Source organism: Streptomyces sp. NPDC002671 (genome assembly GCF_053592475.1).
In genome coordinates this window covers 55,726-110,366 of the sequence record NZ_JBSFVU010000027.1, presented here as the reverse complement: position 1 = coordinate 110,366, position 54,641 = coordinate 55,726, and the positions used below count along the sequence as shown (strand labels likewise).

50 protein-coding genes (1 of these 50 running past the window's edge) are annotated in these 54,641 nt (G+C 71.1%); 26 read left to right on the top strand and 24 right to left on the bottom strand.

The window, feature by feature from the left end:
- The 3 genes from ACWD35_RS33685 to glgB form a co-directional block, all read left to right on the top strand.
- Positions 1-336, top strand: a 336-nt coding sequence (locus tag ACWD35_RS33685; protein WP_451355135.1) for an alpha-glucosidase C-terminal domain-containing protein, incomplete at its 5' end; no start/stop codon positions are given.
- An 87-nt stretch (positions 337-423) separates the two neighbouring features.
- Positions 424-1,875: a maltokinase N-terminal cap-like domain-containing protein gene (locus ACWD35_RS33680; protein ID WP_451355134.1), complete on the top strand. Its 1,452-nt coding sequence runs from the start codon at positions 424-426 to the stop codon at positions 1,873-1,875.
- Between the two features lie 41 nt (positions 1,876-1,916).
- A complete protein-coding gene (gene glgB / locus ACWD35_RS33675) occupies positions 1,917-4,145 on the top strand; it encodes a 1,4-alpha-glucan branching enzyme (RefSeq protein ID WP_451355143.1) in 2,229 nt (742 codons plus the stop codon).
- On the opposite strand, the gene ACWD35_RS33670 is transcribed toward glgB, so the two are convergent.
- The 4 genes from ACWD35_RS33670 to ACWD35_RS33655 all read right to left on the bottom strand — a co-directional run bounded on the left by ACWD35_RS33670 (position 4,120) and on the right by ACWD35_RS33655 (position 7,881).
- Positions 4,120-6,408, bottom strand: coding sequence for a HelD family protein (locus ACWD35_RS33670; protein ID WP_451355133.1), 2,289 nt, complete (start codon positions 6,406-6,408; stop codon positions 4,120-4,122). The two genes, glgB and ACWD35_RS33670, sit on opposite strands and share 26 nt — an antisense overlap.
- A gap of 140 nt (positions 6,409-6,548) precedes the next feature.
- Positions 6,549-6,863 carry a thioredoxin gene (gene trxA, locus ACWD35_RS33665; protein ID WP_451355142.1) on the bottom strand — a complete coding sequence of 105 codons (315 nt, stop codon included), beginning with the start codon at positions 6,861-6,863 and terminating at the stop codon, positions 6,549-6,551.
- A gap of 14 nt (positions 6,864-6,877) precedes the next feature.
- A complete protein-coding gene (locus ACWD35_RS33660; RefSeq protein WP_451355132.1) occupies positions 6,878-7,306 on the bottom strand; it encodes a MerR family transcriptional regulator in 429 nt (142 codons plus the stop codon).
- 44 nt (positions 7,307-7,350) lie between these two features.
- A complete protein-coding gene (locus ACWD35_RS33655; RefSeq protein WP_451355131.1) occupies positions 7,351-7,881 on the bottom strand; it encodes an Lrp/AsnC family transcriptional regulator in 531 nt (176 codons plus the stop codon).
- Between the two features lie 39 nt (positions 7,882-7,920).
- Between ACWD35_RS33655 and ACWD35_RS33650 the strand changes: the two genes are divergently transcribed.
- Both ACWD35_RS33650 and ACWD35_RS33645 read left to right on the top strand, forming a co-directional pair.
- On the top strand, positions 7,921-8,850 hold the full coding sequence (locus tag ACWD35_RS33650; RefSeq protein WP_451355130.1) for an NAD-dependent epimerase/dehydratase family protein: 930 nt from the start codon (positions 7,921-7,923) through the stop codon (positions 8,848-8,850).
- Between the two features lies 1 nt (position 8,851).
- Positions 8,852-9,727 (top strand): aldo/keto reductase, encoded by an 876-nt coding sequence (locus tag ACWD35_RS33645; RefSeq protein WP_451355129.1) that lies wholly within the window; start codon positions 8,852-8,854, stop codon positions 9,725-9,727.
- On the opposite strand, the gene ACWD35_RS33640 is transcribed toward ACWD35_RS33645, so the two are convergent.
- Positions 9,724-10,488 carry a DUF2127 domain-containing protein gene (locus ACWD35_RS33640; protein ID WP_451355128.1) on the bottom strand — a complete coding sequence of 255 codons (765 nt, stop codon included), beginning with the start codon at positions 10,486-10,488 and terminating at the stop codon, positions 9,724-9,726. The genes ACWD35_RS33645 and ACWD35_RS33640 overlap by 4 nt on opposite strands.
- 132 nt (positions 10,489-10,620) lie before the next feature.
- Entirely contained in the window at positions 10,621-12,306 is a 1,686-nt protein-coding gene (locus tag ACWD35_RS33635) for an MFS transporter (RefSeq protein WP_451355127.1), read from the bottom strand.
- Between the two features lie 164 nt (positions 12,307-12,470).
- Between ACWD35_RS33635 and ACWD35_RS33630 the strand changes: the two genes are divergently transcribed.
- Entirely contained in the window at positions 12,471-13,094 is a 624-nt protein-coding gene (locus ACWD35_RS33630; protein WP_451355126.1) for a TetR/AcrR family transcriptional regulator, read from the top strand.
- A gap of 107 nt (positions 13,095-13,201) precedes the next feature.
- Here ACWD35_RS33630 and ACWD35_RS33625 read toward each other — a convergent pair whose 3' ends face one another.
- Positions 13,202-14,584 carry a cation:dicarboxylate symporter family transporter gene (locus tag ACWD35_RS33625; RefSeq protein WP_451355125.1) on the bottom strand — a complete coding sequence of 461 codons (1,383 nt, stop codon included), beginning with the start codon at positions 14,582-14,584 and terminating at the stop codon, positions 13,202-13,204.
- Between the two features lie 150 nt (positions 14,585-14,734).
- Between ACWD35_RS33625 and ACWD35_RS33620 the strand changes: the two genes are divergently transcribed.
- Together ACWD35_RS33620 and ACWD35_RS33615 are read left to right on the top strand one after the other, a co-directional pair.
- Complete coding sequence (locus ACWD35_RS33620; protein WP_451355124.1) at positions 14,735-16,354, top strand: sensor histidine kinase; 1,620 nt, start codon at positions 14,735-14,737, stop codon at positions 16,352-16,354.
- A complete protein-coding gene (locus tag ACWD35_RS33615) occupies positions 16,351-17,043 on the top strand; it encodes a response regulator (RefSeq protein ID WP_451355123.1) in 693 nt (230 codons plus the stop codon). The genes ACWD35_RS33620 and ACWD35_RS33615 overlap by 4 nt, the downstream gene beginning before the upstream one ends.
- Here ACWD35_RS33615 and ACWD35_RS33610 read toward each other — a convergent pair.
- Entirely contained in the window at positions 16,925-19,111 is a 2,187-nt protein-coding gene (locus ACWD35_RS33610) for a tetratricopeptide repeat protein (RefSeq protein ID WP_451355122.1), read from the bottom strand. The genes ACWD35_RS33615 and ACWD35_RS33610 overlap by 119 nt on opposite strands.
- Entirely contained in the window at positions 19,108-19,665 is a 558-nt protein-coding gene (locus ACWD35_RS33605; protein ID WP_451355121.1) for a hypothetical protein, read from the bottom strand. The genes ACWD35_RS33610 and ACWD35_RS33605 overlap by 4 nt, the downstream gene beginning before the upstream one ends.
- A 33-nt stretch (positions 19,666-19,698) precedes the next feature.
- Between ACWD35_RS33605 and ACWD35_RS33600 the strand changes: the two genes are divergently transcribed.
- Positions 19,699-20,568, top strand: coding sequence for a 5'-methylthioadenosine/S-adenosylhomocysteine nucleosidase (locus ACWD35_RS33600; protein WP_451355120.1), 870 nt, complete (start codon positions 19,699-19,701; stop codon positions 20,566-20,568).
- A 130-nt stretch (positions 20,569-20,698) separates the two neighbouring features.
- Entirely contained in the window at positions 20,699-21,388 is a 690-nt protein-coding gene (locus ACWD35_RS33595) for a helix-turn-helix domain-containing protein (RefSeq protein ID WP_451355119.1), read from the top strand.
- On the opposite strand, the gene ACWD35_RS33590 is transcribed toward ACWD35_RS33595, so the two are convergent.
- Positions 21,385-22,410: an ATP-dependent 6-phosphofructokinase gene (locus ACWD35_RS33590; RefSeq protein ID WP_451355118.1), complete on the bottom strand. Its 1,026-nt coding sequence runs from the start codon at positions 22,408-22,410 to the stop codon at positions 21,385-21,387. The genes ACWD35_RS33595 and ACWD35_RS33590 overlap by 4 nt on opposite strands.
- Positions 22,411-22,608: 198 nt before the next feature.
- Here ACWD35_RS33590 and pta point away from each other — a divergent pair, with 198 nt between their 5' ends.
- The 3 genes from pta (at position 22,609) to pyk (ending at position 27,470) form a co-directional block, all read left to right on the top strand.
- The gene (pta, locus tag ACWD35_RS33585; protein ID WP_451355117.1) at positions 22,609-24,684 is read left to right on the top strand and encodes a phosphate acetyltransferase; all 2,076 of its coding nucleotides are present in this window, start codon (positions 22,609-22,611) and stop codon (positions 24,682-24,684) included.
- Between the two features lie 23 nt (positions 24,685-24,707).
- Positions 24,708-25,910: an acetate kinase gene (locus ACWD35_RS33580; RefSeq protein ID WP_451355116.1), complete on the top strand. Its 1,203-nt coding sequence runs from the start codon at positions 24,708-24,710 to the stop codon at positions 25,908-25,910.
- A 129-nt stretch (positions 25,911-26,039) separates the two neighbouring features.
- A complete protein-coding gene (pyk, locus tag ACWD35_RS33575) occupies positions 26,040-27,470 on the top strand; it encodes a pyruvate kinase (RefSeq protein ID WP_451355115.1) in 1,431 nt (476 codons plus the stop codon).
- A 118-nt stretch (positions 27,471-27,588) separates the two neighbouring features.
- On the opposite strand, the gene ACWD35_RS33570 is transcribed toward pyk, so the two are convergent.
- The 4 genes from ACWD35_RS33570 to ACWD35_RS33555 all read right to left on the bottom strand — a co-directional run bounded on the left by ACWD35_RS33570 (position 27,589) and on the right by ACWD35_RS33555 (position 32,000).
- Positions 27,589-29,055 (bottom strand): hypothetical protein, encoded by a 1,467-nt coding sequence (locus ACWD35_RS33570; protein ID WP_451355114.1) that lies wholly within the window; start codon positions 29,053-29,055, stop codon positions 27,589-27,591.
- The gene (locus tag ACWD35_RS33565) at positions 29,045-29,629 is read right to left on the bottom strand and encodes a DUF6114 domain-containing protein (RefSeq protein ID WP_451355113.1); all 585 of its coding nucleotides are present in this window, start codon (positions 29,627-29,629) and stop codon (positions 29,045-29,047) included. The genes ACWD35_RS33570 and ACWD35_RS33565 overlap by 11 nt, the downstream gene beginning before the upstream one ends.
- A gap of 116 nt (positions 29,630-29,745) precedes the next feature.
- Complete coding sequence (locus tag ACWD35_RS33560; protein WP_451355112.1) at positions 29,746-30,384, bottom strand: DUF6230 family protein; 639 nt, start codon at positions 30,382-30,384, stop codon at positions 29,746-29,748.
- A gap of 644 nt (positions 30,385-31,028) precedes the next feature.
- Positions 31,029-32,000, bottom strand: a complete 972-nt coding sequence (locus tag ACWD35_RS33555; protein WP_451355111.1) for a tetratricopeptide repeat protein — start codon at positions 31,998-32,000, stop codon at positions 31,029-31,031.
- A 208-nt stretch (positions 32,001-32,208) separates the two neighbouring features.
- Between ACWD35_RS33555 and ACWD35_RS33550 the strand changes: the two genes are divergently transcribed.
- Positions 32,209-32,886 carry a TetR/AcrR family transcriptional regulator gene (locus tag ACWD35_RS33550; protein WP_451355110.1) on the top strand — a complete coding sequence of 226 codons (678 nt, stop codon included), beginning with the start codon at positions 32,209-32,211 and terminating at the stop codon, positions 32,884-32,886.
- Between the two features lie 55 nt (positions 32,887-32,941).
- Here the strand turns inward: ACWD35_RS33550 and ACWD35_RS33545 are convergent, their stop codons facing one another.
- The 4 genes from ACWD35_RS33545 to ACWD35_RS33530 all read right to left on the bottom strand — a co-directional run bounded on the left by ACWD35_RS33545 (position 32,942) and on the right by ACWD35_RS33530 (position 36,928).
- A complete protein-coding gene (locus ACWD35_RS33545; RefSeq protein ID WP_451355109.1) occupies positions 32,942-34,642 on the bottom strand; it encodes an acyl-CoA mutase large subunit family protein in 1,701 nt (566 codons plus the stop codon).
- A 141-nt stretch (positions 34,643-34,783) separates the two neighbouring features.
- Positions 34,784-35,122, bottom strand: coding sequence for a DUF3817 domain-containing protein (locus tag ACWD35_RS33540; RefSeq protein WP_451355108.1), 339 nt, complete (start codon positions 35,120-35,122; stop codon positions 34,784-34,786).
- A 43-nt stretch (positions 35,123-35,165) separates the two neighbouring features.
- A complete protein-coding gene (locus ACWD35_RS33535) occupies positions 35,166-35,675 on the bottom strand; it encodes a MarR family winged helix-turn-helix transcriptional regulator (protein ID WP_451355107.1) in 510 nt (169 codons plus the stop codon).
- An 11-nt stretch (positions 35,676-35,686) separates the two neighbouring features.
- Entirely contained in the window at positions 35,687-36,928 is a 1,242-nt protein-coding gene (locus tag ACWD35_RS33530; protein WP_451355106.1) for an MFS transporter, read from the bottom strand.
- Between the two features lie 93 nt (positions 36,929-37,021).
- On the opposite strand from ACWD35_RS33530, the gene ACWD35_RS33525 reads away from it, so the two are divergent.
- On the top strand, positions 37,022-38,002 hold the full coding sequence (locus ACWD35_RS33525) for a DUF5937 family protein (protein ID WP_451355105.1): 981 nt from the start codon (positions 37,022-37,024) through the stop codon (positions 38,000-38,002).
- An 8-nt stretch (positions 38,003-38,010) separates the two neighbouring features.
- Here ACWD35_RS33525 and ACWD35_RS33520 read toward each other — a convergent pair whose 3' ends face one another.
- From ACWD35_RS33520 to ACWD35_RS33505, 4 genes are all read right to left on the bottom strand, one after another.
- Entirely contained in the window at positions 38,011-38,664 is a 654-nt protein-coding gene (locus ACWD35_RS33520; RefSeq protein ID WP_451355104.1) for a TetR/AcrR family transcriptional regulator, read from the bottom strand.
- Positions 38,661-39,413 carry a hypothetical protein gene (locus ACWD35_RS33515; RefSeq protein WP_451355103.1) on the bottom strand — a complete coding sequence of 251 codons (753 nt, stop codon included), beginning with the start codon at positions 39,411-39,413 and terminating at the stop codon, positions 38,661-38,663. Before ACWD35_RS33515 ends, ACWD35_RS33520 begins: the two co-directional genes overlap by 4 nt.
- A gap of 162 nt (positions 39,414-39,575) precedes the next feature.
- Positions 39,576-39,878 carry an MTH1187 family thiamine-binding protein gene (locus ACWD35_RS33510; RefSeq protein ID WP_451355102.1) on the bottom strand — a complete coding sequence of 101 codons (303 nt, stop codon included), beginning with the start codon at positions 39,876-39,878 and terminating at the stop codon, positions 39,576-39,578.
- Positions 39,875-40,219 carry a DUF3817 domain-containing protein gene (locus ACWD35_RS33505; protein WP_451355101.1) on the bottom strand — a complete coding sequence of 115 codons (345 nt, stop codon included), beginning with the start codon at positions 40,217-40,219 and terminating at the stop codon, positions 39,875-39,877. The genes ACWD35_RS33510 and ACWD35_RS33505 overlap by 4 nt, the downstream gene beginning before the upstream one ends.
- Before the next feature lie 168 nt (positions 40,220-40,387).
- Between ACWD35_RS33505 and ACWD35_RS33500 the strand changes: the two genes are divergently transcribed.
- The 4 genes from ACWD35_RS33500 to ACWD35_RS33485 all read left to right on the top strand — a co-directional run bounded on the left by ACWD35_RS33500 (position 40,388) and on the right by ACWD35_RS33485 (position 43,044).
- Positions 40,388-41,020, top strand: coding sequence for an AIM24 family protein (locus ACWD35_RS33500; RefSeq protein WP_451355141.1), 633 nt, complete (start codon positions 40,388-40,390; stop codon positions 41,018-41,020).
- A gap of 1 nt (position 41,021) precedes the next feature.
- On the top strand, positions 41,022-41,672 hold the full coding sequence (locus ACWD35_RS33495; RefSeq protein ID WP_451355100.1) for an AIM24 family protein: 651 nt from the start codon (positions 41,022-41,024) through the stop codon (positions 41,670-41,672).
- Positions 41,669-42,475 carry an AIM24 family protein gene (locus ACWD35_RS33490; RefSeq protein ID WP_451355099.1) on the top strand — a complete coding sequence of 269 codons (807 nt, stop codon included), beginning with the start codon at positions 41,669-41,671 and terminating at the stop codon, positions 42,473-42,475. Before ACWD35_RS33495 ends, ACWD35_RS33490 begins: the two co-directional genes overlap by 4 nt.
- 92 nt (positions 42,476-42,567) lie before the next feature.
- The gene (locus tag ACWD35_RS33485; protein ID WP_451355098.1) at positions 42,568-43,044 is read left to right on the top strand and encodes a MarR family winged helix-turn-helix transcriptional regulator; all 477 of its coding nucleotides are present in this window, start codon (positions 42,568-42,570) and stop codon (positions 43,042-43,044) included.
- A 159-nt stretch (positions 43,045-43,203) separates the two neighbouring features.
- Here ACWD35_RS33485 and meaB read toward each other — a convergent pair whose 3' ends face one another.
- Together meaB and ACWD35_RS33475 are read right to left on the bottom strand one after the other, a co-directional pair.
- Entirely contained in the window at positions 43,204-44,160 is a 957-nt protein-coding gene (gene meaB / locus ACWD35_RS33480) for a methylmalonyl Co-A mutase-associated GTPase MeaB (protein WP_451355097.1), read from the bottom strand.
- Between the two features lie 51 nt (positions 44,161-44,211).
- A complete protein-coding gene (locus ACWD35_RS33475) occupies positions 44,212-45,411 on the bottom strand; it encodes an acetyl-CoA C-acetyltransferase (RefSeq protein ID WP_451355096.1) in 1,200 nt (399 codons plus the stop codon).
- A gap of 150 nt (positions 45,412-45,561) precedes the next feature.
- Here ACWD35_RS33475 and mce point away from each other — a divergent pair, with 150 nt between their 5' ends.
- From mce to ACWD35_RS33440, 7 genes are all read left to right on the top strand, one after another.
- Positions 45,562-46,002 carry a methylmalonyl-CoA epimerase gene (gene mce, locus ACWD35_RS33470; RefSeq protein WP_451355095.1) on the top strand — a complete coding sequence of 147 codons (441 nt, stop codon included), beginning with the start codon at positions 45,562-45,564 and terminating at the stop codon, positions 46,000-46,002.
- A 206-nt stretch (positions 46,003-46,208) separates the two neighbouring features.
- Positions 46,209-50,057 carry a polarized growth protein Scy gene (gene scy, locus ACWD35_RS33465; protein ID WP_451355094.1) on the top strand — a complete coding sequence of 1,283 codons (3,849 nt, stop codon included), beginning with the start codon at positions 46,209-46,211 and terminating at the stop codon, positions 50,055-50,057.
- A 182-nt stretch (positions 50,058-50,239) separates the two neighbouring features.
- Positions 50,240-51,175, top strand: coding sequence for a cellulose-binding protein (locus ACWD35_RS33460; protein WP_451355093.1), 936 nt, complete (start codon positions 50,240-50,242; stop codon positions 51,173-51,175).
- A gap of 84 nt (positions 51,176-51,259) precedes the next feature.
- Complete coding sequence (locus ACWD35_RS33455) at positions 51,260-52,219, top strand: ATP-binding cassette domain-containing protein (RefSeq protein WP_451355092.1); 960 nt, start codon at positions 51,260-51,262, stop codon at positions 52,217-52,219.
- Positions 52,220-52,221: 2 nt separating this feature from the next.
- A complete protein-coding gene (locus tag ACWD35_RS33450; RefSeq protein ID WP_451355091.1) occupies positions 52,222-52,995 on the top strand; it encodes an ABC transporter permease in 774 nt (257 codons plus the stop codon).
- Between the two features lie 153 nt (positions 52,996-53,148).
- Positions 53,149-54,444 (top strand): ABC transporter ATP-binding protein, encoded by a 1,296-nt coding sequence (locus ACWD35_RS33445; RefSeq protein ID WP_451355090.1) that lies wholly within the window; start codon positions 53,149-53,151, stop codon positions 54,442-54,444.
- Positions 54,441-54,641, top strand: partial view of an ABC transporter permease gene (locus ACWD35_RS33440; protein WP_451355089.1) — the 5' portion only. Its footprint extends 681 nt past the window's final position; 201 of the gene's 882 nt are visible here — the first part of the coding sequence; the start codon lies at positions 54,441-54,443; its stop codon lies beyond the right edge, outside the window. Before ACWD35_RS33445 ends, ACWD35_RS33440 begins: the two co-directional genes overlap by 4 nt.

Sequence of the window (54,641 nt, the reverse complement as noted above, 5' to 3'; positions counted from 1 at the left end):
CTCCACTGGACCCGCCGCATGATCGAGATCCGCAAGCAGAATCCGGCCTTCGGACTGGGGTCCTATACCGAGTTGCAGTCCTCCAACCCGGCGGTGATCGCCTTCCTGCGGGAGGCCCCCTCGTCAGAGGAAGGAGGGGACGATGTGGTGCTCTGCGTGCACAACTTCTCCCGGTTCGCCCAGCCCACGGAGCTGGACCTGCGCCGGTTCTCCGGGCGGCACCCGGTCGAGCTGTTCGGTGGGGTGCGGTTCCCGGCGGTCGGCGAGCTGCCGTACCTGCTGACCCTGGCGGGGCACGGCTTCTACTGGTTCCGGCTGCGCCGGGACGCCGTGTAGCCCAGGCCCGGTGGGGCGGTTTCCGCCGTCCCACCCGGGGCACGCATCAGTAACACCCCGACGATCCGGGGAAAGGACGTGACGCCCATGGCGGAAACGGTCGGCCCTTACGGCACCACCACTTCCAGCGGTCACCTCCTCGCTTCGCTCGATCCCCTGTTGCGCGAGTGGCTGCCGAGACAGCGCTGGTTCGCCGGCAAGGGACGCCCGGTCACCGGATTCACGCCGGTGTCCGTCACCCGACTGCTGCCGCCCAACAGCCGGTTGGGCCTGTACCACCTGCTGCTGCGCGTCCACCAGCCGTCCGCGATCGGCGCCCCGCCGCACCCCGGCGACTGCTACCAGCTGCTGATCGGCGTGCGCGAGGCGCTGCCGCCCCGGCTGGCCCCCGCGCTGATCGGACACGTCGCCACCGGCCCGCTCGCCGGACGCACGGTCTACGAGGCCCTGTACGACCCCCGGCCCGCCGAGCTGCTCCTGGAGGCCCTGCGCAGCCAAGCCCGTTTCGGCGCGCTGCGGTTCGAGCGGGACCGGCGCCAGGAGATCCGCGGCGGCCTGGTGGCCCGGCTGAACACCAGCGAGCAGTCCAACTCGTCGGTCGTCTACGGAGATACGTTCATCCTCAAGCTGTTGCGCCGGGTCGTGCCCGGGGTCAATCCCGACCTGGAGCTCCCGCTGGCCCTGGCCCGCGAGGGCTGCGCCCGGGTGCCCGCGCCGACGGCCTGGCTGCACGCCGAGGCGGACGCCAAGGCGGGGGCCGACGGGGGCGCGGAGTCGTACGTCCTGGCCGTGCTCCAGCCGTATCTGCGCGGCGCGGCCGACGGCTGGGAGCTGGCGCTGCGCGAGCGGGCCAAAGGCGAGGGCGGGGCCGAGGGCTTCACCGCCGAGGCACGGGCGCTGGGCCGGGCCACCGCCGAGGTGCACTCCGCGCTCGCCCGCGCCCTGCCGACGGTCACCCTGGGCCACGCCCAGCTGGGGCAGCTGGTGGACGGCATGACCGAGCGGCTGAGCGCGGCCACGCAGGCGGTGCCGGCGCTGCGGCCGTACGCGACCGGGCTGCGCTCGGCCTACACGGCGCTGGCGGACCTCGCCGCCCGGGGCGCCACCTGGACCGCGCAGCGCGTCCACGGCGACCTGCATCTCGGTCAGTGCCTGCGCTCGCCCTCCGGGGACTGGTCGCTGATCGACTTCGAGGGCGAGCCGGCCCGGCCGCTGGCCGAGCGACGCATACCGCAGCTGCCGCTGCGGGACATCGCCGGGATGCTGCGCTCCTTCGACTACGCGGCCCACTCGGGCGCCCCGCCCGCGCCGGACTGGGCGCGCGCCTGCCGGGCCGCCTACTGCGCCGGGTACGCGGAGATCACCGGCCGCGACCCGCGCGCCGATCCCGTACCGCTGCGGGCCTACGAGACCGACAAGGCGGTCTACGAGGTCGTCTACGAGGCCCGGCACCGCCCCGACTGGCTCCCCGTACCGCTCGCGGCGGTCCGCCGTCTCGCCACGTCCGACCCGAACCTCGCCCGGGAGACTCGCTCGTGACGTCCAAGTCCAGGAAGTCGGCCACCCCGAAGAAGACGGCTGTGCGGAAGGCCGGGCAGAGGGCCGCGCCTCGCGTGTCCGCCGCCATGGACCGCGACGGCCGGGAACGGCTGCTGTACGGCACCCATCACGACCCGCATGCGGTCCTGGGCGCCCACCCGGTCCCCGGCGGCGTCGCCGTCCGCGCCTTCCGTCCGCACGCCCGGTCGGTCACCGTGGTCAGCGGCGAGGCGCGGGCCGCGTTGCACGACGACGGCGACGGGTTCTTCTCCGGTCTGCTCCCGCTCACCGAGGTCCCCGCGTACCGCCTCCTGGTCGGATACGACGGCCAAGGCGACACGGTCCACGAGACCGAGGACCCGTACCGCTTCCTGCCCACGCTCGGTGAGCTGGACCTGCACCTGATCGGCGAGGGCCGGCACGAGCAGCTGTGGCGGGTGCTCGGGGCGCACGTCATGACGCACCAGGGCGTGACCGGCACCCGGTTCGCGGTGTGGGCGCCGAACGCGCGGGGCGTGCGGGTGGCGGGCAGCTTCAACTTCTGGGACGCCGGCGGCTTCCCGATGCGCTCGCTCGGCTCGTCCGGGGTGTGGGAGCTGTTCGTGCCGGGCGTCGGCGAGGGTGAGCTGTACAAGTTCGAGCTCACCCGCCCGGACGGCTCGCGCACCCTGCGCGCCGACCCGCTGGCCCGCCGCACCGAGGCCCCGCCCGCCACCGCCTCGATCGTGCACGCCTCGCACCACGAGTGGGGCGACGCCGAGTGGCTGGCCCACCGGGGCGACACGCCTGTGCACGAGGCGCCGTTCTCGGTGTACGAGGTGCATCTGCCGTCCTGGCGGCCAGGGCTGACGTACCGCCAACTGGCCGACCAGCTCACGGAGTACGTCACCGACCTGGGTTTCACGCACGTGGAGCTGATGCCGGTCGCGGAACATCCCTTCGGCGGCTCGTGGGGCTACCAGGTCACCGGCTTCTACGCGCCCACGGCCCGGCTCGGCACCCCCGACGACTTCAAGTACCTGGTGGACCGGCTGCACCAGGCCGGGATCGGGGTGCTGATGGACTGGGTTCCGGCCCACTTCCCGCGCGACGACTGGGCGCTGGCCGAGTTCGACGGGCGTCCGCTGTACGAGCACCACGACCCGCTGCGGGCTGCGCACCCCGACTGGGGCACGCTGGAGTTCGACTTCGGCCGCCGGGAGGTGCGCAACTTCCTGGTGGCGAACGCCGTGTACTGGTGCGAGGAGTTCCACATCGACGGCCTGCGGGTGGATGCGGTCGCCTCGATGCTCTACCTCGACTACTCGCGCGAGCCGGGCCAGTGGACCCCGAACCGGTTCGGCGGCCGGGAGAACCTGGACGCGGTGGCCTTCCTCCAGGAGATGAACGCCACGGTCTACCGGCGCTGCCCGGGGGTGGTGACCGTCGCCGAGGAGTCGACGGCCTGGGACGGGGTCACCCGGCCCACGCACCACCGGGGCCCGAGCGGCTTCGGCGGGCTCGGATTCGGGCTGAAGTGGAACATGGGCTGGATGCACGACTCGCTGGAGTACATGAGCCATGACCCGGTGCACCGTGCGTACCACCACAACGAGCTGACCTTCTCGATGGTGTACGCGTACAGCGAGAACTACGTCCTGCCCATATCCCACGACGAGGTCGTGCACGGCAAGCGGGCGCTGGTGTCCAAGATGCCGGGCGACTGGTGGCGGCAGCGCGCCGACCACCGGGCCTACCTGGGCTTCATGTGGGCGCACCCGGGCAAGCAACTCCTCTTCATGGGGCAGGAGTTCGCACAGGGCGCCGAGTGGTCGGAGGCGCACGGCCCCGACTGGTGGCTGCTCGACCCGGCGTACGGCGCGGCGGCCGACCACCGGGGCGTGCGCGACCTGGTCCGCGACCTGAACACCGTCTACGGCGCCACCCCGGCCCTGTGGCAGCGCGACAGCGACCCGGCGGGCTTCCAGTGGATCGCGGGGGACGCGGCGGACGACAACGTCCTGGCGTTCCTGCGCCTGGACGCCGCCGGCACCCCGCTGCTCGCCGTCACCCACCTCTCCCCCGTGGTCCGCGCCGACTACCGCCTCGGCGTCCCCGACGACATCCCGGCCTGGCGGGAGGTCCTGAACACCGACGCGGCCCGCTACGGCGGCAGCGACGTCGCCCATCCCGATCCGGTCAAACCGGAGCCGCAGGGCGCGCACGGCCGCCCGGCGAGCATCCGGCTGACCCTGCCGCCGCTGGCTACGGTGTGGCTGCGGCCTGCCTGAGCCCGTCGGGGAGCGAGCCCGTGTGCAGCACGCCCAGCCGCTGCGTGGCCCGGGTCAGGGCCACGTACAGGTCGCTCGTGCCGTAGGCGCCCGGCTCGACCACCAGGACCGAGTCGAACTCCAGACCCTTGGCCTGCCGGGGGTCGAGGAGGACGACCGTGTGGGTCAGGTCGGGTTCCGCGCCGGCCCTCACCCCGTCCAGCCGTGCGGCCAGCGCCCCGTGCAGCCCGCGCGGGGCGATCACCGCCAGCCGGCCCTCGGCGGGGGTGAGTTCGGCGACCGCCTTGGCGACCGCGCCGGGCAGGTCGCCGGAGGCATCGCGCACCCAGGGCCGTTCCCCGGTCGAGCGGACCGAACTCGGCGGCTGGAACTCCGGGTTCTCGGCGCGGACCACGGCGGCGGCCAGCTCCATGATCTCGGACGGGGTGCGGTAGTTGACGCCGAGCCGGGTGTGCTCCCAGCGGTCCTCGACGTACGGCTCCAGGATCTCGGCCCAGGAGCCGACGCCCGCCGCCTCCGCCGTCTGGGCCGGGTCGCCGACCAGGGTCATCGAGCGGGTCGGGGTGCGCCGCATCAGCAGCCGCCAGGCCATTGGCGACAGCTCCTGCGCCTCGTCCACGATGATGTGGCCGAACGCCCAGGTCCGGTCGGCCGCGGCCCGCTCGGCGGCGCTGCGGTGGTCCGCCTCCTCGTGCCGCTCGGCGAACCGCTCGGCGTCGATGATGTGGTGCGCGGACAGGACCTCGGAAGCGTCCGGGTCATCGTCCTCCTTGTCCTCGAACTCGTACGTCCGGGACGCGTACGACACGTCGAGCACGCCCTGCGCGTAGGCGACCTGCGTCTCGCGCTCCCGCTCGGCGCGCGCCCGGGTCACCCGGTCGTCCTCGCCGAGTAGTTCGGCCGCCTCGTCCAGCAGCGGGACGTCCGCGACGGTCCAGGCCCGGGTCACCGGGCGGCGGATCGCGTCGGCGTCCTCCTCCGGGAGGTAGCCGTCCGGCTCGGCGAGGAAGTCGGCGACCAGCCGCTGCGGGGTGATCCGGGGCCACAGCTGGTCGACGGCGGACCAGACTTCGGGGTTGTCGGCGAGTTCGTCGCGGATCTGGGTGATGTCGGAAGCGTCCAGCAGGCTGCTGCCGTCGTACGGGTCGGTGCCCACGCGCTCGGCGTACAGCTCGGTGAGCGTGTTGAGGATGTGGCCCTCGAAGTACTCGCGGGAGGCGTTGTGCGGCAGCTTGGCGGCACGGGTGCGTTCGCGGGCGACGTTCACGAGACCGTCGTCCAGCATCAGCACCTCGCGGTCGTGCTCGATGGCGATGACGGGGTCGGGCAGCGCCTGCCGGTCGCGTACGACGGTGGCGAGCACGTCGGCCATCGCGGCACGGCCCTTCACGGCGGCGGCCCGCTCGGTGTCGGTGGCGGTGGCCTTCACGCCGGGGAAGAGTTCGCCGACCGTGGCGAGCAGGACGCCGGTCTCGCCGAGGGAGGGCAGCACCTCGCCGATGTAGCCGAGGAAGGCCGGGTTCGGGCCGACGATGAGCACGGCCCGGCGGGCCAGCAGCTCCCGGTGTTCGTAGAGGAGATAGGCCGCCCGGTGCAGGGCGACGGCGGTCTTTCCGGTGCCGGGTCCGCCCTCGACCACCAGCACCCCGCGGTGCGGCGCCCGGATGATCTCGTCCTGTTCGGCCTGGATGGTCTGCACGATGTCGCTCATCCGGCCGGTGCGCGCCGAGTTGAGCGCGGCCAGCAGCACGGCGTCCCCGGTGGGGTCCTCGTGGCCGGTGCGGGTGGTGTCGCCGAGGTCGAGGATCTCGTCGTGCAGGGAGGCGACGGTCCGGTCGTGGGTGGTGATGTGCCGGCGGCGGCGCAGGCCCATCGGGGTGTGGCCGGTGGCCAGGTAGAACGGGCGGGCGACGTCGGCCCGCCAGTCGATGAGGACCGGGGTGTGCTCGGTGTCGTCCTCGCGCAGCCCGATCCGGCCGATGTGGTGGACGGCACCGCCGGCCAGATCGATCCGGCCGAAACACAGCGAGCCGTCGACCGCGTTCAGCGCGGCGAGCAGCCCCGAGCGCTCGGCGACCAGGATGTCCCGCTCCAGCCGGGCCTGCATGGGCTTGTCGCCCTGGGCGAGCGCGTCCGCGACGGAGCCCTCGGCCTCGCCGCGCAGCACGTCGACGCGCGCATACAGTCCGTCGATGAATTCCTGCTCGTGCCGCAATTCATCGCCTGGAAATTCGGTGTTTGACAATGCCACTCCCGCCCGCATATACTGTGCTCGGAACTTCTCCGCGACTGTTTCGAATTGAAGTCGCGAACCACCGAATATACGCAGGGAAATCCCCCGAGCGCAATTGCTCAGGGGATTTTTTCGTGGCCGGGTTCCTTTGCGGCACCCCTGCTGTGCGTCTACAGCACGTCGGCCAGTTCCTCCATCAGCCGCCGCTTGGGCCGTGCGCCCACCATCGACCGCACCGGCTCACCGTCCCGGAAGACCATCAGGGTCGGCGTCGACAGCACGCCGTAGGCGACCGTCGTCTGCGGGTTGCGGTCCACGTCCAGCTGGACGATCTTCAGCCGGTCGCCCTCCTCGAAGGCGATGTCCTTCAGCACCGGCGCGAGCTGCCGGCACGGCCCGCACCAGTCGGCCGTGAACTGCACCAGTACCGGCATATCCGCGCCGATCACCTCCGCCTCGAAGTCCGCGTCCGTCACCTCGGCCAGTCCGCTCACCAAGCTCACCGTGTCAGCCCTCCCAGCTCGCACACGGGTTCCGGACCCCCCGGAACCAGCGCCTCGGCGGCCAGCCCGTCCCGGGCCTCCTCGGCCCGCCGCAACTGCCCCGCGACCTGCTCCCGCACCGCCGTCAACTGCCCGATGAGCGCGTCCAGTTCGCCCAGCTTGCACCGGTAGACCACGAGGGACGCCGGGCAGGAGTCGCCCTCCGGGTGCCCGGCCCGCAGGCACTCCACGAACGGCCGCGTCTCCTCCAGGTCGAACCCGAAGTCCTGCAGCGTCCGGATCTGGTGGAGCATCCGGAGGTCGCTCTCGTCGTACGTGCGGTGTCCCTTGTCGTCGCGCCGGGCGGGCAGCAGCCCCCGCGCCTCGTAGTAGCGCAGCGTGCGGGTGGTGGTCCCGGCCCGTGCGGCCAGCTCGCCGATTCGCATGTCTACGACGGTAGGTGTTGACGTCGGCGTCAAGGCAAGCCGGTTCAGGACGGGCCGGGGCCTTCGGGAGGCAGCAGCGGCTTCCTGGGCACCGGCGAGGACAGCACGATCGAGGTCGTCGTCCGCCCCAGCGCCGAGGCCTGCTCCAGGATCTGCTCCAGGTGCACGGTGTCGGTGACGGCGACCTTGAGGATCCAGCAGTCCTCGCCGACCACATGGTGCACCTCGATGATCTCCGGGCGGTCGATCAGCTCCCGGGTCCTGGGGTGCTTGAGGTTGTAACCGCCGTGCGGGTTCACGCGGATGAAGGCCAGGATGCCGTACCCGAGGCGATGAGCCGCGACCTGCGCGCCGTACCCCTCGACCACCCCGGCCGCCTCCAGCCGGCGCACCCGCTCGGCGACGGCCGCCGGGCTCAGGCTGACCCGCCGGCCCAGCTCGCTCAGCTTGATCCGCCCGTCGGTCTGGAGCAGCCGGAGGATGTCCCGGTCCACCCCGTCGAAGGCCACCGAAGTTCCGCCGGTGACGGCCCGCAGATGCCGTGGTTCTTTTGGCGCGGTCGCCGTATCTCCCATGTCTCCCCCTTCAGAGCCCGGTACCGTGAACGGAGAATTATGACCATGGAAAAGGCGAAAGAGGCTCGAGAGGTCCTGGTCATCGGGGGCAACCGCTACTTCGGCAAGCGGCTGATCGCGCGGCTGCTGGCGGCGGGTGACCGGGTCACGGTCCTGAACCGGGGGTCGGTGCCCGCGCCGCCCGGCGCGGACCACCTGGTGGCCGACCGGGCCGACGAGGACGCTCTGGCCGAGGCGCTGGGCGCACGCACCTTCGACGTCGTCGTCGACCAGGTCTGCTACAGCCCGCGCCACGCCGACATCGCCCGACGGGTCTTCACGGGCCGCACCGGCCGCTATCTGATGACCTCGACCGTGGAGGTGTACGAGCACGAGGACTCCGAGGTGCCGGTGTCCGAGAGCGCGGTGGATCCGCGTACGGTCACGGTCGACCTCGAACTGCCCTGGGACAACCCGGAGTTCCTGGAGGGGTACTACGGCGAGGGCAAGCGGCAGGCGGAGGCCGTGTTCACGGCCGCCGGCCCGGACCTGCCGTTCGTGTCCGTCCGCCTGGCCCATGTCCTGGGCGGCGACGACGACTTCACCGGCCGACTGGACCACTACGCCGACCGCATCCGCACCGGCGCCCCCATCCTCATACCGCCGCTGCCCCGCTCGGCGACGTACATCCACGTCGAGGAGATCGCCGACTTCCTCTTCTGGGCGGTGGGCGAGGACTTCACGGGCCCGGTGAACGCCGCCTCGCACGGGCCGTTCGGGGTCCGGGAGCTGTGCGCGGAGATTGCGGACCAACTGCCCGGCGGAAAGGTGGTGTTCGAGGTGACCGAGGCGGCCGAGGTCTCCCCCTTCGCCTTCCGCAACCGCTACGGCATGGACAACTCCCGCGCCGCAGGCCTCGGTTTCGGCTTCGACCACGCACGGCTGTGGCTGCCGAGGGCGATCGCCGAGACGCTAGGAAAGGGCAACTGACATGCAGTACCGCACCCTTGGCGGGCTGAAGGTGAGCGCGGTCGGGCTGGGCGCCATGCCGCTGTCGATCGAGGGCCACCCGGACGAGCAGCGCGCCCTCGCCACGGTCCACGCGGCGCTCGACGCGGGCGTGACCCTGCTGGACACCGCCGACTCCTACCACCTCCCGGGCCGGCCCCCCGGCCACAACGAACTCCTGCTGGCCCGCGCGCTCGCGACGTACGGCGGCGACCGCGACGACGTCCTGGTGGCCACCAAGGGCGGCCGGGGCAGGCCTGCGGACGGCAGCTGGACGGTGACGGGCACGCCGGCCCACCTCAAGGCGGCGGCCGAGGCCTCCCTGAAACGCCTGGGCGTCGAGGCGATCGGCCTCTACCAACTCCACAAGCCCGACCCGGCCGTGCCCTTCGAGGACTCCGTGGGGGCGCTGCGCGACCTCCTCGACGAGGGCAAGATCCGCCTGGCCGGCCTCTCCAACGTGACCGTGGACCAGATCCACCGCGCCCACGCGGTCCTCGGCGACCGCCTGGTCTCGGTCCAGAACCGCTACTCCCCGGAGATCCGCGAGAGCGACCCGCAGCTACGTCTGTGCACGGACCTGGGCCTGGCGTTCCTCCCGTGGAGCCCACTGGGCGGCATCTCCCGCAGCTCGCTGGACGGCCCGTCGGGGCAGACGGCAGACCTGCGGTACGCCGCGTTCCACGAGGTGGCCCGCGACCGCGGCGTGAGCCCCCAACAGGTCTGCCTGGCCTGGCTGCTGTCCCTTTCCCCGACTCTGATCCCCATCCCGGGCGCGAGCCGCCCGGAGACGATCCGGGACTCGGCGGCGGCGGCCGAGCTGGAGCTGACCGAGGAGGAGCTGACGCGGCTGCCCTAGACCGTCACGCCCGCCGACTCCTCCACCTCCATCAGGGACGCGCTGTGCCGTTCCTCCTCGAAGGCCCTGGCGCCGCCGCGGAGGCCGAACAGGCGCTTGGTCAGGGCGATGTAGAGGACCGCGAGGATGTTCAGCACGAGCGTGGCGATCTTCAGCCAGCTGACGTGCTCGGTGAGTTCGTAGATCTCCAGGGGGAGGAAGGCGGCGGTGGCGACCACCGTCAGGTACTCGGCCCAGCGCTTGGCATACCAGAGGCCGACCGCCTCGACGAGTTCGATGAGCGCGTAGGCGAGGAGGAGGGCCGCCACCAGCAGCAGCGTGCTGTGCTTGTACCCGAAAGCCTTCTGGAGGGAGTCGACGACCGGCGAGTGGTCGAGGTCGTAGTGGAAGTGCTTGAACACCGGGCGGAAGACGTCCAGGTATTCGTTGAACAGGCGGCGCACCGCGTCCTGGCTGTTGCTGAACTTCCACACCGCCGCCGCGACCAGGACGATGAAGACGCCGCGGACCGCGCGCTCGATCGCGAGGAAGCGGAGGACGAAGAGGTCGCGGAGAACCTTGCCGCGCGGTACGAGCGGGGCGTCCGCGGCCGGTCCCGACCCATGCGGCTCGCCCAGCACGAAGTCGCCGCAGCGCAGGCAGCGCCACACCTCACCGAGCGCCGTCTCGGCGCGCAGCCGGATCCGCAGCCGCGGGTCGTCCGGCGCGTAGGTCACATGCCCCTTGCGCGCACAGTGCCGCCGGTCCCAGTCGATCTTCATCCCCCGTGCCTCCATACAGGTACTGACTCACACGTACTGATTCACACGTACTGACGCCACGCACGAACGTGCCGTTCCGGTTGATCCGAAGCGGCACGTTAGTGGATAAAGACCTGGAGAGGCACGGTGAGATCAGTCGGCTGCGCTCTCCGCCAGCTCCCTTTCTCCTTCCCTCCCCTTTTCCTTCACCTCGGGTGCCGGGGCCTCGCGGCGCGGCAGCAGGACCGCGACCAGAACCGTGCCGATGCCGAGGATCACCGCGCCGACCAGGCTGGTGTGGGCCACCGCGTCGGAGAAGGCGGAGCCGACCGCCTCGGCCATCTGCCGGGCTCCCGTGGCGAGTTCGGCGGCCTGCTGCTTGAGCTGCGCGGCCTGCTGCGGGTCCTTGGCGTGCGCCGCCTGCGCGGCCAGCTGGTGGGCCTTCTCGCCGATGCCCTGCGCGACCGCGTACCCGGCACCGACCGAGTCCTGCGCGGTGTCCAGGGCGCTCGCCGGGAGCTTGCTGCCGGCGGTGGCGTCGCTCAGGTGGTTGCCGTACGACGTCGCGAGGAGCGAGCCGAGGATGGCGATACCGAGGGAGCCGCCCAGCTCCAGCGAGGTGTCGTTGACCGCGCCGCCGACGCCCAGCTCGGACTCCGGGAACGCGCCCATGATCGCGTCGGTGCAGGGTGAGAGGGCGAGGCCGATGGCGAGGCCCAGGATGATCAGGGGCGCGACGAAGTCGGTGTACGTCGAACCCGCGTCGACCCGGGTCAGCAGGGCCAGCGCGGTCGTGCCGCCGACCATGCCCGCGGTCACGGTCCACTTCATTCCGACGCGCGGGGTGAGCACGCCGGTCAGCGCCGAGCCGACGAAGACCGCGCCGGCCAGCGGCAGCATGCGGACGCCGGTCTCCAGGGCGTCGTAGCCGAGGACGAACTGGAGGTCCTGGGTGAGGTAGTAGAACGCGCCGAAGACGGCGAGGAAGAACAGGGCGACGGCGAGGTTGGAGCCCGCGAAGCGGCGGGAGGCGAAGCGGCGCACGTCCAGGATCGGGCGGGGGGTGCGCAGCTCCCAGAGGACGAAGGCGGTCAGGCCCACGCCCGCGACAACCGCCGCCGTGATCGCCTTCACGCCCCAGCCGAAGTGCGGGCCCTCGATGATCATGTAGACCAGCGAGCCGGTCCAGGTCACCGACAGCAGGCCGCCGACGTAGTCGATGCGGTCGTGGTGACCGGCCTTGGACGGCGGCACGAGGACGAAGGCGCCGACGATCGCCACGGCCGCGACGGGCACGTTGATCAGGAAGGTCGAGGACCAGCCGTGGTCGCGCAGCAGGGCGCCCGCGACCACCGGACCGGCGGCGATGGCGAGACCGGCGGTGGCGGTCCACAGGGTGATCGCCTTGGCGCGCTCCTCCCGCGGGAAGGTCGCGGCGAGCAGCGAGAGCGTGGCGGGCATGATGAGCGCCGCGCCGACGCCCATGACGGCACGCGCGGCGATGACGGTCGTGGAGCTGTCGGCGAGGTACCCGAAGACGGCGCCCCCGCCGAACACCGTCAGCCCGAGCACGAGCGCGCCGCGCCGGCTGTACTTGTCGCCGATCGCGCCGAGCAGCAGCATCAGCGCCGCGTACGGGACGGTGTAGCCGTCGATCACCCACTGGAGGTCGGCGCTGGACAGCCCGAGGTCCTTCGTCATGCCGGGCGCCGCGACCGTGAGGGCGGTGTTGGCCATCACGATGATCAGCAGGCTCAGGCAGAGCACCAGCAGCGCCCACCAGCGCCGGGCATAGGGGCGCTCCATCCTTTCGACGGGTTCGGTCATGACGAGTCGCATGGCAGGGGTCGCCTTCCTCGGATTCGCGACGGGACGCACACAGCGGGGCACACAGCGATGTGCACGGCTGCTTGCCCGGTGACTTGCACAATGGCGTGCAATTGCACAACCATGTGCAATGTACGTGGTTGCACAGCACTGTGCAAGTCAGGAGAGCGTGCAGAATGACCGTCATGACCACCGGCAACACCAGTCGCGCCGACGCCAACCGGCGCCGCATCCTCGACGTCGCCCTCGCCGAGCTGCTGCGCGACCCCGACGCCTCCATGGACCAGATCGCGCGCGCCGCCGGGGTCGTACGGCGGACCGTGTACGGCCACTTCCCGAGCCGCGAGGCACTGATCGCCACGCTCGTCGACGGCGCGGTGGAGGAGGTGCTGGAGGTCACCGAGCGCGTCCGTGCCGAGGCGGAGGACCCGGCGGAGGACGTGGCCCGCTCGGTGCTCGCGTTGTGGGAGGTCGCCGACCGCTACCGGCTGCTGGTCGCCCTGGCCCAGCGCACGGTCACCATGCAGGGCATCCGCGAACGCCTCGCACCGCTGCGCGAGAAGAAGGTCCACACGCTCCAACGCGGCCTGGACACCGGCGTGTTCGCCTCCCCGCTGGCCGCGCCGGCGCTGGCGTACGTGCACGAGCAGATGCTGTTCGCGGTGATGGAGGCGGTGAACGACGGCCTGCTGACAGCAGCGGAGGCGGGCCGCTCCGCCGCGGTCACACTGCTGACCGCGGCGGGCGTACCCGCCTCGACGGCCACCGAGCTGGTGGCCAGGTTGAGTGAAGGTTCGTAGCGAAGCCCTTGGGAATCCCTGGGGAACCTTCGGGGAGAGGGAGACCGGACGCCCGGCCCGGGTTCAGGCGGGGCCGGGCGTCCGGAGTGTGCAAGGGGCTGTGCGGGTCAGGCCTTGGTCAGCTCCCCGTCCCGCGGCTCGGGAAGCTCGGCGGCCGTGGCCTCGTTCTCGTCCAGCAGCGTCGTCTCGTCGAACGGCAGCTCGCCGGCGAGGACCTGCTTGACCCGGCCCTTGTCGATCTCCTTCGTCCAGGTACCCACCAGCACGGCGGCCACCGCGTTGCCCGCGAAGTTGGTCAGCGCACGTGCCTCGCTCATGAAGCGGTCGATGCCGACGATCAGGCCGACGCCGTCGACCAGGGCGGGCTTGTGCGACTGGAGGCCGCCGGCCAGCGTGGCGAGCCCGGCGCCGCTGACGCCCGCCGCGCCCTTGGAGGCCAGCAGCAGGAAGAGCAGCAGCGGGATCTGCTCGCCGACGGACATCGGCGTACCGAGCGCGTCGGCGATGTAGAGGGACGCCATGGTCATGTAGATCATGGTGCCGTCGAGGTTGAAGGAGTAGCCGGTCGGCACGGTGATGCCGACGACCGGCTTGCTGACGCCCAGGTGCTCCATCTTCGCGATCAGCCGCGGCAGCGCGGACTCGGAGGACGAGGTGGACAGGATCAGCAGGAACTCGCGGGCGAGGTACTTGAAGAGGGAGAGGACGTTCAGGCCCGCGACGATCCGCAGCAGCGCGCCGAGCACGATGAAGACGAACAGGAAGCAGGTCACGTAGAAGCCGAGCATCAGCACGGCCAGGCTCTTCAGCGCGTCCAGACCGGCCGAGCCCGTGACGGCGGCGATGGCACCGAAGGCACCGATCGGCGCGGCCCACATGACCATCGACAGGATGCGGAAGACGAGCCGCTGGATGTGCTCGATGCCGCGCAGCACCGGCTGCCCGACCGGCCCCATGGCCTGCAGCGCGAACCCGGCGAGCAGCGCGACCAGCAGCGTCTGGAGCACCTGGCCCTCGGTGAAGGCGGAGACGAAGCTCTTCGGAATGATCGACAGCACGAAGTCGACCGGCGGCAGCGCGTCGGAAGACACCTGGTCGTGCCCGGAGGCCTTGATGGCGTTGGTGATGTGCAGCCCGTCACCGGGGTGCAGGACGTTGCCCACGAGCAGCCCGATGGCGAGCGCGACGAGCGACATCACCAGGAAGTACCCGAGGGCGATACCGCCGACGGCCCCCACCTTGGCGGCCTTCCGTACGGAACCTATGCCCAGCACGATCGTGCAGAAGATGATCGGCGAGATCATCATCTTGATCAGGTTCACGAAGCCCGCGCCCAGCGGCTTCAGCTGCACTCCGGCATCGGGCCAGATGAGCCCCACGGCGATACCGAGCACGACCGCCACGATGACGGCTATGTACAGGTAATGGGTGCGGTCCCGCTTCACAGGGGCGGGTGCGGCAGGTGCCGTATCGGGGGAACTGGCGGCCACGGCTGCCCTCCTTGACGTCTTCGTCGGCATCACCGGCGTGCGGCTCACGTCCGGGGTTGTGGGGGATGCCGTGACTATCTCCCGGCCTGTGACGGCGGTCACCCTTCCGTTCATTTAGTTCACACTTATCCGGAGAGGCACACTGCTGACATGCGCTTTCCCACCCTCCCCCGACCACGCAGCCTGGCGGGCCAGCTGTTCGCCATGCAGGCCGTGCTGCTCGCGTTGGTGGTGGCCGGTTACGCGCTGTTCACGTACGTCAACGACCAGCGGCAGGCGGTGGACGCGGCGACCGGCCGGGCGACCGCGGTGGCCCGCTCGATCGCCGACTCCCCCGCGGTCCGCTCGGCGATCCACACCCCCGACCCCAGCGCGACGCTCCAGCCGTACGCCCTCCGGGTCATCCGGGACACGGACATCGACTTCGTCACGATCATGAACCCGTCCGGCATCCGCTGGACGCACCCGGACCCGAGGCTGATCGGCAAGCGCTTCTCCGGCCACATCGGCCCCGCCCAGCACGGCCGCACCTTCACCGAGACGCACTCCGGCTCGCTCGGCCCGACCGTCCGCGCGGTGACGCCCGTGGAGGAGAACGGCCGTGTGATCGGCCTGGTGAGCGCCGGCATCAAGATCGAGGCGATAAGCCGCCGGATGCAGCACCAGGTCACGGCCCTGCTCGGCGTCGCGGGCGGCGTCCTGCTGCTGGGCGCGGTCGGCACGTACGTCATCAACGCTCGGCTGCGCCGCCACACCCGCGGCATGAACGCGGCCGAACTGAGCCGGATGTACGACTACCACGAGGCGGCCCTGCACGCCGTCCGGGAGGGCCTGCTGCTGCTGGACGGGCAGTACAGGGTGGCGCTGATCAACGACGGCGGCCGGGAGCTGCTGGGCGTCGGGGGCGAGGAGGACGTACTCGGCCGCTCGGTCGCCGACCTGGGCCTGCCCGCCCCCCTGACGGGCGCGCTGCTGGCCTCCGGGCCCAGGGTGGACGAGGTGCACCTGGCCGCGTCCCGGGTACTGGCGGTGAACACCTCACCGGTGTCCGGCGGCGAACGCCGGGGCACGGTGGTGACCTTGCGCGATGTCACCGAACTCCAGTCCCTCATGGGTGAGCTGGACTCCGAGCGGGGCTTCACGCAGGCCCTGCGCTCCCAGGCGCACGAGGCGGCGAACCGGCTCCACACGGTCGTCTCGCTGATCGAACTGGGCCGGGCCGAGGAAGCGGTGGAGTTCGCGACGTCGGAACTGGAGCTGGCCCAGGCCCTGACCGACCAGGTGGTGGCGGCGGTGGGCGAGCCGGTGCTGGCGGCCCTGCTGCTGGGCAAGACGGCACAGGCGCACGAGCGGGGCGTGGAGCTGGTGGTGTCGGCGGACAGCCGCCTGGACGACGGCCTGCTGCCGGAGCGTGTGTCCGCGCGTGACCTGGTGACCATCCTCGGCAACCTCATCGACAACGCGGTGGACGCGGCACAGGGCAGCATGCGGGCGCGGGTGACGGTGACGGCGTACGCATCGGACGCCGAACTGGTGATACGCGTGTCGGACACCGGCCCGGGGGTCGACTCGGCCCACACCGACCTGGTATTCCAGCGGGGGTTCTCGACGAAGCCCTCCGGGCCGGGCGGGCGCGGGCTGGGGCTCGCGCTGGTGCGGCAGGCGGTGACACGGCATGAGGGGACGTTGAACGTGACGGAGGCCGAGGAGGGCGGCGCGGTGTTCGAGGTACGGCTGCCGCTGCGTACGGCGGTGGGTGGCGGCGGATGACGCCTGGGCAGCAGCCGATCCGGGTCCTCGTGGTGGAGGACGACCCGGTCGCCGCGGACGCGCATCTGCTCTACGTCGGGAGGGTGCCGGGGTTCGTGGCGGTGGGCAAGGCGCACACGGGAGCGGAGGCGCGGCGGATCCTGGACCGTACGCCCGTGGACCTGCTGTTGCTGGACCTGCACCTGCCGGACGTGCACGGCTTGCAGTTCGCCCGTTCCCTGCGGGCGGCGGGGCATCACGCGGACGTCATAGCGGTGACGTCGGCGCGGGACCTGGCCGTGGTCCGCGAGGGCGTCTCACTGGGCGTCGTCCAGTACGTCCTGAAGCCGTTCACGTTCGCCACGCTGCGGGACCGGCTGGTGCGGTACGCGGAATTCCGCGGCGCGGCGGGCGAGGCGAGCGGCCAGGACGAGGTGGACCGCGCGCTGGCGGCCCTGCGCGCACCCTCGCCTGCGGCGCTGCCGAAAGGGTTGAGCGGGCCGACGTTGGAGCGGGTGACGTCGGCTCTGCGGGAGGCGGAGGAGGGGCTCACGGCGGCGGGGGTCGCGGTGGCCGTGGGGATCTCGCGGATCACGGCTCGGCGGTATCTGGAGCACCTGGTGGAGGCGGGGCGGGCGGCGCGGAAGCCGCTGTACGGGCAGGTGGGGAGACCGGAGCTGGTGTATCGGTGGGTGGTTCAGGGGCGGTGAGGGCGGCTGCCCTGGCGCGGGACCGGTCAGCTTCTGTGGGCGCGTGGGCTTGGGTGTAGGCGTCGGCGGAGCGGAGCCAGTGGGCTCGGGCCTCGGCCGGACGGCCGGCTTTCAGATACGCCTGAGCCAGGCCCGCAAGGCTCATGCCTGTCCCATACCAGTCCTCGAACTCCCGGTCGACCTTCAGAGCCTTGCCGTATGCCTCGATCGCCTCGTCCACTCGACCCGCTGCACACAGGGAGTTGCCCAGGTTGTGCCACACCTGGGCCTCACGGTAGCGATCCCCAGCGTCCCGATACAGGTCGAGAGCGCGATTCTGGACCTCGATCGCCTCCTCCCACCGACCCGCCACATACAGGGAGTTGCCCAGGTTGTGCCACGCCTGGGCCTCACTACGACGACCCCCATTGGCCTGATACAGATCGCGAGCGCGAATGTGGGCCTCTATCGCCTCCTCCTCCCGGCCCGCCTCCCGCAGGGCAATGCCGAGGAGGTTCCAGGCCCTGGCCTCTTCGACGTGGTCCCCCACGGCCTGACAGAGGTCGCGGGCACGAGTCTGGGCATCCACCGCTTCCTCCGCCGATCCCGTCTTCAACAGGGCGAAGCCCAGGTCGATCAACGACGTGGCCTCGTTGGCGGCGTCCCCGGCGCGGTGTGCAGCCTCCTGTGCGGCACGGCTGACGGCAACCCAGTCCGCGAAGTGCCGTCGCCAGTTCAGATACAGCCCCAGGCTCGGGGCCAGCTTCAACGCCGGGGCCCTGTATCGCTCCTCCTGAGCCCACGACATCGCCGCCACCAGCCCCGCCCGCTGCCCGTCAAGCCACGCCAACGCCTGTCGCCGGTCCGCGAACAGTTCCACCTCCGGCTTGCCCGGCAGCCACTGCAATCGGTCCTCGGCTGCATCGGCCCACCGCACGTAGTACTCCAGCACACGCTCCCGCGCCGCCTCGGACTCCTCCCGCAACGCGGCGTCCGCGACCGCCGCCCCCGCCCCGAACGCCCGCACCAGGTCGTGCATCCGCCACCGGTCGCGCTCGCTCCCCCGTTCCACGAGATGCGCCCGCGCCAGCGCCTTCAGCTCCCGCAGCGGCGGGGCCTCCGTCCCCACCAGCGCAGCCGCGACCTCCTCGCTCGCCTCCGGACCCGGCGCGAGCGCGAGCAGGCGCAGCAGGCGGGCCTGCTCGGCCGGAAGCCTGCGGTAGGACAGGTCGAAGGCGGCACGGACACTCCGGTCGCCGTCATCGAGGGAAGCGAGCCTGTCGTGCGACGTGGCCAGTTCCTCCCCCAGCTCGGCCGCCGACTTGCCCGGATCCTCCGCCAGCAACGCCGCCGCGATCTGCAAGGCCAGCGGCAGGCATCCGCACAGGCCGGCCAGACGGGCCGCCGCGTCCGGCTCCTCGGCGATCCGGCAGTCCTCCGGGTCGGCGATACGGAGGACCCGGTCAAGGAGTCCGTACGCCGCCTGGGGCGTGAGCTGGTCCAACGGCACGAGCCGGGCGCCCAGTTGGGGCAGCCGGTCCCGTGAAGTGACCAGCACCCGATGCCGCCCGCCCCCGGGCAGCAGTGGCCGTACCTGGTCCGGTGACGAAGCATTGTCGGCGACGATCAGCACCGCGTCCCGCTCGGCCAGCAGCGAGCGGTACAGCCCCGCCCGCTCGTCCGCCGTCGTCGGAATGTGCTCCGGCTCGACCCCGAGCGCCCTCAGCAGCGACTGGAGGGCCTGGTCGGCGGTGACGGGCGTGTCGTCGTACCCGTGCAGGTCCACGAACAGAACGCCACCCGGAAACCAGCCCGCCTCCCGCGCCGCGTACGCCGCCTCCACCGCCAGCGCCGTCTTACCGATGCCGCCGAGTCCGGACACCGCGGTGACAAGGACAGCCTGATCGCAGCCGGCGCGATCCAGGGCGACCCGCAGCCGCTCCAACTCCCCGTCCCGCCCCGTGAATCCCGCCGCCCTCGGCGGCAGCGCGTCCAGCGCGGTCGGCGCCGGCGCCTGCTGCCGGTACTCCGCCTTGCCGATGACCGGTCCCCTGAACTCCCCGCCCTGGAAGTCGATGTGATCGCTCACCCCGCGTCGCCCCCCGACCCGAAGGGCAAGGCGTACTGCACGATGTACACCCCCAGCCCGGCCGCAGCGAGTGCCTCCAGCACGGACAGCAACCCCAGCCCCGCCGAGACCTCACCCCCCGCCCAGTACACGACCAGCGCGCTCAACGGCACGACGCAGAAGGCGAGCAGGTCGACCACGCACTGCACGACCTTCCGGGAGACGCGCCGGGCATCCCCGCGGTGCGCGACCTCCCACTGGAAGACCTCGGCACCCTCCGCCTGCACCAGTTCCGCCAGCCGAGGCCCCAACTGCCCCCGCACATAGGCCCCGATCGCCGAGATCTTCTGGTCGTTGACCAGATACGTCCACCCGAGCACGACACACACCGGCGGCAGCGCGAGCAGCATCTCCGTCCGCTTGGCCTGGGCCGCGGCGGCGATCACCGCGGCCACCACGGTGAGCGTGACGTACAGCAGGTTGTCCCGGAACCCGATCCGCGTCTTCTGCTCGTCCTTGATCGCCTGGTACTCGGTGAGCAGCAACTGCCCCACGCTGACGTCTCGTTCCGGCACTCCAACCCCTTCCCCCGGCAGTACCTTAAGAGTGTGCCGGAGACTCAGCCCACCGTTCTCGTCCTGACCGCACTCGCGTTGGAATACGCGGCGGTGCGCACCTACATCGAAGAGCGGAAGGAGCGGACCCACCCCGGCAACGGCACCATCGTCGAAGTGGGCCGCCTGCCCGGCACCCCGTGGCACGTCGCCGCCGCCGAACTGGGCGAGGGCGCCCGGAACACCGCCGCGCTCACCGCGTCGCTCATCGGCTGGCTGCGCCCGCAGGCCGTCCTGTTCGTCGGCGTGGCCGGCAGTCTCAAGCCGGACATCGGTCTCGGTGACGTCGTCGTCGGCACCAAGGTGTACGCGATCCACGGCGGCAAGGTGACGTCCGGGAGGACGCTGGTGCGCCCGGAGGCGTGGCACGGCTCCAACGCGCTGGTGCAGGCGGCGCGTTCGGCGGTGCGGGACATGCCGGACGTACGGGCGCACTTCAAGCCGATCGCCACGGGGGACGTGGTCCTGGCCGACGACGAGTCCGAGATCGCCCGGCAGATACGCGAGAACTACAACGACACGGCGGCCTTCGAGATGGAGGGCTCGGGAGCGGCCCACGCGGCCCATCTGGAGGGCCGGGACGCCCTGGTCGTCCGGGGCATCAGCGATCGCACCAATGCCGACAAGGGCGCGGACGACGCCGCAGGTTCGCAGGAGTGGGCGGCGGCGCAGGCCGCGGCCGTGGCGATGGCGGTGCTGCGCAAGTACCGGGGCCGGGGCGGGAGTGCCGGTCCCGCCGAATCCTCCGGCTCCGACGAGGGATCCCACGGAGGCCACGGGGGCGACCACATCGACTTCCGGGGCGCGACCTTCAACGGGCCCGTCATCGGCAAACAGGTCGGAGGACGGCAGAACCGCGGGTAACGCCAGGTCATCGCGGGGTGACACCGGGTGCCAGCTCGCCCGTCACGATCAAAACGTACGATTCTACGATCCGTGATCTCGGCAGAACCGACTGTAGTCATCACGTTCGCACACCCCTACCTTGTGCGGGGTGCGCCAACCCTCAGCTCCTCCGTTCAACGCCCCGGTCGCCCGCAGGCTGCGTGCCGCGCTCGGCATGGGACCCGAGCACGTCGCCTACGGCATGCGGGCCTCGTACGGCCTGCCGTACGTCACGCCCGACCTCGTGATCGCCTGGGAGCGCGGCACCGCCTCCCCGAGCAGCCCCGAACTCACCGCCCTCGCGGGGGTGTTGTGGTGTTCTCCGGGGGAACTCATCGGACGGCCCCGCACCCTGCGCGAGCACCGCATCGCCCGCGGGATCGCGCCGGAGGACATGGCCCGCGCCGTCGGCATCGACCTCCCGGCGTATCTGCGGATGGAGGAGAGCGGTACCTGGCACGGCAACGAGCGGCAGTCGGCCGCGCTCGCTCGGGCGCTGCAACTGACCCTGCCCGACTTCGTGGCCGTCACGGGCCGCGAGGCGAAGCTCGCCGACCTGCTGCACAGCGCGATGAGCACCCGCTGGCAGGCGTATGTGCGGCCGGTGATGAAGCTGGCGCCCGTGGACAGGGGCGTCCTGGAGGACGTCCTGCAGGAGCTGCACCAGGACTATCAGGGGCACATGGCCGCCACCCTCAGCTGGGGTGGCGGCAGCAGGAGCGCCAGTGAGTCCGGTGAGGAGTTCCTCGGCCGGATCGTCGAGAACTTCTGGGCGGCGGTCGAGAACAGGACCGGTTAGAAGACCGACTCCGCCTCGTCCATCCGGTCCTTCGGAACCGTCTTCAGCTCGGTGACCGCCTCCGCGAGCGGCACCATCACGATGTCGGTGCCGCGCAGCGCGGTCATCCTGCCGAACTCGCCGCGGTGCGCGGCCTCGACGGCGTGCCAGCCGAAGCGGGTGGCGAGAACGCGGTCGTACGCGGTCGGGACGCCGCCGCGCTGGACGTGGCCGAGGATGACCGGCTTGGCCTCCTTGCCGAGGCGGCGCTCCAGCTCGTACGCCAGCGCGGTGCCGATGCCCTGGAAGCGCTCGTGGCCGTACTGGTCGATCTCGCCCTTGCCGTAGTCCATGGTGCCCTCGGCGGGGTGGGCGCCCTCGGCGACGCAGACGACCGCGAACTTCTTGCCGCGGGCGAAGCGCTCCTCGACCATCTTGACCAGGTCGGCGGGGTCGAAGGGGCGCTCGGGCAGGCAGATGCCGTGGGCGCCGGCGGCCATGCCGGACTCCAGGGCGATCCAGCCGGCGTGCCGGCCCATGACCTCGACGACCATCACGCGCTGGTGGGACTCGGCCGTGGTCTTCAGGCGGTCCATGGCCTCCGTGGCCACGCCGACGGCCGTGTCGAAGCCGAAGGTGCGGTCCGTGGAGGAGATGTCGTTGTCGATGGTCTTGGGGACGCCGACGACCGGCAGACCCGCGTCGGAGAGCATGCGGGCCGCCGTCAGGGTGCCCTCGCCGCCGATCGGGATCAGCGCGTCGATGCCGAACTCCGCGACCATGTCGGTGGCCTTGTCGCAGGCCTCGCGCAGCCGGTCGCGCTCCAGGCGGGAGGAGCCGAGGATGGTGCCGCCGCGGGCCAGGATGCCGCTGACCCCGTCCAGGTCGAGGGAGCGGTAGTGGCGGTCGAGCAGACCCCGGTAGCCGTCCTCGAAGCCGATGACCTCGTCGCCGTACTGCGCCACCGCCCGGTGCACGACGGACCGGATCACGGCGTTCAGGCCGGGGCAGTCGCCGCCTGCGGTGAGAACTCCGATGCGCATCGTGCTGTGTCTCCTGCTCGCTTTCGGTACCTGTGAGCCGGTTCCGATTCTTTCACGTCTGCCGGAGGGGTGAAGTCTTGACGGGCGCCTTATCCGGCACCGGGGGTATTGTCAAGAGGGTTCTGCTCACCTTGGTGGGCGATTTTTATGCCCGAGGCTTTTACGCCGGAGACGAGACACAGGGATCGGGGTGCACACGTGACGCGCAGCGTGTACGTGACCGGGATCGACCGCGGCGACGGCCGCCAGGTCGTGGAGCTGGGAGTCATGGAACTCCTTACCCGGCAGGTCGACCGAGTGGGTGTCTTCCGCCCGCTCGTGCACCACGTGCCCGACCGGCTGTTCGAGCTGCTGCGGACGCGGTACCGCCTCTCCCAGGACCCGGCGACCGTCTACGGCATGGACTACCACGAGGCGTCCGCGCTCCAGGCCGAACAGGGCACCGACGAGCTGGTCTCCACCCTGGTCGACCGCTTCCACCGGGTGGCCCGGGACTACGACGTCGTCCTCGTGCTCGGCACCGACTTCGCCGACACCCAGCTCCCGGACGAGCTGGCCCTCAACGCCCGCCTGGCCAACGAGTTCGGCGCGTCGGTGATCCCGGTGGTGGGCGGTCGCGGGCAGACGGCGGAGTCCGTGCTGGCGGAGACCCGCAACGCCTACCGGGCCTACGACGGGCTGGGCTGCGACGTGCTGGCCATGGTCGCCAACCGGGTGGTTCGCGAGGACCGCGACGAGATCGCCGAGCGGCTCGTGAACCGGCTGCCCGTGCCCGCGTACGTGCTGCCGGACGAGCCCGCGCTGTCCGCGCCGACGGTCGCCCAGATCGCCCAGTCCCTCGACGCCAAGGTGCTGCTCGGCGACGACTCGGGGCTCGCCCGGGACGCGCTGGGCTTCGTCTTCGGCGGAGCGATGCTGCCGAACTTCCTGGGCGCGCTGACCCCGGGCTGCCTGGTGGTCACGCCCGGGGACCGGGCCGACCTGGTCGTCGGCGCACTGGCCGCGCACAGCGCCGGCACCCCGCCGATAGCCGGCGTACTGCTGACCCTGAACGAGGTGCCGCGCGAGGAGATCCTCACCCTCGCCGCCCGCCTCGCCCCGGGCACCCCGGTGATCTCGGTCCCCGGCACCAGCTTCCCCACCGCCGAGCAGCTCTTCTCCCTGGAGGGGAAGATGACCGCGGCCACCCCGCGCAAGGCTGAGCGGGCGCTCGGCCTGTTCGAGCGCTACGCGGACACCGCCGCCCTGGCCCGCCGGGTCTCGGCGCCGAGCGACGACCGGGTCACCCCGATGATGTTCGAGCACAAGCTGCTGGAGCAGGCCCGCTCCGACAAGCGGCGGGTCGTGCTGCCGGAGGGCACCGAGGAGCGGGTGCTGCACGCGGCCGAGGTGCTGCTGCGCCGCGGGGTGTGCGACCTGACGCTGCTCGGGCCGGCCGACCAGATCCGCAAGAAGGCCGCCGACCTCGGCATCGACCTCGGCGACAGCCAGGTGATCGACCCGGTCACCTCCGAGCTGCGCGACGCCTTCGCCGAGAAGTACGCCAAGCTGCGCGCCCACAAGGGCGTGACCGTGGAGCTGGCCTACGACGTCGTCGCGGACGTGAACTACTTCGGCACCCTGATGGTCCAGGAGGGCCTGGCCGACGGCATGGTGTCGGGCTCGGTGCACTCCACGGCGGCCACCATCCGGCCGGCCTTCGAGATCATCAAGACGAGGCCGGAGTCCTCGATCGTCTCCTCCGTCTTCTTCATGTGCCTGGCCGACAAGGTGCTGGTCTACGGCGACTGCGCGGTCAACCCGGACCCGAACGCCGAGCAGCTCGCGGACATCGCCGTCCAGGCGGCGGGCACGGCCGCCCGGTTCGGCGTGGACCCGCGGATCGCGATGCTGTCGTACTCCACCGGTACGTCCGGCTCGGGCGCCGACGTCGACAAGGTGCGCGAGGCCACCGAGCTGGCGCGCTCGCGGCGGCCCGACCTGAAGATCGAGGGGCCGATCCAGTACGACGCGGCCGTGGAGCCGTCGGTCGCCGCGACCAAGCTGCCGGGCTCCGAGGTCGCCGGGCAGGCAACGGTTCTGATCTTCCCGGACCTCAATACAGGTAACAACACCTACAAGGCCGTGCAGCGCTCGGCCGGCGCGATCGCCGTCGGCCCGGTCCTGCAGGGTCTGCGCAAGCCGGTCAACGACCTGTCCCGGGGCGCGCTCGTCCAGGACATCGTCAACACCGTCGCCATCACGGCGATCCAGGCCCAGACGCCCGCCAACTGACCACAGAGAGCCATCGATTCACCGTGACTGCGAACCGCGTCCTCGTCCTCAACTCCGGCTCCTCGTCGGTGAAGTACCAGCTGCTCGACATGCGCGACGCGAGCCGGCTCGCGGTCGGCCTGGTCGAGCGCATCGGCGAGCAGACCTCCCGGCTCAAGCACACCCGCGTGAGCACCGGCGAGACCCGTGAGCTGAACGGGCCGATCGCCGACCACGACGCCGCCCTCAAGGCGGTCGCCGAGGAGCTGGCCCGGGACGGCCTGGGCCTGGACTCGCCGGAGCTGGCCGCGATCGGGCACCGGGTGGTGCACGGCGGGATGTTCTTCACCGAGCCCACCGTGATCGACGAGGAGGTGCTCACCGAGATCGAGCGGCTGATCCCGGTCGCGCCGCTGCACAACCCGGCCAACCTCACCGGCATCCGCACCGCGCAGGCGCTGCGCCCGGACCTGCCGCAGGTCGCGGTCTTCGACACCGCGTTCCACACGACCATGCCGGAGTCGTCGGCCCGCTACGCGATCGACCCGAAGATCGCGGACCGGCACCGCATCCGCCGCTACGGCTTCCACGGCACCTCGCACGCGTACGTCTCCCGGGAGACCGCGCGGCTGCTGGGCAAGGACCCGTCCGAGGTCAACGTCATCGTGCTGCACCTCGGCAACGGCGCCTCCGCCTCCGCGGTGGAGAGGGGCCGCTGCGTGGACACCTCCATGGGGCTGACGCCGCTGGAGGGGCTCGTGATGGGGACGCGGTCCGGTGACCTGGATCCGGCGGTCATCTTCCATTTGGCGCGCGTTGGCGGAATGTCCATGGACGAGATCGACACTCTTCTCAACAAGAAGAGCGGTCTGTTCGGTCTCTGTGGGGACAATGACATGCGCGAGATCCGCCGCCGCATCGACGAGGGCGACGAAGAGGCCGCGCTCGCCTTCGAGATTTACATTCACCGGCTCAAGAAGTACATCGGCGCCTATTACGCGGTACTCGGCACGGTGGACGCGGTCGCGTTCACGGCGGGGGTCGGCGAGAACGCGGCGCCGGTGCGAGAAGCTGCGATCGCGGGCCTGGAGGGGCTCGGCCTCGCGGTCGACGCCGAGCTGAACGCCGTACGCAGCGGTGAGCCGCGGCTGATCTCCCCCGAGTCCGCGCGGGTGGCCGTCGCCGTGGTGCCCACCGACGAGGAACTGGAGATCGCCACACAGACGTACGCGCTGGTCGGGCAGTAACAATATGCGGCTCCGCCGCGTGGGAGCTGAGCAATACACCGCAGTAACACGCCTGAGCGCATGTCCGCCCATTTGTATCTTCCGCCAGACGGAATATTCCGCAGCGAAACAAACCGATAGGATCGCCCCATGCGCCGTTCGAAAATCGTCTGTACTCTCGGCCCCGCGGTCGACTCCCACGAGATGCTCGTCGCCATGATCGAGGCGGGCATGAATGTGGCCCGGTTCAACTTCAGCCACGGCACCCAGGCCGAGCACCAGGCGCGGTACGACCGTGTCCGGGCCGCGTCCAAGGAGTGCGGCCGGGCCATCGGTGTCCTTGCCGACCTGCAGGGACCGAAGATCCGCCTGGAGACCTTCGCCGAGGGTCCGGTCGAGCTGGAACGCGGTGACGAGTTCGTCATCACGACCGAGGACATCCCTGGCGACAGGCACATCTGCGGTACGACGTACAAGGGGCTGCCGGGCGACGTCTCGCGCGGCGACCAGGTCCTGATCAACGACGGCAACGTCGAGCTGAAGGTCCTGGACGTCGAGGGCCCGCGGGTGAAGACGATCGTCATCGAGGGCGGTGTAGTCTCCGACCACAAGGGCATCAACCTGCCCGGCGCGGCCGTCAACGTGCCCGCGCTGAGCGAGAAGGACATCGAGGACCTCCGCTTCGCCCTCCGCATGGGCTGCGACATGGTCGCGCTGTCCTTCGTCCGGGACGCCAAGGACGTGCAGGACGTCCACCGCGTGATGGACGAGGAGGGCCGCCGGGTCCCGGTGATCGCCAAGGTGGAGAAGCCGCAGGCGGTCGACAACATGGAGGAAGTCGTCGCGGCGTTCGACGCCGTCATGGTGGCCCGCGGTGACCTCGCCGTCGAGTACCCGCTGGAGAAGGTCCCGATGGTGCAGAAGCGCCTGGTGGAGATGTGCCGGCGCAACGCCAAGCCGGTGATCGTGGCGACCCAGATGATGGAGTCGATGATCACCAACTCCCGCCCGACCCGCGCCGAGGCCTCCGACGTGGCCAACGCGATCCTGGACGGCGCCGACGCGGTCATGCTGTCCGCCGAGTCGAGCGTGGGCGCGTACCCGGTCGAGACCGTCAAGACGATGTCGAAGATCGTCAAGGCGGCCGAGGAGGAGCTGCTCAGCAAGGGCCTGCAGCCGCTCGTCCCCGGCAAGAAGCCGCGCACGCAGGGCGGTTCGGTCGCCCGCGCGGCCTGCGAGATCGCCGACTTCCTCGGCGGCAAGGGCCTGATCGCCTTCACCCAGTCCGGTGACACCGCGCGCCGGCTCTCCCGCTACCGCGCGACGCAGCCGATCATCGCCTTCACCACGGACGAGTCCACCCGCAACCAGCTGACCCTCAGCTGGGGCGTCGAGTCGCACGTGGTGCCCTTCGTGGCCACCACCGACGAGATGGTCGACCTCGTGGACCAGGAAGTCGCCAAGCTGGGCCGCTTCGACGCGGGCGACACCGTCATCATCACCGCCGGCTCGCCCCCCGGGGTCCCCGGCACCACCAACATGCTGCGCGTCCACCACCTCGGCGGCGGCGAAGGCAACTGACGGGCCCCGCAAGGGCTTTGCGGGTCGTCGTAGTCCATGTACGGCGCTGAGGGGCGCCCCCCGGAACGGGGGGCGCCCCTCAGTCTTGTGCGGCTCCCGAACGGGCTGGTGCGACCGGTCAGTCGGTCGTGTACACGTGCATACCGGGAATGTGCAGGTTGCCGCCGAACTGCGCCGCCTGGACCACCTTCACGTGGGTGAAGTAGATCAGCGGGATGTTCAGCGGGGGCGGGCTGTCCGGGCTGAAGGTCACCGGGATCAGGCCGAAGAGGTTCCCGGAGATCTTCTCGGTGTACATCACGGTCTGGCCGCCCCGGATGGTGGACGTCGAACCCGCGGACGCCTGCACGTGGTAGGTCTTGCCCGTGAGCTTGTCATTCACCGTCTGGTGCAGGTCGCCGATGTCGGTGCCGTCGGAGATGACGTACTTCAGCACCTTCTTGGTGGTGCCGTTCGCCGTCTTCACCTCCACGATGCCCTGGTAGTCGGCGCCCTTGAGCAGCAGGGAGCTGGCGTCCAGGTACCAGGGGTCGTCCGCCACCGGCACCTTGTTGTCGACACCGCTGACGTCCGTCGTGGCCGCCTCGCAGTTGGCCGCGGAGGGGCTCGCGCTGTCGGACGGGCTGGGCGTGGCCGTGGCCGGACCCGCCGCGTCCTTGGCCGCCTGCGTGGCGTCGCCGGCCGTCTTGGAGGCCGTGTCGGTGGCGCCCTGCGCGGTGTCCGTGACCGTCTTGGCCGCCTTGGAGGCGGTGTCCGTGACGGTGCCGGTGACGCTGCCGCCGGAGTCCTTGGCGCTCGTCGACGAGTCGGACGGCGAGGACGACGTACCCGGGGACGGCGTGTCCGAAGAAGACGACGAAGACGACGAAGACAACAACCCCGACGAGGACGACGACTTGGACGCGGACGGCGTCGGGCTCGCCGACGGCGTGGCGGAGTCCTTCTGGCCGCCGGTGACCCCGTTGACCAGGCCGCCGAGCGTGTCGCCGACAGCGTCGCCGAGGGTGCCCAGCACGCCCCCGCCACTGCTCTGGGACCCCGTTGAGGTCGACGTGCCCGAGCCCGAGGAACCGGACGTACCCGTACCCGAACCGGAGCCCGACGATCCCGAACCCGAGCCGGAGCCCGAGGAGTCCGAGGTCGAGGTCGGCGTGGGCGTGGGCGTGGCCTTGTCGCTGGAACCCGAGGAACCAGTCGAACCCGTGGAACCCGAGTCCGACGTCTTCTTGGCGTCCGGGGACGCCGAGGGCGTAGGCGTGGCCGTGTCGGAGGACTTGCTCGCGGACGGCGACGGCGAGGCCGAGGCGCTCTTGGAGCCGTCCAGCGACGCGACGCAGTCCTTGTAGTCCGCGGCCTTCTGGCTGTTGGACGTCGGCGGTGTGCTGCCGTTGTCCGCGAGGGCGAGCGAGGACGTGAAGCCCATGCCCATGAGGACCGCGGTCGGCATCGCCACGGTGGCTATCGCCTTGCCCGCCGGCATGTGGAACCTGGTGAACAGCGGCTTCCTGGGTGCCGCGTGGCGGGGCCCGGTTCTTGCCTGGGACGCGTCCACATCGCTCCCGTGGGCCACCTCGTCAGCCGGCACTGTGCCTCCCGTTCGCCCCGTTGGCCGGGCTCGTTCCTGTTCCTGACAGGTCGTTCGACTCGCTCGTCCCGTGCGCGCCCTCGTGCGCCGGCGGCACCGCGTCGGGGGCACCGACCTCGGCCGGGGCCGCCTCGGCCGGGACCGCCTCGGCCTCCGGCTGCGGCTGCGGCTGCGGAGGCGCGCCCGGCACCCAGGCCACGGCCATCGCTCCGCCGATCAGGGCGAACAGGAAGCCCATGCCGAAGCCGCCGAAGTTGGCCACGGGGATGGACACCAGCGCCAGCAGGATCGCGGCGACTCCGGCGAAGGTCCGTACGTGCTTCTGGAACCAGAGGCTGATGCCCAGGACCTCGAGCAGCACGCCGATGATCAGGGATCCGGCTCCCGCGGTGGTCGACATCGCCAGCGTCAGATGCCCCAGCTGGAGATGGGCGTACGGGAAGTACATGATCGGAACTCCGCCGATCATGACGAACAGTCCGGCCCAGAACGGACGCGAGCCCCGCCAGGCGCGGAACTGCAGCCTCCGGGTGGTGAACTGGCCGGGTACGGCGGCAGGAGTCTCGGCGCTCATGGAAACAGCTCCCTGGTGCGGCGTTGCTGTGGTGGTGATGTGTGCCGCGCGTGAAGACGCGGCCGGAGTGGGGACGGGCGGGGGCGCCACCGGCTCCCCCGCCCGTCATCGAGTGCCTAGTAGCACTCCTTGACACCCGTCGCCAGCGACATGTGAAGGCCGCTGAGCTTGAACGTGCCGGCCGTGGTCGCCCACGCCGTCTGCTTCACGTTCTCCAGCGTGGCCGAGTCGGCCTGCTGCGCGAAGCCGTACGGGTTGGCCTGCTCGCCCCCGCCCTTCATGCCCGGACCCTTGCTGGCGTCCTTGGCGGCCACACCGATGTCGATGTTGTTGAAGGTCGCGTCGGCGTCGAGGTCGGCGACATCGATGTAGAGGTTGTCGGCCTCGACCTTGTCGTGACCCGGGCCACCGGCCCGCAGGATCAGGCTGACGTTGCCGAAGAACGGCACGTTCGGCGTGACCACGGACTGACAGAGGTTGGTGATCTCGGCGTGCTTGAACCCCGAGACGGCCACCGGGTGGGCCGTCTTCTCACCGGAGAGCGTGTAGCCGTTGTCGAGGGCGGCGTACTGCTCGAAGCCGGTACCCACCAGCTTGTCGGTGGACACCTTGAACGACTGGCCGGACACGCTGAACGAGGCAGCGAGGGCACCCTGCGCGAGGGCGACACCTATCGCAGCCGTGGCGGCGACGCTGGGCACCATGACCACAGCGAACCGCTTCCATCTGGTCCCGCCACGCACCTGGGACTCCATATTTCCTCCTTCTCGGACGTACATCTCCTGGCCTGGAATCGCCGCGGAGGCGGCTCAGCCGGGCAGGGATGGGAGAAGTGCTACGTCCTCGGGAAGGAGAGCGCCCGAACTCGGAGGCACGAACAGCGCCCGAATCACCGGCGATCACCCCCGAGCGACAACCACTGGTCGCGCCTGACACGCATCACGCACAACCTTGCTGGACAGGCTTCGCCGTAGAGCGAAGACCCCCCTGCCCTAGACCCGGCGCCACTGCCGCCGGCTCTGCTCGGTGGGGACCCAGATTCCCCCGCGACCCGACCGGTTGCCGGGGTACGGGAATGGACCGAGCGTGGCCGATCGTGGTGCATTCTCGGCGCCCGCACAAGGGGGTTCGTTACTCGCTAGTAACGGCCGGATAACCGAAGGGCGGCCCGCTGGTCTCGGAAAGCGACGCTCGGTCGCGCCACACCGCAGAACAAAGCCGTTGATCCCTGGATAAAACCAGACAGATCAACGGCCCTGATTTACTGCGAGTAACAGCAGCCCCGATTGCCAAGATTTGGCAAAGCGGGGCCGCCATGACGGTGCGTCAGCAGATCTCTCACCCGGCCATCACAACCCGCGGCGGTCACCGAGGGTCAGAACGGCCGTCCCGGCGACGCTCAGAACAACGCCCGTGCGAGTGCCCGGCGCGCCCCGATCACCCGCGGATCCTCGGCCCCGACGACCTCGAACAGCTCCAGCAGCCGACGCCGCACCGCATCGCGGTCGTCACCCTGCGTGCGCTGCACGGTCTCGATCAACCGCCCGAAGGCGTCCTCGACATGACCGCCCACCAGGTCAAGATCGGCCGCGGCGATCTGCGCCGCGGGGTCGGCCGGCTTCTCGGCCGCGTCCTTGCGCACCTGCTGCGGATCCATGCCCTGGACCCGCTGGAGCAGCTCGGCCTGGGCGAGGCCCAGCACGGCCTCGGGGTGCGTCGGGTCGTCGGCCAGCACGTTCTTGTACGCCTGGACGGCACCGCCCAGGTCACCCGCGTCCAGCGCCTGCGCGGCGGCGTTCAGCGCGGTCTCGTACGGCCCCGCCGGCGCCTCGGCCTGCCCGGCGCCGCCCGGCTGGGCGTCCGGGTCGACGGTCAGGCCGGTCAGCCCGAACCGCTGCTCGGCGACCTGCACCAGCTGGTCCAGGGTCTCGCGGATCTGCTGCTCGCCGGCGGCACCCTGGAAGAGCGGCAGGGCCTGCCCCGCGACGACGGCGAACACGGCCGGGATGCCCTGCACCCCGAACTGCTGCATCAGCAGCTGGTTGGCGTCAACGTCGATCTTGGCGAGGAGGATGCGCCCGTTGTACTCGACGGCCAGCCGCTCCAGGACCGGGCTCAGCTGCTTGCAGGGCTGACACCACTCGGCCCAGAAGTCGATGACGACGGGCACTTCGGCGGAGCGCTGGATGACATCCCGCTCGAACCCGGCCTCATCGACGTCGATCACGAGATCGGCCGGGGAGACGGCCCCCGTCCCGCCCTGGCGGGCGGTTTCGGCGCGCGTCTGCTCGGCCTTGGCCTTGGCCTCCTGGGCCGCCTTCACCGCGGCGAGGTCGACGACGCCGCTCATGGACATGTTCCGTGGCTGCATGTGTCTATCCTCCCCCGTTCCCGCGCATGAATGAAAAAGGCCGGTGACGGCGCCGGGTCCCCACCCCACGCCGATGGTCGAGGCTCGCGAACGTCCATCACGAGCTTTCGCTACGACTCGTAGCGTAATGCCACGGGGACAGGGCGCGACACCACTCCCCGGTGATCTCCCTCACGGCCGCACAGATTCCGCCAGTTATGGTCTTGGGATGCAGAACCGCACCCTCACCGGCCGCACCGGACGCCCGCGCAGTGCCGCCGCGGACACCGCGATCCTGGCCGCCACGCGGGAGGCGCTGGTCGAACTGGGCTGGTCGAAGCTCACCCTCGGAGACGTGGCCACGCGGGCCGGGGTTGCGAAGACGACGCTGTACCGCCGCTGGGCGGGCAAGAACGAGCTGGTGGTCGACGCGGTGGCGGAACTGTTCGACGAGCTCGAACTCCCCGACCGCGGCAGCCTCGCCGCCGACATAGAGGGCGTGGTCCTCCAGTTCGCGGCCATCCTGGCCCGCCCGGAGGCGAAGAGCGGCCTCATGGCCGTGGTGGCGGAGTCGACGCGGGACGACGCCCTGCGCGAACGCATCCGCGACTCCATCGTGGACCGCCAGAAGCGGCTGGTCCTGGAGGGCCGCGCGCGGGCCCAGCAGCGCGGCGAACTCCCCCAGGAACCGGACCCGTGCGAGGCCGACCGCACGGTGGACCTGATCTTCGACATGGTGGCGGGCGCGGTGGTCCACCGCACCCTGGTGAGCGGAAAACCGGCGGACGAGGAATGGGTACGCGACCTTACGCGGGTACTACTGCTGGGCCTGGCTTCACAGCCGACCGAGTCGGGATGGGGGTCCCCCCGCGCGAGCGAAGTCGAGCGTGGGGGAGGGTGGGCATAGGCCCGGGGGTCCAGGGGGCAGAGCCCCCTGGTACGCCCGCACCAGGCACCGGCGCCTAGAAGCCCGCGGGCTCCGTGTAAACACCCCACTCGTCCCGCAGCACCCCACAGATCTCACCCAACGTGGCTTCGGCCCGCACAGCGTCCAGCATCGGCTCGATCATGTTGGCGCCCGAGCGCGCAGCACCCAGCATCGCGTCCAACGCGGAGCGCACCGCCGCCTCGTCCCGCGCCCCCTTGCGCTCACCGAGAATGCGGACCTGCTCCCGCTCCACCTCGTGGCTGACCCGCAGGATCTCCAGATCCCCGGTGACAGACCCCGTGTGGACGTTGACGCCGACGACCCGCTTCTCGTCCTTCTCCAGCGCCTGCTGGTACCGGAAGGCGGACTCCGCGATCGCCCCGGTGAACCACCCGTCCTCGATCCCGCGCAGGATCCCGGAGGTGATCGGCCCGATCGGGTGCTGCCCGTCCGGGTGCGCCCTCAGGCCCCGTTCCTTGATCTGGTCGAAGATCTTCTCCGCGTCGGCCTCGATCCGGTCCGTCAGCTGCTCGATGTACCACGAACCGCCCAACGGGTCGGCCACGTTGGCGACCCCGGTCTCCTCCATCAGCACCTGCTGCGTGCGCAGGGCGATCTCGGCGGCCTGCTCGCTCGGCAGCGCGAGGGTCTCGTCCAGGGCGTTGGTGTGCAGCGAGTTGGTCCCGCCGAGCACGGCGGCCAGCGCCTCCACGGCCGTACGGACCACGTTGTTGTACGGCTGCTGAGCGGTCAGCGAGACACCGGCGGTCTGCGTGTGGAAGCGCAGCCACTGCGCCTTCTCGCTCTTCGCGCCGTACACGTCCCGCATCCAGCGCGCCCAGATACGGCGCGCCGCGCGGAACTTGGCGATCTCCTCGAAGAAGTCGACGTGCGCGTCGAAGAAGAAGCTGAGCCCCGGCGCGAACACGTCCACGTCCAGCCCGCGCGAGAGTCCCAGCTCCACGTACCCGAACCCGTCGGCGAGCGTGTACGCCAGCTCCTGCGCGGCCGTCGACCCCGCCTCACGGATGTGGTAGCCGGACACGGACAGCGGCTTGTACGCGGGGATGCCCACCGCGCAGTACTCCATCAGGTCGCCGATGAGCCGCAGATGGGGCTCGGGCTGGAAGAGCCACTCCTTCTGCGCGATGTACTCCTTGAAGATGTCGGTCTGGAGCGTGCCGTTGAGCACCCCCGGATCGACACCCTGCCGCTCGGCGGCGACGAGGTACATGCAGAAGACGGGTACGGCCGGCCCGCTGATCGTCATCGACGTCGTGACGTCACCGAGCGGGATGTCCTTGAACAGGACCTCCATGTCGGCGGCCGAGTCGATGGCCACCCCGCAGTGCCCGACCTCGCCGAGCGAGCGCGGATCGTCCGAGTCCCGCCCCATGAGCGTCGGCATGTCGAAGGCCACGGACAGGCCCCCGCCGCCGGCGGCGAGGATCATCTTGTACCGCTCGTTGGTCTGCTCGGCGTTGCCGAACCCGGCGAACTGCCGGATCGTCCAGGTACGGCCGCGGTAGCCGGTCGGATGGAGGCCGCGCGTGAAGGGGTACTCCCCGGGCCAGCCGATCCGCTCGAAGCCCTCGTACGTGTCCCCCGGTCGGGGACCGTACACCGGCTCCACGGGGTCGCCGGAGAGCGTGGTGAAGTCCGCGTCGCGCTTGCGGGCAGAGTCGTAGCGGGCCTGCCAGCGGCGGCGGCCCTCCTCGATGGCGTCAGGGTGCATAGCCCAAATTTACTTGGACGTCCTAGTAAATGTCGATGGCAGACCGCCATACGAATGCCGTACGGCGGCGGAACTACGCCTTACGAGTGCGAAAGCCTGGCCTCCGCGACGGCGGAAACCAGGCTTGCGAAACGGGAGGGACTAGGCCTTCGCGACGGCCGGGGTCTGGTCGGCGACCCTGGCCTCCAGCTCGCGGCTGACCTTCCGCTCGACGAAGAAGGCGGCGGTCGGAATCGTCCCCGCCAGCAGCACCCACAGCTGCTTGCCGACCGGCCACTTCGCCTTGGCGCCGAGGTCGAAGGCGAAGACCAGGTAGACGACGTACAGCCAGCCGTGCGCGATACCGATGAAGGTGGTGAACTTGTCCGCGCCGTCGAGGTGCAGCCCGTACTTCGCGATCACGCCCAGGGTCAGGAGAACCAGAAGCACGCCGGTGATGTAGGCCATGGCGCGGTAGCGGGTCAGCACGCTTTTCTTCATGCCGACGAGCGTAACGGGCGGTTCCGGGAGATCTTGCCCCGGGTCACTCCTCTTCGAAATCGCCCGCCGCGATGCGCAGGGGCCTGAGCATCGCGAAGATCTCCCGGCACTCCTCCGCGTCGTACGCGCCGAGTCCGAAGTCCATGGCCATGAGGTCGCGGGTGGCCGCCTCGACCACCTCGCGGCCCTTGTCGGTGACGACCGCGAGGGTGCCGCGGCCGTCGTTGGGGTTGGGGCGCCTGGCCACCAGGCCGGACTTCACCAGCCGGTCGACGGTGTTCGTCACGGACGTGGGATGCACCATCAGCCGCTCGCCGATCTTGGACATCGGCAGCGCACCGGCCTTCGAGAAGGTGAGCAGCACCAGTGCCTCGTACCGCGCGAACGTCAGCCCGTAGGGCTTGACCACCGCGTCCACCTCGGCGAGCAGAATCTGGTGTGCCCGCATGATCGAGGTGATCGCACCCATGGACGGCACGTTTCCCCAGCGCTGCTTCCACAGTGCGTCGGCGCGGGCGATGGGATCGAAGGGAAGGCTGAGAGGCTTCGGCACGTCGTCAAACCCTACCGGCCGGTCAGATTGCGAGCAGCCCCGTCTCGGCTTTCGGTCGACCGGGCCCCGAGTGCGAGCGCGCAGCAGCTCAGCGCCCCCAGGACGCCGGCCCCCACGACCGCCGTACGCACCCCCGCGACCTCGGCCGCCACCCCGGCCAGCGCCATGCCCACGCCCTGCACGGTCATCAGGCCCGCGCTCAGCACGGTCATGGCCCGCCCGCGCAGCTCCTCCGGCACGGCCCGCACGAACCACTGGTCCAGGCCCAGCGTGTACGCCGAGCCCGCCCCGGACAGCAGCAGGAGCAGCAGGGAGAGCGGGAGCCCCGGGCGCAGGGCGTAGCCGGCGTACGGCAGGAGGCTCAGACAGACCAGGGGCAGCGCGATCCGCTCCCGCGCCGCGGGCCGCAGCCGGGCCCCGGCGTACAGCTCCCCGGCCACGGTGCCGACCGGCAGCGCGCACATCAGCAGTCCGAGGCCGCCGGAGCCGGTGCCGAGCGCGTCGGCGTAGGGCGCGGCGAGCGCCTCGGGGACGACCGAGAACATCGCCGGGATCCAGAAGAGGAGGAGCAGGACACGGACGCGGCGGTCGACGAGGAGGGCTCCGAGACCTGCGGGCGGGGCGCCGGCGGGCCTGGTGCGGGCGGGGCGCCGGCGGGTGCCGAGCCGCAGCAGCGCGGCCGAGGCGAGGAAGGTGCCGACCGTGATCAGCAGCGCGTGGCGGGGGCTGACGGCGGTGAGCAGCAGGCCGCCGAGCCCGTAGCCGACGAGCAGGGTGCTCTGGGCGACGATTCGCAGCAGGGAACGGCCGAGGACGAACAGGTCGCCGTCGCCGAGCACGTCGGCGAGGGTGGCCATGCGGGTGCCCGCGAACACCGGGGCGACGACGGCGACGCAGCAGCGCAGCGCGAGCAGGGCGGCGGTGCCGGTGCCGGGAGCGGTCATCAGCGCGACGCAGCCCGCGCACACCAGGTCGCAGGTCACCAGCACCCGCCGGGCCGGGAAGCGGTCGGCGACCGGTGCGAGCAGGGTGCCGCCGACGGCGTACGGCAGGAAGCCGAGCGCGAAGGTGAGGGCGCTGAGCAGGGGTGAGCGGGTGAGGTCGTAGACGAGGACGGACAGCGCGAGCTCGCTGACGATCACGCCGAGCATGGACAGCAGGTGGGCGGCGAAGACGGCCCGGAACTCGGGCACGGCGAACACGCGGGCGTACCCGGCGCGGGCGGGCGCCGGGGTCTGGGACGGTGCGGACATGCGGGGCAGCGTGCCCGCGGGAGGGCGGGCGGCCGTAGAGTTTCGGCTCCAGCCGAATGTTCCGACCCATGGTCGGTGGACCCGGAGGTGACCATGCCCTCGCTGTTGCTCTTCGGCGAGGACGACTTCCTGCGCTGCCGGTTCGCCGTGTCGCCGCTGTGGGAGACGCAGGAGGCGGTGCGCACCCTCAAGCGGCCGGACCGGCACGGGTACCACGTGCCGTGGCTGCGCCGGATCCGTACGTCGGCGGCCGGGCTCGACCTCGCACCGCTGTGGCTGCTGATGCCGCGGCGGGGCCACTCTCCGGACTGGCTGGGGGCGCCGCCGATCGGGCCCGCGGCCACGTTCGAGGAGGAGCTCGCGGCCGTACGGGCGGCGGACCCGGAGGCGGCCCGCGAGGACACCGCTCGCTCGCTCGCCTGCACCCCGGGCGCGCTGGAGTCGCCGCGCGGCCGGGCGTGGCTGGCGGATCCCGCGCGGATGGTGCGGGAGCTGGCGGACGCGATGGAGGAGGCCTGGCGGGTGCTGATCGAGCCTGACTGGCCGCGGCTGCGGGCGCTGCTGGAGGCGGACGTGGCCTTCCATTCGCGGCGGCTGGCACAGGTCGGGCTCGGTGCGCTGCTGCCGGAACTGGACCCGCGGCTGTCCTGGACCGGCCGGACTCTGACGTACGCGTTGCACGGCGATTACGTCCGGGACCTCGACGGCCGGGGCCTGGTGCTGATGCCGAGCGTGTTCTCCTGGCCCGACGTCATCTCGGGCTTCGACCCGCCGTGGCAGCCCACCGTCGTCTACCCCGCCCGGGGCATCTCCGGCCTGTGGACGGAGCCCGCCGAGCGCGCCCCCGAGGCGCTGGTAAGGCTGCTGGGGCGGAACCGGGCGGCCGTGCTGGCCGCGCTGGACGAACCCGCGTCCACCAGCGCGCTCGCCCACCGGCTGCGGCTCGCCCCGTCCTCGGTGTCGACGCAGCTGGGGGTCCTGCGGGACGCGGGACTGCTGACCTCCCGGCGGTACGGGCACCAGGTGCTGTACGAGCGGACACCGCTGGGGCTGGCGCTGGCGTCGGGCGGCTGAGCCGCGCGTCAGCTCCGCTTTCTTCTGCGGTTCAGGTGGCGGTGGACGGCGCGCTGGGCGACGGGGCCGAGTTCGTCGAGGGCGGTCACGAGTTCGCCGAGTTGCTCCAGGGCGTCCAGGGCCGCGTGGGCGCCCCGCTCGTCGACGCCCTCGTACAGCTCGATGCCGACGAAGGAGGCGGCGACCGCGCGGGCCAGTCCGGCCGGGTCGGTTAACGCGCCGAAGGGGGTCGCCGTGAGCACGCGGGCGAGCACCTGCTCGATCTCGGCGATCCAGAGGTCGAGGCCGGCGGCCGTGGCGGGGCCCAGGGCCGCGTGGGTCGGGACTCCGGCCAGGAGCTGGCCGAGCAGGGCCATGTTGCCGCCCGCGCGTTCCCGCGCGTGGATCTCGCGGCCGACGGCGAGGAGTTCGGAGAAGGTGGCCACGGCGGCGAGCCGGGCGCGGTACTGCGCGACGGTCTTCTCGGCGCCGTAGCGGCAGGCGGTGGCGAGGAGTTCGTCCACAGATCCGAAGTGGTAGAAGACCAGGGCCTGGTTGACCCCGGCCGCCGCCGCGACCGTGCGGGCCGAGGTCTTGGCGATGCCCTGCTCGGAGAGTGTGCGCAGGGCGCCCTCCAGCAGCTTGGTCTTCGTCTCCTGGGACTTGTCCGGCTCCGCGGTCATCCGTACTTCTCCAGGGTGCGCAGGACACGGGGCGCACGGGTCTGGGTGGCCGGGGCGCGCAGGCAGCGGCGGGCGGCAGGGGTGGACTCCAGCGGGCTCTTGAACAGGGCGACGCAGCCGGCGGTGAGGAGGAGCAGCGGGCACAGGAAGGCCACGGTGTCCGCGAGCGGGCCGAAGAGGCGGAGGGCGGACTCCAGGCCGAGGCCGGTCAGGCACAGGGTGAGCACGAGGGCGCGGACGGCCAGCTCGGTCAGCCAGTTGACCAGGGCGCGCTCGGGGGTGATGCCCCGTTCCAGCCACAGCCGCAGCCGGTCGAAGGACCAGGCGGTGGCCCAGCCCAGCAGCGGTCTCAACACCAGCCGGTCGGCGACGGCGCCGAAAGCACCCCAGCGGGTGCGGTAGGTGCAGCCGGTGGAGAAGCGGACACCGTTGTCGTCGGGCACGTAGCGCCAGTAGCCGCTGCCGTCGGCGATCGGGGAGAGCGGGTGCGGGCAGGCGAAGCGCAGGGCGGAGGTGCGGGTGCCGTCGGGGCACTCCCGCTCGGCCGCCGCGACTCCGGTGCCGGACACGGTGAAGAACGGCAGGATGCGCGCGACGTACCGGAAGCGCCGCGGCTCGCCCTCCGCGCGCGGGAGGTACTCCATCTCACAGACGCGCAGGTCCCAGCGCCGGTGCGGGACGGGGTCCTGGGTGCGCGCCCACAGCTCCTCGATGTCGACGCGTATGTGTGTCTCTGTATAGAGACCCATGAGATCCCCCACGTCAGCCTGTCGTTTGAGCGAGCGCTCAAAGCATCTGTGGCCGAAAGTACACCCCTTTGAGCGAGCGCTCAAAAATCCTTGGAAGCCCTACGACACACCAAGCCCCGCCCGGCTCCGGCGAGTTGCCGGAGCCGGGCTCGGCCGCTCGTCCTACTCCGGCTGCTGCGCCAGGTGCCTTTCGACCGTCTCCACCTTCGAGGTGAGTCCGTCCTGCACGCCTGGCCGGATGTCGGCCTTCAGGACGAGGGACACGCGCGGGGCGCGCTCCTCGACGGCGGCGACGGCGCGCTTGACGACGTCCATGACCTCGTCCCACTCACCCTCGATCGAGGTGAACATGGCGTCGGTGCGGTTGGGCAGCCCCGACTCGCGGACCACACGGACGGCGTCGGCGACGTACTCCCCCACGTCCTCGCCGACCCCGAGGGGCGTCACGGAGAAGGCGACGATCATGCGTTGACGATCCCTTCCTTGCGCGCGCGGGCGGCGATGACGGCGGCTTCGGCCTCGTGGCGGAGCTTGCGCTCCGCGAAGAAGCCGCCGGTGGGCAGGACGGAGAGGACGAAGTAGAGGGCCGCCGTCTTCAGGCTCCACTTGGCGCGGTTCCAGGCGTCCGCCCAGAAGATCACGTAGAGGATGAAGAGGACACCGTGGACCGCGCCCATGACGGGCACCGCGTCGAAGTCCGTGGTCCGCTTCAGGACCGAGCAGACGAGCAGGACGAGGAAGGACACGGCCTCGGGGGCCGAGATCAGGCGGAGGCGGCGGAGGGCGGTGGCGGTCTTGATGTCCACGGGTCACCTTCGGTGGGAGTCGTCTTCGGGTCCAGGCAGTTTGTGAACCCACGCACAAGCGTTCGCCCATTGTGGCAAACGGATCCCGTAAGGGTGCGCTCAGGGTCGCTCTCCACCCATAGGCCCTGTTCCGTCCACCCGCCCGGCCGCTACTTTCGCAGCGTGGCGATGTTTCGACTCCAAGGCAGCAAGGTGCTCGCCGTCGACATGACCGGGGACGCCGTGAAGGCGAAGAACGGCTCGATGGTCGCGTACGACGGGCAGATGGCCTTCAAGAAGCTGAGCGGCGGCGGCGAGGGGCTGCGCGGGATGGTGACCCGGCGGCTGACCGGCGAGCAGATGACGGTGATGGAGGTGAAGGGCCATGGGACCTGCTGGTTCGCGGACCGGGCGTCCGAGATAAACCTGGTCAGCCTCCAGGGCGACAAGCTCTACGTCGAGTCGAGCAACCTGCTGGCGACGGACGCGGGCCTCAGGACGGGCACGACCTTCACGGGGCTGCGCGGGGCCTCGCAGGGCAACGGCCTGTTCACGACGACCGTCGAGGGGCACGGCCAGGCGGCCATCATGTCCGACGGGCCGGCGGTCGTGCTCCGGGTCAGCCCGCAGTACCCGCTGATCGTCGACCCGGGCGCGTACATCGCCCACCAGGGGAACGTACGGCAGTCCTTCCAGTCCGGTGTGACCTTCCGCACGCTCCTCGGGGAGGGCGGCGGCGAGGCCTTCCAGATCCGCTTCGAGGGCGACGGGCAGGTCTACGTGCAGCCGAGCGAGCGGAACACGATCGCGGGGGATCTGTGACATGGGCTTCAGGGAGATCAACTCCAAGATGGTCGAGGCGACCGTGCTGCCCGGGCAGCGGCTGTTCAGTCAGCGCGGCGCGATGCTCGCGTACAAGGGGGACGTGTCCTTCACGCCCAACCTCCAGGGCGGCCAGGGCGGTCTGATGTCCATGATCGGGCGGCGGATGGCCGGCGAGGCGACCCCGCTGATGACCGTCGAGGGCAGCGGCACGGTCTTCTTCGGGCACGGCGGCCACCACGTGCACGTCATCGGCCTCACCGGCGACACCCTGTACGTCGAGGCCGACCGGCTGCTCGCCTTCGAGGGCACGCTCCAGCAGGGCACGATGTTCATGGGCTCGCAGGGCGGGGTCATGGGCCTGGTGCGCGGCCAGGTCACCGGGCAGGGGCTGTTCACCACCACCCTCCAGGGCCACGGCTCGGTGGCCGTGATGGCGCACGGCGGTGTCTTCGAGGTCCCGATCACCCCGCAGCGCCCGGTCCACGTCGACCCGCAGGCGTACGTCGCCCACCACGGCGACGTCCGCAACAAGCTGTCCACCGCGCTCGGCTGGCGCGACATGGTCGGCCGCGGCTCCGGCGAGGCCTTCCAGCTGGAGCTGAGCGGCAGCGGCACGGTGTACGTCCAGGCCTCCGAGGAGAAGCTGTGAGCGCGTACGGAACCCCCGGCGGCCCGGTGGTGTACGACCCGATGACGCTGCCCGCCGACGACAACGTCAACAAGTACACGTTCTGCGTGGAGTTGAAGAGCGGCCAGTGGTTCCTGCAGAAGGGGAAGATGATCGCCTACTACGGGGCGATCGAGTTCAACGGCATCGGGCACGGGCGACTTGACCGACTTGTCCGCACGTCATTCCATTCGCCACTGCACGCGAGCGACTGGGTCGTCGCCGAGGGTTCGGGGAAGATGCTGCTGGCCGACCGGGCCTTCGACGTCAACTCGTATGACCTGGACGACGGGAACTTGACCATTCGCGCGGGCAATCTGCTCGCTTTTCAGCCAAGTCTCGCGCTCAAGCAATCCATCGTGCCGGGTTTTCTGACCCTTATCGGAACCGGCAAGTTCGTCGCCGCATCTAACGGTCCGGTGGTGTTCGTGGAACCTCCGATCCGGGTCGACCCGCAGGCGCTCGTCGGGTGGGCCGACTGCCCGTCACCGTGCCATCACTACGACCACGGGTACCTGACGGGCGTATGGGGCGGTCTACGTGCGATGACGGGCCTCGGCGGGGCTTCCGGGGAGGAGCACCAGTTCGAGTTCGTGGGAGCCGGGACGGTCCTGCTGCAGTCGACGGAGATCCTCATGGCCGAGCAGGCCACGGGGTCGGTTCCGCCCGAGCCGGGAGTGCCAGGCAGTGGCGGAGCGGGATCGACCGGACACGGTCCGCAATCATCCGGCCTACCGCGTCTTCCCGGACAGCTGGGAGACCTCCAGCATCGCTTCGGGCTGTGAGCGGTAGTCTGCGGAGTGTGACATCGAACGCGTGCGCACAGTCACACCATCCGAAGTAGTACGCCATTCAACTTCTTAGGTAGACTTCATTCATGGAGACCGAGACGGCCACGCCCTGGCTGACCGATGCGGAGCAGTGCGCCTGGCGCACACACCTGGAGGTCAACATGTTGTTGACCTACCAGCTCGAAAAGGATCTGCAGCCGTTCGGACTGACAATGAACGACTACGAGATCCTTGTGAACCTGTCCGAGTCCGATGACGAGCGGATGCGGATGAGCGACCTCGCCTCCGCCACGCTGCAGTCCAAGAGTCGGCTCTCGCACCAGATCACGCGCATGGAGAACGCGAACCTGGTACGCCGCGAGAACTGCGAGTCCGACCGACGCGGGCTGTACGCCGTGCTGACCGAGCACGGCATGGAGACGATGAACAAGGTCGCCCCCCACCATGTGGCGTCCGTACGGAGGCACTTCATCGACCTGCTGTCGCCCGAGGCGCTGCAGGAGCTGGACAAGGCCCTGAAGCCGATCGCCGAGCACCTGAGGGCCCAGCGCGGACGCCCCTGAGTCACGGGGGTGTCTTCTGGGTCCTGCCGACCTGATCCAGCAGGCACCCCCCGGCCGGCGGCCGACAGCGGCCGGCGAGTCAAGTCCGCCGCAGATCACGGCAGTTGAGCCCAGCCGGCTCTCCGCCGGCTCCCCCGCCAGCTCCCCCTCAGCTCTCCGTCAGCTCTCCGTCAGGCTCGTCACCAGTTCGTCCGCAGCCCGGTACGGGTCCAGTTCGCCGGCGACGATACGTTCCGCCAGGGCGCCCAGGTGGCGGTCGCCGTGCAGGTCTCCGATGCGTTCGCGCAGCGCCGTGACCGCGATCGTCTCCACCTCGCGCGAGGCGCGGGCCAGACGGCGCTCGGCCAGGACCCCCCGCTCCTCCATCCAGGCCCGGTGCTTCTCCAGGGCCTCCACGACCTCGTCGACACCCTCGGCGCGGGCGGCGACCGTCTTGACGATCGGCGGGCGCCAGTCGCCGGGACCGCGGGCCTCGCCCAGGCTCAGCATGTGGTTCAGTTCGCGGGCCGTGGCGTCGGCGCCGTCCCGGTCGGCCTTGTTGACGACGTAGACGTCGCCGATCTCCAGGATTCCGGCCTTCGCCGCCTGGATGCCGTCACCCATGCCGGGGGCGAGCAGCACCACGCTCGTGTCCGCCTGGGAGGCGATCTCCACCTCCGACTGCCCCACGCCGACCGTCTCGACGAGGATCACGTCGCAGCCCGCCGCGTCCAGCACGCGGATCGCCTGCGGGGCGGCCCAGGCCAGACCGCCGAGGTGGCCGCGCGTGGCCATCGAGCGGATGTAGACACCGGGGTCGGAGGCGTGGTCCGACATCCGGACCCGGTCGCCGAGCAGGGCGCCGCCCGAGAACGGGGACGATGGGTCGACGGCCAGGACGCCGACCCGCTTGCCCTGCTTGCGGTACGCCGTGACGAGCGCGGAGGTGGAGGTCGACTTGCCGACACCGGGCGAGCCGGTCAGGCCCACCACGTACGCGTTGCCGGTCAGCGGCGCGAGCGCCGCCATGACCTCCCTGAGCTGCGGGGACGCCCCCTCCACCAGGGAGATCAGCCGGGCCACGGCCCGCGGCCGGCCTTCCCTGGCCTGGGCCACCAGAGAGGAGACGTCCTGCATCAAACAGCTCCGTTCACTACACAGACGTACAGGGGGACTCGGGCAGGGACCTCAGCCCTTGGGCACACGCACGATGAGCGCGTCACCCTGGCCGCCGCCACCGCACAGCGCGGCGGCGCCGACGCCGCCACCGCGGCGCTTCAGCTCCAGCGCCAAGTGCAGCACGAGCCGGGCGCCGGACATTCCGACGGGGTGGCCGAGAGCGATGGCGCCACCGTTGACGTTCACCCTTTCCGTGGACACCCCGAGGTCCTTCATTGACTGCACCGCGACCGCGGCGAAGGCCTCGTTGATCTCGATGAGGTCGAGGTCCTCGGCGGTCAGACCCTCCTTCTTGAGGGCGTGCAGGATCGCGTTGGACGGCTGCGACTGCAGCGAGCTGTCCGGGCCGGCCACGTTGCCGTGCGCGCCGATCTCGGCGAGCCACTCCAGGCCCAGCTCCTCGGCCTTGGCCTTGCTCATCACGACCACGGCCGCAGCGCCGTCGGAGATCTGCGAGGAGGTGCCGGCCGTGATCGTGCCGTCCTTGGTGAACGCCGGGCGCAGCTTGCCCAGGGACTCCACGGTCGTGTCGGCGCGGATGCCCTCGTCCTTGCTGAAGACGACGGGCTCGCCCTTGCGCTGCGGGATCTCGACCGGGGTGATCTCGGCCTCGAAGACGCCGTTCTTCTGCGCGGCGGCGGCGCGCTGGTGGGACAGGGCGGCGATCTCGTCCTGCTCGGCGCGGCCGATGCCGAGGCGCGTGTTGTGCTTCTCGGTGGACTCACCCATGGGGATGTTCTCCCACGGGTCGGTCAGGGCGTCGTAGGCCATCGCGTCGAGCATCTCGATCGCGCCGTACTTGAAGCCCTCGCGGGACTTCGGCAGCAGGTGCGGGGCGTTGGTCATGGACTCCTGGCCGCCCGCGACGACGATGTCGAACTCACCGGCGCGGATCAGCTGGTCGGCCAGGGCGATCGCGTCCAGGCCGGACAGGCACACCTTGTTGATGGTGAGCGCCGGGACGCTCATCGGGATGCCGGCCTTGACGGCGGCCTGGCGGGCCGGGATCTGGCCGGCGCCGGCCTGGATCACCTGGCCCATGATCACGTACTGCACCTGGTCGCCACCGATCCCCGCACGGTCGAGGGCGGCCTTGATCGCGAAGCCGCCGAGGTCGGCTCCGGAGAAGGACTTCAGCGAGCCGAGCAGCCGCCCCATGGGCGTCCGCGCGCCCGCGACGATCACTGAGCTGGTCGTTCCAGAAGACATGAGGTGCGATCCCCTTCCAGCTGCAAAAGAGCCGAGGAGTGAACGAGGGTTTACTTCGAATGTACTGAGTGGCACTCCGTGCCGTCATCGGCCCGTAGGTGTGATCGCGCGCACGTTGCGTAACCACCATATGAGCGCTGCACTGAATCCATGCTGACGCGAATCGACCACATCGGGATCGCCTGCCGCGACCTCGACGCCACCATCGAGTTCTACAAGGCCACGTACGGCTTCGAGGTGTTCCACACCGAGGTCAACGAGGAACAGGGCGTGCGCGAGGCCATGCTCAAGATCAACGAGACGTCCGACGGCGGCGCCTCCTACCTGCAGCTGCTGGAGCCGACCCGCGAGGACTCCGCGGTCGGCAAGTGGCTCGCGAAGAACGGCGAGGGCGTCCACCACATCGCCTTCGGTACGGCGGATGTGGACGGTGACTCCGAGCAGATCCGCGGCAAGGGCGTACGCGTCCTGTACGACGAGCCGCGGACCGGCTCCATGGGGTCGCGGATCACCTTCCTGCACCCCAAGGACTGTCACGGCGTACTGACAGAACTGGTCACTTCGGCCCCTGTTGAGTCCCCTGAGCACTGACCCCCGTACATAAGGGCCGGTAGGGTTGGGGGCGGTCGCCCTCGCAGGCCCGGGTGACCGCATGCCGGGGTCCGGGTTTCGGGGGACGAGGGTCGGGCAGCAGCCCGCGCTCCACCGTCGATCTGACACCATTCCCCGGGGGCCCCGTTCGGCGGATGGACGAGGCTCGTTGGAGAAGCTCACCAGGGGACGGATGGGACCGCGCAGTGCGGGGCTACGAGAGCCAGGAGCGAGAGCCGGCGGCTGACGTCGACCACCTCTCTCGGTTCGAGGCCGAGATGAAGCGGCTGAGGACCGAGCGGGAAAAGGCGATCCAGCACGCCGAGGACCTCGGCTACCAGGTCGAGGTGCTGCGCGCCAAGCTGCACGAGGCGCGCCGCACTCTCATGACCCGGCCCGCCTACGACGGCGGCGACATCGGCTATCAGGCCGAGCAAATGCTCCGTAATGCCCAGATCCAGGCCGAGCAGCTGCGCCAGGACGCCGAGCGGGAGCTGAGCCAGGTCCGCGCGCAGACCCAGCGCATCCTCCAGGAGCACGCCGAGCAGGCCGCCCGGCTCCAGGCCGAGCTGCACCAGGAGGCGGTGACCCGGCGCCAGCAGCTGGACCAGGAGCTGGCCGAGCGCAGGTCCACGGTCGAGTCGCACGTCAACGAGAACGTGGCGTGGGCGGAGCAACTGCGCTCCCGCTCCGAGCAGCAGGCCCGCCGGCTGCTGGAGGAGTCCCGCGCCGAGGCCGACCAGGCCATGGCCGCCGCCCGCGCGGAGGCCGAGCGGCTGACCCGGGAGGCCCGGGAGCGGCTGCAGAACGACGGCGAGGCCGCCCGCGCGGAGGCCGAGCAGCTGCTGCGCCGCGCCCGCACGGACGCCGAACGCCTGCTGAACGCCGCCTCCACCCAGGCGCAGGAGGCCACCGACCACGCCGAGCAGCTGCGCACCTCCACCGCGAGCGAGTCGGACGCCACGCGCCGGCAGGCGGCCGAGCTGAGCCGGGCCGCCGAGGAGCGGATGGCCGCGGCCGAGGAGGCGCTGCGCAAGGCGCAGACCGAGGCCGAGAAGCTGGTCACCGAGGCCAAGGACACCGCGGGCAAGGCCCTCGCGAGTGCCGAGGCCGCGGGCGAGGCCCGCACGCGCACCGCCAAGGAGCAGGTCGCCCGGCTGGTCGGCGAGGCCACCAAGGAGGCCGAGACCACCCGGGCCGAGGCCGAGCAGCTGCTCGCCGACGCGCGTGCCGAGGCCGAGAAGGTCCTCACCGAGGCCGCCGAGAAGGCCCGTTCCGTCACGGCCGAGGAGGCCGCCTCCCAGCTGTCCAAGGCGGCGAGGACCGCCGAGGACGTGCTCAACAAGGCGTCGGAGGACGCCCAGAAGACCACCAGGGCCGCCGCCGAGGAGGCCGAGCGGATCCGCTCGGAGGCCGAGGCCGAGGCGGACCGGCTGCGCGCCGAGGCGCACGACATCGCCGAGCAGCTCAAGGGCGCGGCGAAGGACGACACCAAGGAGTACCGCGCCAAGACGGTCGAGCTGCAGGAGGAGGCCCGCCGGCTGCGCGGCGAGGCCGAGCAGCTGCGCGCCGACGCGGTCGCCGAGGGCGAGTCCATCCGCGCCGAGGCCCGCCGGGAGGCGGTGGCGCAGATCGAGGAGGCGGCCAAGTCCGCCGAGGAGCTGCTGGCCAAGGCCAAGGCCGACGCCGACGAGCTGCGCAAGACCGCGACGACGGACAGCGAGAAGGTCCGCACCGAGGCCATCGAGCGGGCGACGGCCCTGCGCCGGCAGGCCGAGGAGACCCTGGAGCGCACCCGCGCCGAAGTCGAGCAGCAGCGCGCGGAGGCCGCCGAGCAGGCCGAGGCCGTCAGGACCGATGCCGAGAACGCGGCGCGTGAGCTGCGCGAGGAGACCGAGCGGTCCGTCGAGGCCCGCCGCGCCGAGGCCGCCGGGGAGCTGACCCGGCTCCAGACGGAGGCGCAGGAGCGGCTGGAGGCGGCCGAGCAGGCGCTCAGGGACGCCCGCGAAGAGGCCGCCCGGATCCGCCGCGAGGCCGCCGAGGAGGCCGAGCGGCAGCGCGCCGAGGCCGCCGAGCGGATCCGTTCGCTCCAGCAGCAGGCCGAGGAGGAGGCCGAACGGCTGCGCAACGAGGCCGCGTCCGACGCGTCCGTCTCCCGGGCCGAGGGCGAGGCCGTCGCCGTACGGCTGCGCACCGAGGCAGCCACGGAGGCCGAGCGGCTGAAGGCCGAGGCACAGGAGACCGCCGACCGGGTCCGCGCCGAGGCGCAGGCCGCGGCGGAGCGGCTGGGCACCGAGGCGTCGGAGACGCTGGCCGCCGCGCAGGAGGAGGCCGCCCGGCGCCGCCGCGAGGCCGAGGAACTGCTGGGCGCGGCCCGCGAGGAGGCCGACCAGGAGCGCGAACGGGCCCGCGAGCAGAGCGAGGAGCTGCTGGCGTCGGCGCGCAAGCGCGTGGAGGAGGCGCAGACCGAGGCGGTCCGGCTGGTCGAGGAGGCCGACCGGCGCGCCACCGAGATGGTCTCCGCCGCCGAGCAGCACGCGCAGCAGGTGCGGGACTCCGTGTCCGGGCTGCAGGAGCAGGCGCAGGAGGAGATCACCGGGCTGCGCTCGGCCGCCGAGCACGCGGCGGACCGTACCCGCCGGGAGGCCGAGGAGGAGGCGGACCGCGTCCGCGCCGACGCCTACGCCGAGCGGGAGCGGGCGAGCGAGGACGCCTCGCGTGTGAGGCGCGAGGCGAACGAGGAGGCGGAGGCCGCCAAGGCGCTGGCCGAGCGCTCGGTCACGGAGGCGCTCGCGGAGGCCGAGCGGCTGCGCGCGGACGCGTCCGAGTACGCCCAGCGGATGCGTACGGAGGCGTCGGACGCACGCGCCGAGGCCGACCAGGCGGCGTCCCGCACCCGGGCGGACGCCCGCGAGGACGCCAACCGGATCCGCTCGGACGCGGCGACCCAGGCGGACACCCTCATCACCGAGGCCCGCAACGAGGCCGAACGCCTCCAGACGGAGACGATTGCGGAGGCCGAGCGGGTGGGTGCCGAGGCGCTCGCGAACGCCGAGCAGCTCGTCGCGGACGCCACCGGCGAGGCGGAGCGGCTGCGCGCCGAGGCCGCCGAGACGGTCGGCTCCGCGCGGCAGCACGCCGAGCGGCTGCGGGCGGACGCCGGGCAGCTCACGGCGGACGCGGAGGCGGCGGCCGAGCGGCTCGTCAACTCCTCCCGCAAGGAGGCCGAGCGCACCCTGGACGAGGCCCGCCAGGACGCCAACAAGCGGCGTTCGGAGGCGGCCGAGCAGGTCGACACGCTCATCACGGAGACCACGGCCGAGGTGGACAAGCTGCTCGCCGAGGCGCAGGAGCAGGCACTGAAGACGACGGCGGACGCCGAGTCGCAGGCCGACACCATGGTGGGCGCGGCCCGCAGCGAGGCCGAGCGGATCGTCTCCGAGGCGACCGTCGAGGGCAACTCGCGGGTGGAGCAGGCCCGTACGGACGCGGACGAGCTGCTCGTCGGCACCCGCCGGGACGCGACCGCCATAAGGGAGCGCGCGGAGGAGCTGCGCGACCGGATCACCAGCGAGGTCGAGGAGCTGCACGAGCGGGCCCGCCGCGAGGTCGCCGAGACGATGAAGTCCACCGGCGAACGCTGCGACGCGCTCATCAAGGCCGCCGAGGAGCAGCTGGCCGAGGCGCAGGCGAAGGCCAAGGAGATCCGCTCCGACGCCGACTCGGAGGCGGGCAAGGTGCGCATCGCCGCCGTGAAGAAGGCGGAGGGGCTGCTCAAGGAGGCCGAGCAGAAGAAGGCCAAGCTCGTCAAGGAAGCCGAGGAGCTGAAGGCCGAAGCGGTCCGCGAGGCACTGCGCACGGTCGAGGAGGGCAAGCGCGAACTGGACATCCTGGTGCGTCGGCGCGAGGACATCAACGCCGAGATCTCCCGGGTCCAGGACGTCCTGGAGGCGCTGGAGTCCTTCGAGGCGCCGTCGTCCGGCAAGGACGGCGGGGTCAAGGCCGGTGCGAGTGTCGGGGCCCCTCGATCGGGTGGCAAGTCGTCAGACGGCTAGCGGGCGCGAGGGTTTCGGTGTGTTCTGGGGGCTTTGCGCACATCCTTGGCAAGCCGTCCGGTCCTCGGCCACCCAAAAGAGGTGTCATTTTCCAGATCAAACACGTATCCGCTCGGTGACACACCGCTTCGGCCCCTAGGATTCCATCTATCACCTCACCGGTCTCTTTCGACAGGAACCCCATGAGCGACACTTCCCCCTACGGCTTCGAGCTTGTGCGGCGTGGATACGACCGCGCTCAGGTGGACGAACGGATCTCCAAGCTCGCCTCCGACCGTGACAGCGCTCTCGCCCGCATCACTGCCCTGGAGAAGCGGATCGAGGAGCTGCACCTCGAAACGCAGAACGCCCAGACTCAGGTCACCGACGCCGAGCCGTCGTACGCGGGTCTCGGTGCGCGCGTCGAGAAGATCCTGCGCCTGGCCGAGGAAGAGGCGAAGGACCTGCGTGATGAGGCCCGGCGCGCGTCCGAGCAGCACCGCGAACTCGCCGAGTCGTCGGCCCAGCAGATCCGCAACGACGCCGAGTCGTTCGCCGCGGAGCGCAAGGCCAAGGCGGAGGACGAGGGCGTCCGGATCGTCGAGAAGGCCACGAGCGAGGCCTCCCAGCTGCGCTCCGACGCGCAGAAGGACGCGCAGTCCAAGCGCGAGGAGGCGGACGCCCTCTTCGAGGAGACCCGCGCCAAGGCCGCGCAGGCCGCCGCCGACTTCGAGACGAACCTGGCCAAGCGCCGCGAGCAGTCCGAGCGCGACCTGGCCTCGCGTCAGGCCAAGGCCGAGAAGCGCCTCGCGGAGATCGAGCACCGCGCGGAGCAGCTGCGCCTGGAGGCGGAGAAGCTGCGCACCGACGCCGAGCGCCGCGCCCGCCAGACGGTGGAGACGGCCCAGCGCCAGGCCGAGGACATCGTGGCCGACGCCAACGCCAAGGCCGACCGCATCCGCTCGGAATCCGAGCGCGAGCTGGCGGCGCTCACCAACCGCCGCGACAGCATCAACGCCCAGCTGACGAACGTCCGCGAGATGCTCGCCACGCTGACCGGCGCCGCGGTCGCCGCGGCCGGCGCCCCGGCCGAGGACGAGCCGGTCTCCCGCGGGGTTCCGGCGCAGCAGTCCCGGTAACGCTCCGGCACAGCCTCACTGAACGAGCCGAAGTCCCTTGCCACTCCGGTGGCAGGGGGCTTCGTGCCGTCTTAGCGTGGCCGCATGATCGAGCTGGCGGGGCTGACCAAGCGGTACGGGGAGAAGGTCGCGGTGGACCACCTCACCTTCACCGTCAGGCCCGGCATCGTCACCGGGTTCCTCGGGCCCAACGGTGCCGGGAAGTCCACCACCATGCGGATGATCCTCGGGCTCGATCACCCCACCGCCGGGGATGTGCACATCGACGGGCGCCACTACGACCAGCTCAAGGACCCGCTGACGTACATCGGCGCCCTGCTGGACGCCAAGGCCGTGCACGGCGGGCGCAGCGCCTACAACCATCTGCTGTGCCTCGCACAGAGCAACGGGATCCCCGATCGGCGGGTGGCGGAAGTACTGGACGCCGTGGGGCTCACCTCCGTGGCGAGGAAGAAGGCCAAGGGGTTCTCCTACGGCATGGGGCAGCGGCTCGGGATCGCCGCCGCGCTGCTCGGAGATCCGCGGATCCTGATGTTCGACGAGCCGGTCAACGGGCTCGACCCCGAGGGCATCCACTGGATCCGGAACCTGATGAAATCGCTGGCCGCGCAGGGGCGGACGGTGTTCGTGTCGAGCCATCTGATGAGCGAGATGGCGCTGACCGCCGACCATCTGGTCGTCATCGGCCAGGGGCGGCTGCTCGCGGACACCTCCATGGCCGACTTCATCCGGCAGAACGCGCGCTCCTACGTCCGCATCCACACCCCGCAGCGCGAGCGGCTGCTGGACGTGCTGCACCAGGCCGGGATCACGGTCGTGGAGGCGGGCGGCAGCGCGCTGGAGGTGGAGGGCGGCAAGGCCGCGGCGATCATCGGGGAGCTGGCCGCGCAGTACGGGATCGTGCTGCACGAGCTGAGCCCGCAGCAGGCCTCGCTGGAGGAGGCGTTCATGCAGCTGACGGCGGAGTCGGTGGAGTACCACGCCCACACCGGCCCGGGCCCCGCCCCGCAGGACTGGGGCGCCGACTGGAAGAAGGGGGTGTGACCATGGCGGCCGTCCAGGTCATCCGCTCCGAGTGGACGAAGATCCGGTCGGTGGCCTCCACCGTGTGGACGCTGTCCCTGGCCGTGGTGGTCACCATCGCGCTCGGCATGCTCATCTCCGCCCTGTCGCGGAGTCAGTTCGACTCCATGCCCGCGCGGGACCGGCTGTTCTTCGACCCCACCTTCGTCAGCTTCGCGGGCATGACCCTGGGCCAGCTCGCCATGATCGTGTTCGGGGTGCTCGTCGTCTCGAACGAGTACAGCACCGGCATGATCCGCACCTCGCTGGCCGCCGTGCCGCAGCGCGGCACCTTCCTCTTCAGCAAGATCGCGGTGGCGACCGCGCTCGCCCTGGCCGTCGGCATGGCCACCAGCTTCGCCGCGTTCTTCCTCGGCCAGGCGATGCTCGGCCCGCACCGGGCCCACATCGGCGATACGGGTGTGCTGCGCGCGGTGGTCGGCGGCGGGCTCTACATGACCCTGATCGCGGCGTTCTCCATGGGCATGGCCGCGATGCTGCGCTCCCCCATGCTGTCGCTCGGCATCCTGATGCCGTTCTTCTTCCTGATCTCCAACATCCTCGGCAACGTCTCGGCGACCAAGAAGATCGGCCGCTACCTGCCCGATCAGGCCGGCAGCCGGATCATGCAGGTGGTGCCGAGACTCGGCGACGACAAGCCCTACGGCCCCTGGGGCGGGCTCGGGATCATGGTGCTGTGGGTGATCGCGGCGATCGCGGGCGGATACCTCCTGCTGAAGCGGCGGGACGCCCAATGAGGCGAGCCCGGACGCCCGGTGAGCCGATTCGTTACGCCTGGTGATGCTCAGGCTTTACTTTCTCTTGGGCGGAACCGTCAGCGCCCGGATATCCTCCTAACCCTTACGGGGGCGTGTGCCCCGCTGTCCTGAACCTTTCGATGGGTGCGGAGCATGATCGAGGCTGTCGGCCTGACCAAGCGCTACGGCGACAAGACCGCCGTGTACAACCTTTCCTTCCAGGTGCGGCCCGGCGCCGTGACCGGCTTTCTCGGGCCGAACGGCTCGGGCAAGTCCACCACCATGCGGATGATCCTCGGCCTGGACAACCCGACGTCCGGCACGGTGACCATCGGCGGCTACCCGTACCGCAAGCTGCCCAACGCCCCTCGCCAGGTCGGCGCGCTGCTCGACGCCAAGGCCTTGCACGGCGGTCGGGCCGCCCGCAACCACCTGCTGAGCCTCGCCCAGCTCTCGGGCATCCCGGCCCGCCGGGTGGACGAGGTGCTCGGGGTCGTCGGCCTCCAGGACGTGGCGAAGAAGCGCTCCAAGGGCTTCTCGCTCGGCATGGGCCAGCGCCTCGGCATCGCCGCCGCGCTGCTCGGCGACCCCCAGGTGCTGCTCTTCGACGAGCCGGTCAACGGCCTCGACCCCGAGGGCATCCTCTGGGTCCGCAACCTGATGAAGGCGCTCGCCGCCGAGGGCCGTACGGTCTTCGTCTCCTCCCACCTGATGAGCGAGATGGCGCTGACCGCCGACCACCTCATCGTGATCGGGCGCGGACAGCTGCTCGCCGACATGAGCGTGAACGACTTCATCTCGGCCAACTCCGCCGACTTCGCACGGGTCCGCACCCCCGACACCGAGCCCCAGCTCCGCGAGAAGCTGACCTCCGCGCTCACCGGGGCCGGCGGCCATGTGCTGCCCGAGCAGGACGGCGCGCTGCGCGTCACCGGGCTGCCGCTGCCCCGCATCAGCGACCTCGCGCACGAGGCGGACGTACGGCTGTGGGAGCTGTCGCCGCATCAGGCCTCGCTGGAGGAGGCGTACATGCGGATGACGCAGGGCGCCGTCGACTACCGCTCGACCATCGACCAGAAGGCGGGCCTCCAGCAGCCGCTGCCGCCCGGCGCCCAGCCGCCCATGCCGGTGCCCGGCCAGGGCCAGCCGGGCTGGTACGCTCCGTCGCCGCCCCAGCAGGGCGGCCAGCCGTTCGCGCCGCCGGCCCCGGGCCCGTACGGCGCCGCGCCCGCGGGCGCGTATGGCGCTCCCGGCACCCCGGCCCCGAACCCGTACGCCCCGCCGGCACAGCAGGCCCCGCAGCAGCCGCAGCAGCCGCAGGGCCAGCCTCAGGCGGCGGCCCCCGCGGCTCCCCCGGCTCCGGCGATGCCCCCGGCCCCGCCCGCCGCCGCCCCCGCCGCACCCTCCGCTCCCGCCGCACCCACGACCCAGCACGAGGACGCCCGATGAGCACCCACCAGCCCCCGATGCCGCAGGCTCCCGCAGCGCCCGACTGGCAGGCGGCGCCCGGCGGGGCGTACCCCGGCTACACCTCGCCGATCCCGGTCATGCCCACCCGCCTCGGGCACGCGCTGGCCTCCGAGTGGACGAAGATCAAGTCGGTGCGCTCCACGATGTGGACGCTCGGCGTGTTCGTGCTGCTCGTC

Excerpts from the sequence above, each read along its gene's own strand:
- meaB (WP_451355097.1), bottom strand. The coding sequence starts at position 44,160 with ATGCAGGACGTCTCCTCTCTGGTGGCCCAGGCCAGGGAAGGCCGGCCG.
- pyk (WP_451355115.1), top strand. The coding sequence starts at position 26,040 with ATGCGCCGTTCGAAAATCGTCTGTACTCTCGGCCCCGCGGTCGACTCC.
- ACWD35_RS33485 (WP_451355098.1), top strand. The coding sequence starts at position 42,568 with ATGGAGACCGAGACGGCCACGCCCTGGCTGACCGATGCGGAGCAGTGC.
- ACWD35_RS33495 (WP_451355100.1), top strand. The coding sequence starts at position 41,022 with ATGGGCTTCAGGGAGATCAACTCCAAGATGGTCGAGGCGACCGTGCTG.
- ACWD35_RS33630 (WP_451355126.1), top strand. The coding sequence starts at position 12,471 with ATGACCGTCATGACCACCGGCAACACCAGTCGCGCCGACGCCAACCGG.
- ACWD35_RS33530 (WP_451355106.1), bottom strand. The coding sequence starts at position 36,928 with ATGTCCGCACCGTCCCAGACCCCGGCGCCCGCCCGCGCCGGGTACGCC.
- ACWD35_RS33550 (WP_451355110.1), top strand. The coding sequence starts at position 32,209 with ATGCAGAACCGCACCCTCACCGGCCGCACCGGACGCCCGCGCAGTGCC.
- ACWD35_RS33520 (WP_451355104.1), bottom strand. The coding sequence starts at position 38,664 with ATGACCGCGGAGCCGGACAAGTCCCAGGAGACGAAGACCAAGCTGCTG.
- ACWD35_RS33450 (WP_451355091.1), top strand. The coding sequence starts at position 52,222 with ATGGCGGCCGTCCAGGTCATCCGCTCCGAGTGGACGAAGATCCGGTCG.
- ACWD35_RS33590 (WP_451355118.1), bottom strand. The coding sequence starts at position 22,410 with ATGCGCATCGGAGTTCTCACCGCAGGCGGCGACTGCCCCGGCCTGAAC.
- ACWD35_RS33540 (WP_451355108.1), bottom strand. The coding sequence starts at position 35,122 with ATGAAGAAAAGCGTGCTGACCCGCTACCGCGCCATGGCCTACATCACC.
- ACWD35_RS33645 (WP_451355129.1), top strand. The coding sequence starts at position 8,852 with ATGCAGTACCGCACCCTTGGCGGGCTGAAGGTGAGCGCGGTCGGGCTG.
- ACWD35_RS33560 (WP_451355112.1), bottom strand. The coding sequence starts at position 30,384 with ATGGAGTCCCAGGTGCGTGGCGGGACCAGATGGAAGCGGTTCGCTGTG.
- ACWD35_RS33635 (WP_451355127.1), bottom strand. The coding sequence starts at position 12,306 with ATGCGACTCGTCATGACCGAACCCGTCGAAAGGATGGAGCGCCCCTAT.
- ACWD35_RS33510 (WP_451355102.1), bottom strand. The coding sequence starts at position 39,878 with ATGATCGTCGCCTTCTCCGTGACGCCCCTCGGGGTCGGCGAGGACGTG.
- ACWD35_RS33555 (WP_451355111.1), bottom strand. The coding sequence starts at position 32,000 with ATGCAGCCACGGAACATGTCCATGAGCGGCGTCGTCGACCTCGCCGCG.
- ACWD35_RS33660 (WP_451355132.1), bottom strand. The coding sequence starts at position 7,306 with ATGCGAATCGGCGAGCTGGCCGCACGGGCCGGGACCACCACCCGCACG.
- ACWD35_RS33650 (WP_451355130.1), top strand. The coding sequence starts at position 7,921 with ATGACCATGGAAAAGGCGAAAGAGGCTCGAGAGGTCCTGGTCATCGGG.
- ACWD35_RS33475 (WP_451355096.1), bottom strand. The coding sequence starts at position 45,411 with ATGTCTTCTGGAACGACCAGCTCAGTGATCGTCGCGGGCGCGCGGACG.
- ACWD35_RS33655 (WP_451355131.1), bottom strand. The coding sequence starts at position 7,881 with ATGGGAGATACGGCGACCGCGCCAAAAGAACCACGGCATCTGCGGGCC.
- ACWD35_RS33680 (WP_451355134.1), top strand. The coding sequence starts at position 424 with ATGGCGGAAACGGTCGGCCCTTACGGCACCACCACTTCCAGCGGTCAC.
- ACWD35_RS33640 (WP_451355128.1), bottom strand. The coding sequence starts at position 10,488 with ATGAAGATCGACTGGGACCGGCGGCACTGTGCGCGCAAGGGGCATGTG.
- mce (WP_451355095.1), top strand. The coding sequence starts at position 45,562 with ATGCTGACGCGAATCGACCACATCGGGATCGCCTGCCGCGACCTCGAC.
- ACWD35_RS33500 (WP_451355141.1), top strand. The coding sequence starts at position 40,388 with ATGTTTCGACTCCAAGGCAGCAAGGTGCTCGCCGTCGACATGACCGGG.
- ACWD35_RS33515 (WP_451355103.1), bottom strand. The coding sequence starts at position 39,413 with ATGGGTCTCTATACAGAGACACACATACGCGTCGACATCGAGGAGCTG.
- ACWD35_RS33565 (WP_451355113.1), bottom strand. The coding sequence starts at position 29,629 with ATGAGCGCCGAGACTCCTGCCGCCGTACCCGGCCAGTTCACCACCCGG.
- ACWD35_RS33670 (WP_451355133.1), bottom strand. The coding sequence starts at position 6,408 with ATGCGGGCGGGAGTGGCATTGTCAAACACCGAATTTCCAGGCGATGAA.
- ACWD35_RS33525 (WP_451355105.1), top strand. The coding sequence starts at position 37,022 with ATGCCCTCGCTGTTGCTCTTCGGCGAGGACGACTTCCTGCGCTGCCGG.
- ACWD35_RS33455 (WP_451355092.1), top strand. The coding sequence starts at position 51,260 with ATGATCGAGCTGGCGGGGCTGACCAAGCGGTACGGGGAGAAGGTCGCG.
- ACWD35_RS33445 (WP_451355090.1), top strand. The coding sequence starts at position 53,149 with ATGATCGAGGCTGTCGGCCTGACCAAGCGCTACGGCGACAAGACCGCC.
- ACWD35_RS33615 (WP_451355123.1), top strand. The coding sequence starts at position 16,351 with ATGACGCCTGGGCAGCAGCCGATCCGGGTCCTCGTGGTGGAGGACGAC.
- ACWD35_RS33460 (WP_451355093.1), top strand. The coding sequence starts at position 50,240 with ATGAGCGACACTTCCCCCTACGGCTTCGAGCTTGTGCGGCGTGGATAC.
- ACWD35_RS33545 (WP_451355109.1), bottom strand. The coding sequence starts at position 34,642 with ATGCACCCTGACGCCATCGAGGAGGGCCGCCGCCGCTGGCAGGCCCGC.
- ACWD35_RS33620 (WP_451355124.1), top strand. The coding sequence starts at position 14,735 with ATGCGCTTTCCCACCCTCCCCCGACCACGCAGCCTGGCGGGCCAGCTG.